We start from the raw sequence: 57,671 nt of genomic DNA on the forward strand, positions 1-57,671 counted from the left end.
GACGACCAGGCCGACGCCGTAGACCATCAGCAGCCAGGCGACGTCGGCGGAGGAGAAGCCGCCGACCTCGGTGAAGGTGTAGGCGACATAGCTGAAGGCGCCGAACATCCCGCCGTAGCCGAGCGCGGTGGCCGTCAGGGTCAGCCAGACCTGCCAGGACCGGAACGCACGGAGCTGGGCCCGCAGGCCGGTGGGCGGGAGCGGGCCGGAGCCGTCGCCCGGCGCAGTGGGCGGCAGCTCCCGGCCGGGGACGAGCGCGACGATCCCCGCCAGCGCGAGCACGCCGATCCCGGTGACCGCCCAGAAGGCCGCGCGCCAGCCCCAGCGCTCCCCGACCAGCGCGCCGAAGGGCACGCCCAGCACGTTCGCCAGCGTCAGCCCGGCGAACATCACGGCCACCGCGCGGGACTTCCGTTCCGGCGCGACCAGGTCGCGCGCGACCAGCGAGCCGATCCCGAAGAACGAGCCGTGGCAGAGCGCCGCGACGATCCGCCCGAGCATCATCACCGGATAGCTCGGCGCGATCGCGGACAGCAGGTTGCCGATGACGAACAGCGCCACCAGGCCCACCAGGACCTGCTTTCTGGGCAGGCGTGCCGTCGCCGCGGTCAGCGCGATCGCGCCGATCGCGACGCTCAGCGCGTAGCCGGAGACCAGCCGGCCGGCCGCGGCCTCGGACACCGCGAAACTCGACGCCACCTGCGGCAGCAGTCCGGCGATCAGGAACTCGGTGAGCCCGATGCCGAAGCCGCCGAGTGCCAGGGCGATGAGTCCGCTCGGCATCCGACGCCGTTCGGTCGCGCTCAGGCGTAAGAGGAAGTCCGTGTCCCCGGCCGTGGATTCGCTCATGGTGCCACCCTCACGCGTGGTGGCGGATACGACCATGGACAAAGATCGCCGGCGCTTGGACGAACCGGACGGCACACCGGGTACGCAATCGTCGCGCCCGGATGTGCGGCACCGGTGGGGCGGGCGCAAGCTGGAGGGGCGCCCGCTCGCCCGGGAGGGGCCGCCCTGTCGCACGAGACCTGTGGGGAGATCCCGGATGACTTCGATGGCGAACCTGCCGGACGTCGTGTCACGCGAGGAGTGGCTCGCCGCCCGTAAGGAGCTGTTGGCCAGGGAGAAGGAGCTCACTCGGGCCCGTGACGGGGTCAACGCCGCGCGGCGGCGGCTGCCGATGGTCCGCGTGGACAAGCCGTACACCTTCGAGGGCCCGGACGGGCGGGTCGGCCTGCTCGATCTGTTCGAAGGGCGGCCCCAGCTGGTCATGCACCACTTCATGTGGACCTACATCGTCGACGACGACGGCACCGAGCACCCCCGCGAGACGGGCTGCAGCAGCTGCTCCTCCGCGGCCGACCAGATCCCCGCGCATCTGCGGCAGCTGCACGCCCGCAACACGTCGCTGGTCGCGGTGAGCCGGGCGCCGTACGAGAAGCTCGCCGCGTACCGCGCGCGGATGGGGTGGACCTTCCCCTGGTACTCCTCGGCCGGCAGCGACTTCAACTACGACTTCCACGCCACCGTGGACGACCGGGTCGCTCCGGTGCAGATCAACCTCCGTTCCGAGGCCGAACTCGCCGAGGCCGGCACGGCGTGGTCGGAGGATTGGCGGGGCGACTACCCGGGCGTCAGCGCGTTCATGAGGGTCGGCGACGAGGTGTTCCACACGTACGCCACGTTCGGCCGCGGCATCGAGGAGTTCCACAACGGCTACCCGTACCTCGACCTGACCGCCCTCGGCCGCCAGGAGGCGTGGGAGGAGCCGCAGGGCCGCACGGAGCCGCTCGGACGGGAGGTCGGCGGGCCCGGGATGCGGCTGCCCGACGAGTACGACGCCTGACGGGTAGGACGCCTGCCGACCGGTGGCGTGCCGGGCCGGGTCCGGGCGGTGTGCGGCGTTACGGTCGGCGGCATGGACGGTGATCGCCGAGGGTGGCGTGCGTGTGTGCTCAGCGGGGCGGTGTTCGCCGTGTGCATGGCCGGCACCACGCTCCCGACTCCCCTCTACGGCCACTACCAGGAGAAGTTCGGCTTCTCCGAGCTGATGGTCACCGTCGTCTACGCCGTGTACGCCTTCGGGGTCATCGGTGTTCTGCTGCTCGCGGGCAACGCCTCGGACACGGTGGGCAGGCGCCCGGTGATTCGGTGGGGCCTGGGCTTCGCGGCCGCGAGTGCCGTCTGCTTCCTGTGTGTGACGGGGCTGGGCTGGCTGTTCGTGGGGCGGCTGCTGTCGGGGCTGTCCGCCGGTCTGCTCACGGGGGCCGCCACCGCGTACGTGATGGAGCTGGCGCCGCCCGGTGGCGCCGCCCGGGCCACCCTGGTGGCGACCGCCGCCAACATGGGCGGGCTGGGCTGCGGCCCGCTGCTGGCCGGAGTGCTGGCGCAGTACGCCCCCTGGCCGCTGTACCTGCCGTTCGCCGTGCACCTCGCCCTGGTGGTGTGCGCGGCCGTCGTTCTGACGTGGCTTCCGGAGACCGTCAGGGAGCGGAGTTCGCTGCGCACCGTGCGGCCGCAGCGGCCCAGCCTGCCCCCGCAGGTGCGGTCGGTGTTCGGGCCGGCCGCCATCGCCTCGTTCGCGGGTTTCGCCCTGTTCGGGGTGTTCACCTCGGTCAGCCCGGCGTTTCTCGCCGAGTCCCTGAACGAGCGCAACCATGCCGTGAGCGGGCTGGTGGTGGCGCTGGCGTTCTTCGCCTCGACGGCCGGGCAGCTTGCCGTCGACCGGGTCGGCGTCGGGCGGTCGCTGCCGCTGGGCTGTGCCGGGCTCCTCGCCGGGCTGGCGCTGCTCGCGGGGGCCCTGTGGGGGGACCTGCTGGTGCTGGTCGTGCTGAGCGCGATCGTCGGCGGGGTCGGGCAGGGGCTGTCGTTCCGTGGGGCGCTGTCCTCGGTCGCCGCGGCGTCTCCGGCGGAGCAGCGCGCGGCAGTGATCTCGACCCTGTTCGTGGTGGCGTACACGGGCATCTCCGTGCCGGTGATCGGTGTCGGGGTGCTGGCGGATCCGATGGGGCTGGAGGGCGCGGGTCTGGTCTTCATCGCCTGTATGACCGTCCTGGTCGCCACCGCGGCCGCCTATCTGCTGCGCCGGCCGGTGCCGGCGAGAACGTGACAACCCGCCTTCGCCACAAGGGTGGTCGAGTCGGCTTCGGCGCCGCGCCCGCTACGCCGACCGCCCCTGGCCGGCCCGCGTCGACAGCCCTCGGCGCAGGCACTCGGCGAGGCGGCGGGCGATCGTGCCGTCGGGGTCCAGGCGGGGATTGAAGATCGTGACGTCGAGTCCCACGGCTCCCGCGTCACCGAGTGCCGTGCGCAGCACTGTCTCCAGCTCTTCCCAGCTCAGCCCGCCGGGGAGGCGGTAGTCGACGGCGGGCATGATCGCGTCGTCCAGGACGTCGACGTCCAGGTGGACCCAGAAGGCGGCGGTGAGGCGGGCGACCGCCCGGCGGGCTGCCGCTGCGGCACCGGACGCGCGTACGCCGTCGAGGTCGATCGCGTGCAGCTCCGGCGGCAGCGGCTGCATACCGGCCTGGGCCGATTCGTCGGCGTCGCGGAAACCGAAGGCCACGACGTCCTCGTCCCGCAGCAGCGGGCCCCTGCCTTCGAGGTCGGCGAGCAGTCGGGGGCCGCGCCCCGTGACCAGGGCGAGGTCCATCGAGGCCACCTCGCCGTACGGTTCGGCCGAGGGCTGGTAGAAGTCGGTGTGACCGTCGAGAAACAGCAGGCCGTAGCGGTGTCCGCGGCGCCGCAGGGCGAGGAGGTTGCCGAGCAGGATGGCGCAGTCCCCGCCGAGGACGACCGGGAAGCGGCCCGTTTCGAGGGCGTCGCCGACGGTGTCGGCCAGCCGGGCGGAGTAGTCCGCGATGGCGTGCGGATTGAGGACTCCGGTGCCGGCGTCCCGGGTCGGGTCGTAGGCCGGTGGTTCGACCCGGCCGCCCGGTACCGCGTCGAGACCGTCCAGCAGACCGGCGTCGAGCAGGGCCGTCGGCAGGTCCTGGACCCCGGAGGGCCGCAGGCCCAGCACGGACGGTGCCTCGATGATCGCGAGTTCCCGCATGTCCGGCCTCACTCCCTCATCCGGTCACACACTCCATCTGTGCCACATCCCGCGGGCGGCCACCACTCGTGGCGCGCCCGGGCGGGAAGGGGAACGACCCGCCCGGCGCCCGTGTCGTAGCACGCGTTGTCACGAACAGCGGCCCGCTGGCCAGAACTCGCCCGCGTGTGACCGGAGTTGACTCACGGTGATGCAGAGTTCAACTGCTACCGGCGGTAAAGCCTTGATTTACGCACCCTTGACACGTAGACCTGTGCTCCACAAATGGCCAGAACTCTGGGGGGAGTTGGCTTATGCAAGGCACGGTTGACGGGTTCCGCTATGGCGCGGTGGCCCCACTCGCGGCCTATCTGATGGCCTGCTTAGGAGGGGCGTTAGGGCTGCGGTGCATCGTCCGGTCCCTGCTCAACGGACAGTCGTGGAGGCCCGGTTGGCTGGCACTCGGTGCCGCGTCGATCGGCTGCGGCATCTGGACGATGCACTTCATCGCCATGATCGGCTTCCACGTCGAGGAGGCCCGGATCCGCTACGACGCGGGGCTCACCGTCCTCAGCCTCGCCGTGGCGATCGTCGTGGTCGGTGTCGGCGTGTTCATCGTGGGCTACCGGGGGGCGGGCGGGGGCGCGCTGACCTGCGCGGGCGTCATCACCGGGCTCGGAGTGGCGGCGATGCACTATCTGGGCATGGCGGCGTTGCGCCTCGACGGCAGCATCCACTACGACGTGCTCACCGTGGGCCTCTCCGTCGTGATCGCGATCGTCGCCGCGACCGCCGCGCTGTGGGCCGCCGTCACCGTCCGCGGCTTCCTGACCAGCCTCGGCGCCAGCCTGGTCATGGGCGTCGCCGTGTCCGGCATGCACTACACCGGCATGGCCGCCGTCCGTGTGCACCTGCACGGCACGACCGGTTCGTCATGGGCGGGCGACTCGCCCTCCTCGCTGGCGCTGCCCATGCTGCTGGGCCCGATCGTCTTCCTCGTGCTGGCCGGGGTGGTGGTGATGTTCGACCCGCTTCTGGTCCTGGGCGAGGGCGAGCGGATCCGGTCCGGCACGGCTCGGCGAAGTCAACAGCCCGCATCCGACCCGGAGTTCAGGCCAACGGCCGGTACGCCGCGGCCCAACCGGGAGTCGTACGCCCGCAAGTGGTGAGCCGGGAGCGGGAGCGCGGCGACGCGCCGGATCCGCGCTCCCCCTTCTCGGCCTTCTCTAGATCATTGTTACGGTGCACGCGTGTCTGACTCCTCACGCGATACCGCCGAAGGCGCCGGCTGGGGCGCCGCCGAACCCGGCGCGTACAAGCAGCTGATGCCGCACAAGGTCGAGAAGATCTCCTGGCTCGACCCCAGGATGCTGTGGGCCGCCCGCAACGGCGTACTGGCGTCCTGGTTCGGGGACCCCACGGGCCGCACCCGCGGCAGGTGGGTGGCGCAGCGGACGGCCGCCGGGGCGCCCGCCGACAAGGTGATCCGGCGCGACGACCCGGACCGGTTCTCCTTCCTCGTCATCGGCGACACGGGAGAGGGCGACGATCCCCAGTACGCCGTCGTCCCGGGCCTTTTGAAGACGGGTCAGGACACCCGGTTCGCGGTCATCGCGAGCGATGTGATCTATCCGGTCGGCAGCGCCGACGACTACGGCAGCAAGTTCTTCCGGCCCTACCAGGACTACCAGGCACCGATCTACGCGATACCGGGCAACCACGACTGGTACGAGGACCTCGGCGCGTTCATGCGCGTCTTCTGCGACGACGCCCCGCCCCTCGCGCCCGAGCCCGCACCGCGTCCGCCCAGCCGGGCCTGGCTGCGGTCGCTGCTGTGGCACCGCCCCCGCAAGGGAGACGGCCAACGGCTGGCGGAGCACGGGAAGTTGCGGTCGGCGGCTGCCCAGCAGGCCGTCCAGCCGGGGCCGTACTGGGCGATCGACGCCGGGCCGGTGCGGATCGTCGGCATCGACACCGGGCTGCTCGGGACCCTCGACGCCGAGCAGGGCGCCTGGCTGCGCGAGGTGTCGAAGGATCCCCGCCCGAAGATCCTCATCACGGGCTCGCCCCTGTACGTGGACGGCGAACACCACCCCTGTGCGATCGAGGGCGGCGGCACCGTCGACGAGATCGTCCGTGACCCGGCGCACCGCTATGTCGCGGCGATCGGCGGTGACATCCACAACTACCAGCGCTACCCGGTCCAGGTCGACGGCCGCACGATCCAGTACGTGGTCGCGGGCGGCGGCGGGGCGTTCATGCACGCCACGCACACCATCCCGCGGGTCGACATCGCGAACGTCACCGAGAAGGACTTCCGCTGCTATCCGCTGCGCGGTGACTCCCTGGCCTTCTACAGCACGCTGTACGGCCGCCGGCTGCGCCTGCGCCGCTTCTTCAGCCTCACCGAGGCCGAGGCGTCGGCCGTCGTCGCCGAGCGGCTCGGCATCCCGCTGACCCGGGCCCAGCAGACCACGGCCCGCCTCACCTGGCGCACCCGCCTGGTCGCCGGCCTGCTCGGCGCGGGTCGGCGCCCCGACCGCACCGCGCGGTTCCGCCTGCCCGTGCGCAAGATCTACACGCAGCTGTTCTCCCCGAGCTCGGCGACGTACAGCCCGCCGTTCTTCAAGTGCTTCCTGCGCCTGGACGTCACTCCGGAGACCGTCCGTCTGCGCTGCCACGCCGCCACCGGCAGCCGCGCGCAGGAGGTCGAGCCGCCGGTCGAGGACGAGGTCACGATCCCCCTGAACTGATCACCGCGCTCGGGAACACGCGGGTCCGTGATCGAGTTGGCACTGCCGAATGCCATTGAAAGTTCAATGACGGAGGGGCTCATGCCGCCGACCTCACGCCCGCTGCGCAAGCTGGGCTTCCTCACCATCGGGCTCTTCGACGAGGCGGACCCACGCCGTGGCCACGAGTCCACGCTGGAGATCATCGAGCTCGGTGAACGGCTCGGCTTCGACAGCGCGTGGCTGCGCCACCGTCATCTCCAGTACGGCATCTCCTCCCCCGTCGCCGTCCTGGCGGCGGCCTCGCAGCGCACCAGCCGGATCGAGCTGGGCACCGCGGTCATCCCGCTCGGCTGGGAGAACCCGCTGCGGCTGGCCGAGGACCTGGCGACCGTCGACCTCCTGTCCGGCGGCCGCCTCAACCCGGGCGTCAGCGTGGGCCCGCCGATGCACTACGACCGGGTGAAGGAGGCGCTCTACCCCGACACGGCCGACGCCGAGGGCTTCGGGTACGAGCGGGTGCGCCGACTGCTGGGCTTCGTGCGGGGCGAGCAGGCCACGGAGTTCAGCGGGGCCGAGGGGTTCGAGACGTTCTCGGACCGCGTGCAGCCGCAGTCCCCCGGCCTCGGCGGCCGTATGTGGTACGGCGGCGGCAGCCTGAGTTCGGCCCGGTGGGCCGGCGAGCACGGGATGAACTTCCTGACCAGCAGCGTCGTCAAGGTGGAAGGCCCCGAGGACGCGGGGGCGAGGGCACCGGACTTCGCCGGCATCCAGCTCTCCCACATCCGCGCCTTCCGTTCCCACCACCCCGACGGCGACCACGCCCGTGTCTCCCAGGGCCTCGTCGTCATCCCCACCGACTCCGCGACGCCGGAGCAGCGCGCACGGTACGAGGAGTACGTCGCGAAGCGCACCCCGCGCACCGCGTCAGCGCAGGGCCCGGCGCGCCTGCTGTTCGCGCCGGACCTCGTCGGCACCTCGGCGCAGATCGCCGAACGCCTCCACGCCCATGCCGCGTTCCGCGAGGTGGACGAGGTGGCGTTCGCGCTGCCGTTCACCTTCGAGCACGAGGACTACGTGCAGATCCTCACGGACATCGCTACCGGGCTCGGTCCGGCGCTGGGGTGGCGTCCGGGAGGATGACCCGGTCGAGCAGATGCAGCGGCGCGGGCCGCACCCCGGCGGCCTCCACCGCCTCCCAGTGAGCCAGGGCGCGGGGCAGGTCGACCAGGCCATGGGTCAGGGGCAGGTCAGTCGGCGGCCGGCCGGTCTCCCTGAGACGGGCGTGGAGCAGTGACTCCAGGCGGCACGAGGCCAAGGTGCCCGCGATCCCCGGCGGTCGCACGGCGAGGCTCGCGCTCGCCACGGCCGGCAGCCCCTCGCCGAGCCGTGTCTCGGTCCGTTCGAGGGCCAGCAGGCCGCCTCCGACGACCAGCACGTCCTGTGCGCGGCTCATCCGGTCCAGTGCCCGCGCCGTGTCGAAGCAGTGCGGGAAGGAGTCGTCGACCACGACCGTGCCGGGGCGCAGCCGGTCGACGTCCAGGAGAGCCGTCGCGCCGCTGACGGCGGTGACGATCACGTCGGCTTCGTAGACCGCAGCGGGCAGCGCGCGCCCGGACTCCGCGACCTGGACCGGCATCGCGGAATGCCCGGACGACAGGTCGGCTGCCAGCCGTTCGAGTCGCTCGGTGCTGCCGGGCAGGTCGCACAGCAGCAGCCGGGCCGGGGGACGGGATGCCGTCGCCAGCAGCAGTCGTAGGGACGAGGTGCCGATCGAGCCGCAGCCGACGACGGCGAGGGACAGGTCGCCGAGAGCGCGGCCGGTCGCCTCCAGTGCCCGGTGGACGGTCTTGGCCACGGCGACGGTCGTCGAGGCGTGTCCGGTGGTGATCGCCGCGCTCGTGGTGGTCTCGCGCAGGACGTCGTAGCCGTAGCCGGTGAGCGACGGGATCATGCCCGCGAGCGAGACGCAGCGGGCGCCGAGGGAGGCGGCGTGCTCGACGGCGCGAGCGGTGCGGACGGCCAGATCGCCGGCCGGGCTCAGTTCGTCGGCGAACAGCGGGAGGGCGACGAAGCCGGAGTTCCCCAGCGGGGTGCTCGTCTCCTCCAGCAGGCGGGCCCGGCCGTCCGGGAACAGGAGCGCCCGGATCTCCTCACGGCCGAGACCGGGGCTGTCGTACGGCAGTCCGGCGAGGGCGGCGAGGTGGTGCGGGGCGGGCAGGTAGCCGACGAGCGCGGCGTCGAGGCCGGGCCGCCTGCGACGGCCGCCGCGGTCGGGGGCGGCAGCGGTCCCGCTCAGCGCCTGACGCAGCTGCCCGCGCATCTCCTCGGCGAACCCGGTGACCTCACCGGGCGTGAGGGCCGCCGCCGAGGCGCGCACGGTGACGCGAAGTCCCTCCCCGTCCGCCACCGGCCGCACGGCGAGGAACACGTCCGTGCCCAGCGGCGGCGGGGCGAGCGCGGTGTCGGACTCGTCGGCGTGCAGGGTCAGGGTCCCGTCGTGCTCGGAACCCAGGGAGGTGAAGTCGAGGAAGGTGAAGAAGAACTGGGCGTGGCGCGGCAGTCCCGCGGCGGTGCGCACCTCGCTGGGGCCTTCGGCCCTGGCCAGGTCGGCCTCGGCGGCGAGCCGCCGCAAGTCGTCCTCGAAGGCGGCGAGTCGGTGCGGTCCGTCGCCGGGCAGGGCCGGGCGCAGCGCCACCGCCTCCGCGAACGGGCCGAACACCCGATGCGCGTCCGCGGTGGAGTCCTCGCGTCCGGTGACCGCGAGCCCGAGCATCAGGTCACGCTGACCGGTGAGTTCCGCGAGGGCGCGGTAGTACGCGGTGAGCAGCGGCGCGTACAGGGTGCGGTGTGCTGCTCGGGCGAGCCGCCGCAGTCCCCCGGTCGTGGCGGCGTCCACGGTGAAGCCTGCGGTGTGGAACGCCGGTGGGGTGTCGGCGGCCTCGGCGCCCTCGGGGTGGGGCCGACGCAGTACGGGGGGCGTGTAGGGCGCGCGGAGGCGGGCACGGTACGCCTCCGCCGCGGGGCCGTGCGGATGCGGGCGTTCAAGGGACCTGGTCACGTGGTCGCGGAAGGTGCTGTCGAGCGGCGGCAGGCCGTGCGGCAGACCGCGGTCGAGGCGGTCGTACGCGGTGAGCAGTTCCCGGGCGAGGAGGGCGGCGCTGAAGCCGTCGCCGATGAGGTGGTGCGCGTGGACGAGGAGCACGTGATCGGCGGGCGCCACGGTGAACAGCCGGAGCCGCAGCAACGGCCAGGCCCAGGGCTCCAGTCGGCGCCCCGCCTCCTCGGCGATCCGCTGCTCCAGCAGGTCGTGGTGTGCGAGGGACTCCGTCTCCACGGGCAGGCGCAGCGAGTCCGGCAGTTCCTGCTGCACGGGCGGGCGGGCGCCGGCCGGGAAGACGGTGCGCAGCATCGGGTGCCGGGCCACCAGGACGTCCACGGCACGCTGGAGGACGTCGTGGCGCAGCGGGCCGCGCAGCCGGAACCGGGCGAGCCAGCCGGAGCCGGACCCCGGGTTGACCGCCTCGGCGAGCAGGAAGCCCCGTTGGGAGGGTGTGAGGGGGTAGGGGCCCGGCGGCCGCGCGGGGCCGGGGTCCGGGGCCGGGGCGGGCGACGGGTCACCGGGCGCGCTGTCGAGGGCCGCCGCGAGTGCGCTGAGTGTGCGGTGGGTGTAGACGGTGGTCGGCCGTGGGACCGCGGGCAGGTCCGCGCGCAGGCGTGCGAAGAGGTCGAGCACCATGATGGAGTCGCCGCCGAGCGCGAAGAAGTCGTCTTCGCGGGTGACGTCCGGTACGTCCAGGAGGGCCGACCAGATACGCGCGAGGGTCCGTTCGGTCGGGGTGCTGGGCGGGGTTCCCGGGCCGTGCTCGTCGGCCCCGTCGGACGCGTCCACGCCGGGTTCTTCCCCGGACTCGGCGGCCAGCAGCTTGCGGTCGATCTTGCCCGTGCCGGTCAGGGGGATCGCCGCGATCGAGCGGATGCGTCCGGGCAGCATGTAGGGCGGCAGCGCACGGGCCAGGAAGGCTCGCACCTCGCGCGGGTCGGGATCGGCCGAGCCGGTCCGGGGCTCGACGTACGCCAGCAGGCGTCCCTCGGAGAGCAGGACGGCGGCGCGGGCGACGTCCGGGTGCGCGAGCAGCGCGGCCTCGACCTCACCGGGTTCCACCCGGTGGCCGCGGACCTTGACCTGGTCGTCGAGGCGGCCGAGGAACTCCAGTACGCCGTCCGCGGACTGGCGGACCCGGTCACCGCTGCGGTACCAGCGGCGGCCGTCGCGCTCGACGAAGACCTCCGAGGTCAGCCGCGGCTCGCCCAGGTAGCCGGGGGTCAGCCCGGTTCCGGCGATGAGCAGTTCGCCGGCCGCGCCGGGCGCGACGGGACTCCCCTCCTCGGTGACGACGGCCAGTTCGGTCCCGGCCACCGGCCGCCCGATGGGCAACTGGCGTACGTCGTCGGCCGGCCGGGTGTCGATGATGTGGCAGGTGGCGTTGATGGTGGACTCGGTGGGCCCGTAGAGGTTGGAGATCCGGTGCTCCGCTCCCCCGTGTCCGTCGACCAGGTCGAACCATCGCCGTACGTGCGCGGCGGGCAGGGCCTCGCCGCCGACGTGGACCCAGCGCAGTGCCGACAGGTCCGGAGGTGACCCGTCCAGCCTCGCCCGGGTCTCGGCGGCGGTCAGCAGTCGCTCCCACAGCGTCGGCACCGAACTCCACACCGTGATCCGGTCGTTGACGATCCGTTCGAGGAGTGCCTCGGGGTCCCGCAGGAGGTCCCGGGTGAGGGTGTGGACGGTTGCGCCGGCCAGGAGCGGTGCCAGCAGCTGGCGCACGGAGGCGTCGAAGCAGACGGACGCCGTCTGCACGAGGCGGTCCCCGGGCCGGTAGCCGAAGGTGGTCAGTGACCAGTCGAGGTAGTTGAGCATGGACCGGTGCGTGATCGGAACCGCCTTGGGGCGGCCGGTGGACCCCGAGGTGAAGATCACGTAGGCGATGGCGTCCGGGGCAAGGGCCGCGTCGGCGGGAGCGGTGTCGTACGGCGACGGCTCGGCCGAGGCCGGTTCGTCGACGGCGACCGGTGTGATCCCGTCCAGGGCGGCGACGGCCCCGCGTGTCGCGGAGTGGCAGACCACCACGTCGATCCCCGTGCGTTCCACCTGGTCACGCACCCGGGCCACCGGATGGGCCGGGTCAAGGGGCACCCATCCGGCGCCCGCCCGAAGGATGCCCACGACGCCGACGACGGTGTCCGCCCCGCCCGGTTCGGTGAGCAGGCCGACCAGGTCGCCGGGCTGTACGCCCCGCGCTCGCAGCCGGGCCGCGAGGGTGTCGGAGGCGGCGTCGAGTTCGGCGTAGGTGAGCGTGGTACGGCCGGTGTCCACCGCTACGGCCCCCGGGGCGGCTCGGAACCGGGCACGGAGGCGGTCGAGAATCCCCCCGTCGCTGTCGTCCCGCCGCACAAGGGCGGACTGGTCGGCCATGGCCCGCAGTTCCGCCATGTACTCCCCCGCGAGGCGTTCGACGGTCTCGCGTCGGAAGAGGTGTGCGGGGTGGTTCCAGGAGAAGTGCAGGGTCGTGTCCGATTCCCAGCACAGCAGTCCCAGCCGGGTCGCCGCGGACGCGGTGGCCGCGGCGGTCGGGGTCACGGTGACCGGCCAGTCCCGGCCGTGGCGCACGGGGAAGCGGGCGAAGCTGAAGCCGGCCGGGGCGACCGTACGCGGGGCGGAGCCGGTGGTGGGCAGCAGCGCGGCGATGTCGGGACTGGCGAGCGTCGCGTGGGCCTCCGCCTCCCGCCAGACGCGCCGCAACCGCTGGGCCAGCGCGGTCACGGGCTCGTCGGGTTCGACGACGGCGAACACCGGCAGCGTGTCGGCGAGCGGGCCCACGAGGCGATCGATTCCGGGCAGGGGCGCCTCACGGCGGGCACGGGCCACGTTCACGGCGACGGCCCGCTGCCCGCCGCTCCAGCGGGCCAGACAACGCCCGTACGCCGCGAGGAGCAGGTGGAAGAGGGAGACCTCGTGCCGGGCCGCCACCGCGCGCAGCGCCGCCGCCAGCGAGGTGTCGACGGTCGTCTGGTGGTGGGTGAGCGGGGGCGCCGGGAGCGCCCGCGGGTCGCCGTCGTACGGCAGGTCCGCCTGCCGTCCCCCCGCCGCGACGGCCGCGGTGTGCTCCGCGACGCGGTCCCGCCAGTACTGCTGGTCCCGGGCGAAGGCAGGGGACCGGCGGTCGGCGGTGACGAGGGCCGCGTAGTCGGCGAACTCGGAGCGAGGGGCGGGGAGTTCGGGTGGGCGGCCGTGGGCCAGGTCGGTGTAGAGCGACCAGAGTTCCTCGCACAGCAGCTTGAGGCTGAAGCCGTCCGCCGCGCTGTGGTGGACGGCCAGCAGCAGGTGGGTGACGTGGGCGTCCCGCCGGTCGCGGACCAGGAGGGCGCGCGCCGGGTCCTCGACGGTCAGGTCGAACGGCCGGTTGTACAGAAGCTGTTCGAGGTCGGACAGGGGTGGCGGGGTGCCGTCGGGCTGGTGGACCTCGTACCAGCGGGGCGCCCGGTCGGTGGGCTCGGCGGGCGCGGAGTACTGGCTCGGTGGTGTGCCGTCCTGCGTGATCCGCAGGCGCAGCATGGGGTGGCGGGCGGCGAGGTGGGCGAGTGCCCGGCCGAGGAGGTCGGGGTCGAGGGGGCCGCGGACGGTCTGGCGGAGGTAGCCGTAGGCGGTGACGCCCTCGTACAGGGCCTCGGTGGTGAGGAAGGCGCGCTGGAGGGGCGTGAGGGGGCGCGGCGTGTGGGCCGCCGGGCCGCGACGCAGGGGGGCGGGCGCGCGGGATGCCGGCGGGCGCTGTGTGCCGAGGTGGGTGGTCAGTTCGCCGATCGTCCGGTACTCGAAGAGCAGGGTGGCGGGCAGGGGCAGCCCGAGTTCCGTCTCCAGGCGGCGCGCGAGGTCGACGGCGGTCAGCGAGTCCAGCCCGAGGCCGAGGAACTGCTCGTCGTCCCCGATGCCCTCGGGAGCCCGGTGCAGGGCCTCGGCCAGCAGACGGCGGATCAGGTCGGCCGTGCGGGCCGGGTCGGGCGAGCGGGCCGGGTCGGGCACCGTGCCGTCGGCGGGCGGTGCGGGACGGGCCGCGGCAGGCGGCCTGGGGCTGGCGGTGCTCGGCGCGGGGCTGGCAGGCGGGCTGTCGGCCGCGCGGTCCATGGCGGCGACCGGCTCTGCGGGCGTCTTCGAGGGGCTCACCAGCACGTGCGCGGCACCCGTGGAGATGGCCGTCCGCAGCCCGGCGATCGCGGCCCGCGCGGTCATGGGGCTCAGTCCGCGGGCACGCAGCCGCGCCTCGGCCGGTGAACCGGCGGCCAGTCCCGCGTCGGCGACGGGGCCGAACCCGATCGCCTGCCAGGGCCGGCCCGCCATGCGCTCGGCTGCGGCGAAGGCGTCCAGGAAGGCGTTGGCGGCCGCGTAGTCGCCGAGCGCGCCGGCGAGACCGGGCAGCACCGAGGAGACGGAGGAGAAGGCGACGCGTACGGCCGGTTCCTGGCCGTGCCGGCGCAGCGCGTCGGCCAGCCGCACCGTGCCCCGCACCTTCGCGGCGAGCATCTGCTCGATCTCCGCGTCGGTCTTGGAGCGGAGGGTGCCGGGCCGGACCGTACCGGCGGCGTGGAACACCCCGTCCAGCGGGGGCAGGGTGGCGAACAGGGCGTCGACGGCGGCTTCGTCGGACACGTCCGCCGCGTGGTAGCGGGCCCGGGCGCCGTGGGCACGGAGCTCGGCGAGCAGTTCCTCGGGCACGCTCGCGGAACGTCCGGTCAGGATCAGTTCGCCTGCGCCGCGCCCGGCCAGGTCACGGGCGAGCACGGAACCGAGCCCGCCGGCTCCGCCGGTGATCAGGTAGGTGCCGTCCGACGGCAGGGCACCGGGCGGCGTGGCGACATCGGCCACCTCGGCTGTCGTACGGCGGAGCCTGCGCCCGGCGCGCCAGGCCACGGCGCCCTCCGCACCCGCCCCGGGGGCCGAGTACAGCTCCGCTTCCAGGGCATCGACCCGGGCGTCGAGCGGGTCGCGGGAGGAGAGGTCCACGCAGCGGGCGGCGAGCCCCGGGTGCTCCGTCGGGAGTGCGAGCGTGAAGCCGTGCAGGAGTGCCTGGTGCGGGCGTGCCCGTTCCGGCGACGCGCCGGTGACGCAGGCGTCCTCGGTGACGACCAGCAGCCGGGAGCAGTCGGCGGTCAGCAGGTCCAGCACCTGGCGCAACGAGGTGATGGCGGTGGTGCCCGGGGTCTGCGGGCCTTTGTCTCCGGCGCCCGCCTCTCCCCCCAGCCACACCACGGTGTCCGCCGTCGCCGTGCCCGTTCCGTGAGCGGCGTCGTCCCTCAGAACCGTGACCCCACGGCCGGCGAGCCGCTCGGCCAAGGCCCGGCCGAGCGCCCGATCGCCTCCCGCCAGCCGTACCACGCGGGGCCCGCCCGCAGGCGTGAGCGGAGCGTCCCCCCAGCCGAGCCGGCACACGACAGGCACCGCGTCGGTCCTGCGTGGCCAGTGGCGGGTGCGCTGGAAGGGGTACGTCGGTACCGGCACTCTCGGACGCCCGGCGGCCGGGGTGGTCCGGCTGGTCCGGAGAGCCGCACGGTTCAGAGCCGCACGGTCCAGGATCGCGCCACGGGTCCACAGCCGGCCCGCCGTCTCCAGCAGCGCCCGCGACCCCGAAAACTCCGCGTCACTGCCCGCGACTGAGGTGAGTCCGGTCGTCAACACCCCCACGTCCACGGCACCTTGAGCGCGCGCCACCCCGCGGACGGCCCCTCCGAGGGTGTTCCCCGGACCGAGTTCGAGGAAGGTGTCGTAGCCCTCCTCCAGAAGCTTCGCCACTGCCGCACCGAACCGCACCGGCCGCACGGCATGCTCCTGCCAGTACTCGGGCGACAGACCGGGCTGCCACGCGCCGGTGACCGTGCTCAGCATCGGCACGGCCGCCGGTTTGAGGGTCAGCGCCTTCGCGGCGTCCCGCAGCGGATCGAGGACCGGCTCCAGCAACGGCGAGTGGAAGGCGTGGGACACCCGGAGCCCGCGTGCGGCCACGCCCCGTGTCGTCAGTTCGGCGAGGGCACGGTCGACGGCGTCCCGGGCGCCCGAGATCACCACCTGATCCGGCCCGTTGACCGCAGCGACGCTCAGCGAGCCGCCGGATGCGCGGACGAGGTCGGCGACGGTGTCCTCGTCGCCCCGGACGGCGGCCATGGTTCCGGGGAGGGCCAGTTCGGCCACCAGCCGCCCGCGCTCGGCGGCGAACCCCACCGCCTCGTCCAGGGTCAACGCACCGGCGACACACGCGGCCGCGATCTCGCCCACGCTGTGCCCGGCGACCGCGTCGACCGGCACACCCCACTCCGCCAGCTGCCGGGCGAGCCCCACGCCGAAGGCGACGAGCAGCGGCTGGGCCACCTCGGTCCGGGCCAACTCCCCGGGATCGATACCGGGATCGAGGCACCACTCGGCGAGCGAGCGCCCGCGTACGGGCCCCGTCAGCGAGGACGCCTCGTCCAGAACCTCACGGAATACGGGAGCCGACCGGTACAGGGCGCGCCCCTGGCCGGGGCGCTGGGCTCCCTGTCCCGGCAGCAGGAACACCGTCCGCGGGCGGGACCGGGCGGGCGTGCGGTCCGCCGCCGTGCGGGCGGCGTCGAGGCGGTCCGCCAGGTCACCGTCGGCGATCACGGCCAGTCGGTAGGGGCCGTCGTCACGCGCGGTGTTCACGGTGGCGCAGATGTCCGCCTCGTGCGCCTCCGGGTGGGTGCGCGCATAGGCGGCCAGGTCGACGGCGGCCGCCCGCAGGGCGTCGGCACTGCGGGCCGACAGCGTCAGCAGGTGGGGGCCGTGGGCGGCGGCGGGAGTCTCGGAGGGTGTCCGTGCGGGCGGCTCCTCCAGGACGGCGTGGGCGTTGGTGCCGCCGAAGCCGAAGGCGTTGACGCCCGCGATCAGGGGCCCGGGAGCCCGCCATTCCCGCTGCTCGGTGACGAGTTCGAAGCCGGGCGCGACACGCTCCAGGTACGGCGCGGGCAAGGTGGTGCCCGGGACGGCGTGCGGGGAGGGCGGGAGCCGGCGGTGCTGGAGCGCCAGCACCGTCTTGACCAGGCTCGGCATACCGGCCGCGTTGAGCAGGTGCCCGATGTTCGCCTTGACCGAGCCGAGCAGGCGCGCGGTCCCGTCCGCGCGGGGCGCAAAGGCGTGCCCGAGTGACTGTGCCTCGACGGGGTCGCCGACCGGGGTGCCGGTGCCGTGCGCCTCGACGTACGACACCGCGTCGGGGTCGATGCCGCACGCGCCGTACGCCTGGGTGATGACCTCGCGCTGGGTGCGCGGGTTGGGGGCGAGCAGGCTCAGCGACCGCCCGTCGTTGTTGACCGCGGTGCCGCGGACCAGGGCGAGTACCGGATCGCCGTCCCGCAGGGCGTCGTCCAGACGGGTGAGGACGAGGGCCGCTCCGCCCTCCCCCGGCACGATTCCGTCGGCGGCGGCACCGAAGGGGCGGCTGCCGCCCGTCGGGGACAGCGCGCCCGCGCGTTCGAGCAGCCGGTGCCCGGTCGGGGTGAGGGCGAGCTGGACGCCGCCCACCACGGCGACGTCGCACTCGCCGCTCTGGAGGCTGCGCCGTGCCAGGTGGAGCGCCACGAGGGCCGAGGAGCAGGCGGTGTCCACCACCAGGGCGGGGCCGTCGAGGTCGAGTGCCTGGGAGAGGCGGGCGGCGATCAGGTTGGGCAGGTTGCCGGTGAGCGCGCCGGGGTGGCCGGCCAGGTCGCCGTCCGTGGCGGCGGCCAGGATCTCGCGGTATCCGCTGTCGCCGACGGCGGCGAACACGCCGACCCTGCGGCCGGTCCGGCGCGGGCCCGCGTATCCGGCGCGCTCCAGGGCCTCGTGGGCCAGTTCCAGGAAGATCCGCGCCTGGGGGTCGGTCGCGCGGGCCTCCTCGTCGTCCATGCCGAAGTAGGCGGCGTCGAAGGCCGAGGGGTCGGGGAGGAAGGAGCCGAAGAAGTCGGGGGCGTCGTCCCGTAGGCCGCCGGAGGCACCATCCCTTCGGCCGCCGGGGACGTCCTCCCATCGGCCACCGGGTACGGCCGTCAGCGTGTCGCGGCCGGAGAGGAGGAGTTCCCAGAAGGCTTCGGGGGTGTCCGCCCCGGGGAATCGGCAGGCCATGCCGAGTACGGCGACGGGTTGGCGCCCCGCGCGCTCGTCGGCCGGCATCGCGACCCGCCTCGCCTCGGACGCTCCGTCGGCCTCCCCGATCAGCGCCAGCACATGACCGGCCAGCGCGGCCACGGTGTGCTGGTCGCGCAGGTCCCGGGGCTCCACCGTGACGGAGAAGGCGTCCTCGATCCCCGCGAGCACCGACATCGCCTTCAGTGAGGACCCGCCGAGGGCGAAGAAGCGGTCGTCCCGGTCGATGGCCGCCGGGGCGAGGTCCAGGGCCTGTGCCCAGATCTCCCGGATCGCTTCCTCGACGTCACGCCGCGAGCGCGGCGCGTCCCCCTGCGGACCGCGCCGGGCCCGCCGGGCAGCCGACGGACCCTCGGCCCGCGCCGCGGCCAGCCGCTCCTCGACGGCCGCGTAGGCCCCCGCCGCGAACCGCTCCCGCATCAGCGCCCGGCGCAGCTTGCCGCTCGTCGTCCGGGGGAACGCCCCCGGCGGCAGCGGCAACACGCGTACGTCGTCGTGCCCCAGTGCCTCGCGGACCCGGGCAGCCGCCGAGTCGAGCACCGGAAGGGCCGTGGCCAGGGCGGGCCGAGCCCACTGGACGAACACCGCCACACGATCGCCCCCGGTCCGTGGATCGGTGGACCCGACCGCCGCCACCGTCCCGCCCGGCAGTCCCGGCGTGGCGGCCACGGTCTCTTCCAGGTCGGATGCGTGGAAGGTACGTCCGCCGACGAAGACGACGTCCTTGTGGCGGCCGGTGACGCACAGTCGGCCCTCGTGCCGGAAGCCGAGGTCGCCCGTGCGCAGCCAGCCACCGCCGAACGCGGCCGCGCTCGCCTCGGGGGCGCGGCGGTAGCCGCGTGCCACCTGGGGTCCGCGTACCTCGATGTGACCGACCCGGCGGTCGTCCAGGAGCTTCCCGGCATCGTCGGTCACCCGGAGCTCGCAGTCCGGGACGGGGCGGCCCACATCCATCAGTTCGACGGCGTCCGGGCCGGCTTCGGCCGCGACGGCACGGCCACGGCTGAGGGCCTCGCGGTCCAGTCGCAGGGGCGCGGCGGTCTCCCCGAGCGGGGGCACCGTCACGGCGAGCGTGGCCTCGGCCAGTCCGTACACGGGGAGCATGGCCGTGGCGTCCAGCCCTGCCGCGCCCGCCCTGGCGCTGAACTCCCGCCACACGCGCGGTGCGATCGGCTCGGCACCGACGAGCATCAGGCGTACGCAGCTCAGGTCCAGTGCGGCCCAGGTGCTGTCCGGTACCCGTCGCGCCGCGAGCGCCAGTGCGAAGTTCGCCGCCGAGAGCAGGGTGGCCCGGTGCCGGTCCACCGCTTCGAGCCAGCGGGCCGGGCGCTTGGCGAAGGTCAGCGGTTCCAGTCGTATCTGCTTCAGACCTGCCGCCATGGGGACGAGGTGGGTGCCTATCAGACCCATGTCGTGGAAGTACGGCATCCAGCTCGCCACCACGTCGTCCGGCGTGATCGCCATGGCGGCGCGGATCTGCCGGAGGTTGGCGAGGACGGCCCCGTGGGTGAGTTCCACGCCCTTCGGGGCACCGGTGCTACCGGAGGAGAACTGGAGAAACGCGAGGTCCTGGGCCTCTGGGCGGGGCAGCGAGCGCAAGGGGCGGCCTGCGCGCAGCGCGTCCAGCCGCAACGCGCGCACCGGACCCGGGATCTCGGCGAGCAGGGCGTCGGTGGTGTCGTCCACGACGACCGCGGGCCTGCCGAGGAACTCCCACACCGGTCCCACCCGGCGTGCCTCCGGGGCGAGCGGCACCGGCACGAGTCCCGCCGCCAGCGCTCCCCAGAACATCGGCTGGAAGTCCTCGCCGCGATCCGCGAGCAGCGGAACGGGCGTGCCGGGTTCCAGTCCCGCCTCGCGGAGCCCTCCCGCCACACGCAGTGCGTCGTCGCGGAGTTCGGCGAAGGTGACGGTGTGTTCGCTGCCGTCTCCCCGGACATGCACGACGACCTGGCCGGGTGACTCCTCAGCGGCGTGCCGCAGTACGTCGAGGAGCGTGGCGGCGGTACGGCGCCCGGGAGTCGGCATGCGTTTCCTTCCTCGTCGCACGGGATCCGGCCCGTGGACGCGCCCTGCCGGAGTCCGGTACCCGGGCCGAGCGTTGTCGATCATTCACCTGTACGACGACGAGTCTCGTCGAACGGTTCACCGGCGAAATGATCAGTTGTCGGCATCCGTACGGCCGAGGGCCGCCGCGATCGCGGCGAGACAGGCCGAAACCGGGCCCAGTGTGAGCAGGCCACTGGCGGCGCCGGCCAGTTCGTTCGCCGCCGGGGCGAGGGCGGTGCGGGCGCGGGCCAGGGCCGTCCGGTCGCCGAGGGTCAGGGCCGCCCGGGCGGTGAGGCACCACAGCGCCTCCTGGAGGAGGTCGCGGGGCGGTTCGGGCGTGGCGTGGAGGGCCTCGGCGGCCTCGGAACGTCGGCCCTGGTCGAGGAGGAGCAGGGGGTGGGCCCAGGGGGCGTAGGGGCCCCAGTCCGTGTCTTCGTCGAAGCCGAGGGGCAGGGCGTGCCGCACGCGCAGGCACAGCAGCGCGAGCGGCGGCAGGCCGTGGGCGAGGCCCGGCATGCCCGCGCCGTCCAGCAGGGCGGCCGCGTCCCGGTAGGCGGCCTCGACGTCCGGCACGGGTGCCCGGCCGGTGGCGTCCAGCCGCAGGGCGGCGTACCAGCCGGTGAACACGCCGACGAGCGGGCGTTCGTGCCGTGCGGCCAGTGCGTCCGCGGCGGCCGCGTGGCGGTCGGCGGCTGTGAAGTCCCCGAGGGCGGCGCGGGCCTGGAGCCGGACGAGGTGGCCGAGGATCTCGAACGCGCTCAGGCCGTGGCGGGCGGAGAGCGCGACCAGTTCCGCGCCGATCTCGTCGCGTCGCGGCGCCAGTCCGGTCCGGTCGAAGCACTGCATGAAGGCCGCGTTGAGGGCGAACGCCAGCAGGGCCGGATCGTCCAGCCGGCGGGCGAGTTCCTCGGCGCGGCGGGCGGCCTGCGGGCCCCTGGCGAGCGGGGTGCCGCGCGACTCCAGCGCGATCGTGGCGAGCAGGCCGGACTTGGCCGCCTGGTGGCCCTCGGCGGGGAGGGCGGTGAGGGTGCGCTCGGCGGCGGCGACGACCTGCGCGGCTTGTTCCGGGTCGTCGAGGCGGGTCCAGATCGCGGGGACGTCGTAGGTGCCGATCACCCGGGCCGTCAGTTCGGCGTCGCCCAGTTCCTCGGCGGCCGCGACGGCGGCGACCCGGTGCTCGCGGGCGGCCGGGAGTCCGCTGCCGCCGGTCAGGGCGAGGTTGCGCAGCAGGCCGGCGGTGGACTCCAGGCGGGCGCGGGCACCGGGGGCGACGGTGCGGTCGTAGGCGGCGGCGACCTGCTCCCAGACCCGGCCGGCGGAGTGGTCGCGTGCCTCGCCGAGGTGGTCGGCCTGGTGCAGGATGTCCGCCTCCAGGGAACGCAGGCCGGGCCCCGGGTCGATGCCGAGTTCCCCGGCCAGCAGGGCACGCGCCCGGCGCAGCACGTCCAGCGCGTCGGCCTGACGGCCCGTGCGGTACAGCGCCAGGGCCAGCAGGCGCCAGGCGTTCTCCCGCCAGGGGTGCTCGGCCGCGTGCGCCCGAAGGTCCGCGGCGGCCCGGTCGGCCAGGCCGAGGGCCAGCAGCGTCTCGGCGCGCAGTTCCACGGCGTGCAGGCGCAGTTCGGTCAGGCGGCGGCTCTCGGTCCGGGCCCACGCCTGCTCCGCGAACTGAGCGTAGGCGGGGCCGCGCCACCAGCCGAGCGCTTCGTCCAGCCGTACGGTCGCCTCCCTGGGCGGCAACGTCACGGCGGCGCCGACGGAGTCCTCGAAGCGCCAGGCGTCCACCGTGTCCTTCGCCGTGCGCAGGGCGTACCCCGGGCCGTCGGTGACCAGCAGCCGGGCCGGGGTGCGGGGCGGGCGGCCGGGTTCGAGGGCGCGACGGAGCGCGGCGACGAAGGTGCGTACGGCGCCCACGGCGTCGGCGGGCCGGTCGTCCGTCCAGAGGTCGTCGACCAGGCGGGAGACGGGCACGACACGGCCCCTGGCGACGAGCAGCCGGGCCAGGACAGAGCGGTGTCTCGGGCCCTTCAGGTCGATCGCGTTCCCGGCCGCGTCCCAGGCCGTCACCGGTCCGAGCACACCGAAGGCAGCGCCCACGTCCTCCACCGCCGTCCTCCTCCCCGGGTCACCGCGCGCCGCCGCTGTGCTCATCACCCGCTCATCCGCCGCCGGGAGGATCGAGGAACCCGGTCTTCCCGAACGGAATCCTCCCCCATCACATGAGAAGGAGCGGAGCCATGACACCTGTCATCGCCGGTTTCGATCACCACCGCGTTCCCGTCGCCGACGGGATCTCCCTGCACACGGCCGTAGGCGGTGCCGGCGCCCCCGTCGTCCTGCTGCACGGCTTCCCGCAGACCCACCTGATGTGGCGCCACGTGGCCACCGATCTCGCCGCCGACCACACCGTGATCTGCCCCGACCTGCGCGGCTACGGCGCCAGCGACAAACCGGCCGAGACCGACGGCGGCGGCTACGCCAAGCGGACCATGGCCGCGGACATCGTGGCGCTCGCCCGTGAACTCGGGCACGAGCGTTTCGCGTTGGCCGGGCACGACCGTGGGGCCCTGGTGGCCTTCCGGGCCGCGCTGGACCACCCCGGGACGATCACCCACCTGGCGTGTCTCGACGTCCTGCCGACCCTGGACATGTGGGAGGTGATGCACGGCGTCACCGCAGCGGTCGGCTTCCACCTCTATCTGATGGCCCAGCCGCCCGGCCTGCCCGAGCGCATGATCAGTGCCGCGCCGGACGACTTCTTCGGCCACTTCCTCGACCTCTGGACGTCCGACCGGCGGGCCGTGCCGGACGAGGTCCGCGCCGCCTACCTGGCGGCCTGCCGTGCGGCCGTGCCGTCGATCGTGGCCGACTACCGGGCCTCCGCCGGCATCGACGTCGAGCACGACCGGGCCGACCGGGCGGCCGGCACCACGCTCCGGATGCCGGTGGGTGTGCTCCAGCAGGACTGGGGCGCCGCCCTCGGCTTCGACGCCACCGCGCTGTGGCGCGCCTGGGCGCCCGATCTGGTGCACACCACCGTCACCTGCGGTCACTTCATGGCGGAGGAGGCGCCCGACGACATCGCCAAGGCGCTTCGGGACCTGCTCGCCCGCTGACCGTTGCGTGCGGTGAGGTCACCGGCGGCGGACCGGCGGTCGCCTACCAGCGCCCCGGTTCGGTCCCGGTGATCGGCTCCGACGGTTCGCCGTCCACCCCGACCGGTACGTCCCCGGCGAGCATCACCCGGTGCATGGTCCGGGGGAAGTCGAGGTGCGCGTTGTCGCTCGGGGCGAGGTGGATGGTGGCCCGGTTGTCCCAGAAGGCGACGCTGCCGGGCTCCCAGCGGAACCGGACCGTGTACTCGGGTCGCACCGCCTGCTCCAGCAGCATGTCGAGGATCGCCCGGCTCTCCGCCCGCGAGAGGCCGGCGATCTGCTCGACGTAGTAGCCGTTGACGTAGAGCACCCGCTCCCCCGTCTCCGGATGGACGCGCACCAGCGGATGCAGCGAGGCGACCTGGTGGCCCAGCAGATGACGGACGTACGCGTCGTCGCCGGGACGGGGCTGGTAGCCGACGCCGAGGCGGTGCTCGGCCCGCAGCCCGTCCACGAACTCCCGCACCGGGCCGGAGAGTCCGGCGTAGGCGGCCGCCAGGTTGGACCAGGTCGTGTCGCCGCCGTACGGGGGTACGGTCTCGGCGCGCAGGATCGTCGCGGCGGGCGGGTCGATACGGGCGCCGTGGTCGCAGTGCCAGCCCCGCAGCAGGGTGTGGCGGCGGCGCCGCAGCCACTCGTCGTGCTCCATGCCGAACTTCCCGCCCAGCTCCAGCCGGTCGGCGGTGGTCTCGATCTCGGGGAAGTCCGCCGGGGAGGCGCTCCCCCGCTTGCGCGGGACGACCGGCTCGCCGAACCGGCGGGCGAACGCCACATGCCCGGCGTGGTCCAGCCGCTGGCCGCGGAAGAACACCACCTTCCAGCGCAGCACCGCCGCCCGGATGGCGGCGACCACGGCGTCGTCCGGCTCACCGGCCAGGTCGACGCCCGTGATCTCCGCCCCGATGTGCCCGGCGGCCGGTCGCACCTCGATCCCCGCGGCCCGCTCCGCTCCGTGCGCTGTGGCCCTGTCCGTCGTCATGCCCGCTCCGTCGGTCGTCCGTCCGCACCGGCTCCGGTCCGAGCCGGTTCCAGGAAGATCGTGACAGTGTTCGGCGGGCATGGCGACAGGGCCTCGAGCGGGCCGCGGCAAGGTGTCAGAGCGCGAACTCCCGTATGACCGTGTTCCGGAAGACCGCCGTGCCGCCGATCGTGAAGAGCGCCAGCCCGGTGTCGGCCGGATCCGGGAAGACCTCGGTCGAGTGCGTGTAGCGGCCGTCGTCCACGAACATCTCGATGGACGTCCGGTCGATCAGGATGCGCAGCCGTACCGTGCCCGCGGACGCGTCGAAGGGGCTTCGGCTCTCCTGCCACCGGCCGGTGCTGTCGGGGCTCACGGTGTATCCGCGGTTGACGAAGGCGTAGTCGCCGTAGATCCCGGCGTCGATGTGGCGGCCGCCGTCGGAGGAGCGCCGCAACTGCAGCCCCGCGCCGGTCAGTTGGTCCCAGGTGATCTCGGTGGACACCTCGTACGCGGTGCCCGAGTAGTCGAGCAGGAGGCTCCCGTCGACCTCCAGGTCGCCGAGGTCGACCGTGCGGGAGACATGGGCGTCGAGACCGGCGACCGGCTGGGAGGCCAGGTAGTACGTGCCGTCCGTCGCCCGCCGCAGCGTGACCTCGCGGACGATCGAGTCGGTGCCGTTGAAGCCGTCGCACTCCATCGTGGGCGTGGTGCCCGCGTAGTCCCAGTGGTTCAGCCAGCCGATGGCGTACCTTGCCGCCGGGTCGAGCGTGCCGCCGGCGTTCCGCTTCTCGAAGGTGACGGCGGCGTACCAGTCCCAGCCGCGGTCGAGCCACTGCGGGTCGCTCAGGTCGGGTGTGAACGTGGTGCCGTCGAAGGACCCCGTCCAGTAGGCGTACGTGCTCGGCAGCCCGGATCCCTTCCCGTTGGCGCTCACCCCCAGCACCCACTTCCAGGTGCCGTCCGCCGCCCGGATGCGGAACAGGTCCGGGCACTCCAGCACGCCGATGCCGCCCTTGATGAAGCCGCCGACGTACGTCCACGACTTGAGGTCGGCGGAGTGGTAGAAGCCCACTTTGTCGTTCTCGGCGAGGGCCATCACCCAGCGCCCGCGTTCCTCGTCGCGGATGACCTTGGGGTCGCGGAAGTCCCGGACGCCGGGGTTGGCCAGGACCGGGGCGGTGCCGTGGTTGGTGAACGTACGGCCGCCGTCGGTGGAGTAGTACAGGTACTGCGCCTGGGCGCCGTCGCCGGGCGCCATGGTGGCGAGGACGATCACCGCGCCCGCGCCGAAGCCCGCCGTGTTGCCGGTGTCGACCACCGCCGAGCCGGACCAGACGTCGCCGTTGGGTGTGGTGTCCTTCGGCACGGCGATCCCGCGGTCGGTGAAGGACACCAGGTCGGTGCTGGTCGCCAGGCGCCAGGCCGTGCCCGCGGACGTGCCGCCCGTCGAGTAGTCGGGGTTGTAGAGGTAGTAGTAGTGGTACTCACCGTCGATCCACACCGGCCGCTGCGGGTCGTTCATCCACTGGTCGGGGACCGTGAAGTGGTACTCGGCACGGTAGCTTCCGGTGCAGGCGGCAGCCGTGGTGGACGCGGAGGGCGCTGACGCCGCCGACGCGGATCTCGAACCGGCGGGAAGTAAGGCGCCGGCCGCGCCCACGGCCGAGGCGATGAACAGCGACCTCCTGGATATTCCGGGTATGCCGGATATACCACGCATGACGAGGCTCCTTTCCCTGACGACGTCGTCAGGACTGCGGCTCATGGAGATCCGTACCGGATGCGAACCGGATCCGGACGGCCCACCGGAACCGGAGTCGTTCAATCCCGGACCGGTCGACCTGGATCGGAACTGTGAGGCCTAACTCGTTAAAGGTCAAGCCGTTCACGACTCTTGACAGGGCCGCGATGGCCTTCACATCATCTGGGCATCAGATTCTGACTAACACGAGTTAGGCCCGTTCAGATGACCGACTCGAACCTCAACCGCCGCACCCTCCTGCGGTACGGCGCCTACGGCGCGGGAGCCGCCGCGCTGGCCGGCACCGCCGCGAGCTGGGACCGGCTCACCGGAGCCGACATACCCGGCCGCGACGACGGCTCCCTCGTCGTCGCCACCCTGGGCCCCGCCTACGGGCCGGAGGCCATCCGCACCCTCACGGAGGGCTTCAAGGAGGTCCACCCCGACATCAAGCTCCGTATCAACGCCGTGCAGGCCGTCGACTGGTCGGACTTCTTCGCGAAGATCCTCACCCAGATCGCGGCGGGCACCGCGCCCGACCTCGTGTACGTCGCCACCGAAGGCGTCCAGCTGTTCGCGCAGCGCCTCGGGGTCCCGCTGGACGACTGGGTGAAGCGGGACGCCGAGGAGCTGCGCGAGTACTTCGCCGACGTCCATCCCTCGCTGGTGGAGTCGATGATGTACGAGGGGAGCCTCTACCAGCTGCCGGTCGAGTTCAACGCGGCCGACATGTACCTCAACAACCAGGTCCTGAAGCGGGCGGGGGCGGACTTCCCGGCGGCCGACTGGACCCGCGACGACTTCACCGCGCTGATGCGGGACATGAAGAAGTCCAGCGGCTCCCAGTTCACGCCGTACTTCTGGACCAACCGCCTGTGGGGCGGCGTGGTGCCCTGGCTGTTCGCCAACGACACCAACCTGCTCAGCGAGTCCAAGGCGCCGGGCGGCGGCTGGCTGTGGGACTCCTTCTACCCGGCCGCCGCACGCCAGGGGCGCGGGGGCGGCTTCCGGTGGACGACCCCGCAGGCCACGGACGCACGGGTGGAGGAGGCGTACGACTATCTCGCCTCCCTCGTCCAGGAGGGGCTGTGCACCCGGCCCGAGGGCGGCAACGGCCAGAACCTCATCGGCGTGTTCTCCACCGGACGGGTCGGCGTCACCCCGGCCGGCGGCTTCTGGGCGGGCGGCCTCCACCAGGCCGGCATGCGCGCGGACGGCTTCGACGCGCAGTACTTCCCGCGCTGGCGCACCCAGCGCATGCAGTACGGCGCCGCGGGCTACGCGCTGCTGCGCACCTCGAAGCGACAGCAGGAAGCCTGGGAGTTCATCAAGTACGCCGCCCGCAAGGACACCCTGACGCGGCTGTTCAAGACCAACCAGACCACTCCGGCACGCCGTTCGATGCTGACGGCCGACCGCTACCGCGAGACCGGCCCGGACCACTGGCAGGTCTTCTACGACACCCTCGACAAGTTCCCCGACACCGGGCCGATCCCGGCGCCGCCGCAGGTCGCCGAGTTCGAGCAGGTGCTGATCAAGCACACCGGTACCGCGCTGGCGTCGCGGCGCACGGTGGCTCCCGCGCTGCGCCGGATGCAGCGCGACCTGGAGAAGGCCATGGAGCGTGAGGTATGACGAACACCCAGATACCGGCCGTACGGCCGCGACAGCCGGCCACGCCCCCGGCCCCCGAGCCCCGTGGCTCCGCCCGCGACCGCGGCACCCGGCTGCTCGCCACGCTGTTCCTGGCGCCGACGATCGTCGGCATCGTCGTCTTCACGGTCGTCCCGATCGTCGGCTCGGTGGTGCTGAGCCTCTTCCACTGGAACGTGATCGACGACCCGAGCTTCGCCGGGGCCGCCAACTACCGGGAGGTCTTCACCGATTCGACGGTGCTGGTCTCCTTCGGCAACACGCTGGTCTTCATGGTGTTCGCGGTCGCACTGCAACTGCTGATCGCCCTGGCGCTGGCCCTGACGGTGAACGGGCGGATGCCGGTGTGGCTGCGCTCGGTGTTCCGGTCGGCGTTCTTCTTCCCGCTGGTGCTGTCCGCCGCGTCGATCTCGGTGGTGATGAAGTACCTGTTCAACCAGGACTTCGGGATCGTGAACTGGATGCTCGGGCTGGTCGGGATCGCCCCGGTGCCCTGGCTGACGTCCGAGAACGCGGCGATGGCCACGGTGATCCTGGTCTACGTGTGGCAGCAGTTCGGGTTCTCGTTCCTGCTGTTCGTCGGAGGACTGAACAACATCCCCAAGGAGATCCACGAGGCCGCCTCCCTGGACGGCGCGACCGGTCTGCGCAAGCACCTGAACGTCACGCTGCCGCTGCTGTCCCCCACGCTGCTGGTCGCGTCGGTGGTCGGCATCATCAACGCACTCCAGGTCTTCGAGCAGCCATACGTCCTCACCAGCGGCGGCCCCGGCGACGCCACCCGCACCGTCGTGATGGTCATCTACGAGGACGCCTTCGAACAGCTCCGCTTCGGTGAGGCCTCGGCGGTGGGTGTGCTGCTGTTCGTGCTGATCATGGCGGTCACCGCCCTCCAGTTCCGGCTCAGCCGGCGTTTCGTCCACTACCAGTGAGCCGGGTGAGTCCTCCATGAGCCAAGCAACCCTGTCCCTGAGCCGAACCCGGCACTCGCTCGCCCCCTGGGCCCGGATCGCCGCGCTGGCCGTGTGCGCGCTGCTGACGCTGGGCCCGGTCATCTGGACCGTCTCCACCTCGCTGCGCACTCCGGCCGAGGCCATCGACCTGCCGCCGAAGATCATCCCGACGGATCCGTCCCTGGAGGCGTACAGCGGGGCCTTCGACCAGATCGACGTCTGGCTGCTCGCCCTGAACTCCACGCTGGTGACGGCGCTGATCGCGGTGGGCCAGATGATCACGGCGGGCCTGGCCGGGTACGCCTTCGCCCGCCTCGAATTCCGCTTCAAGAAGCCGCTGTTCGGGCTGGTCCTGGCGACCATGATGGTGCCGCTGCAGGTCACGATCGTGCCGGTGTTCCTGGTGCTGAAGTCGATGGGCCTGACCGACACCCTGCTGGGTCTGATCATCCCGGCCTTCCCGACCGCGTTCGGGACCTTCCTGATGCGCCAGTACTTCCTCGGCATGCCCAAGGACCTGGGCGAGGCGGCGATGCTGGACGGCTGCGGGCCCTGGCGGACCTTCCGGTCCGTGTACGCCCCGCTGGCCGCGCCGGGCCTCGCGATCGTCGGCGTGCTGGCCTTCAACTACCACTGGAACGAGTTCTTCCGCCCACTGATCCTGGAGACCTCCAACCAGAACTACACACTCCCCCTGGGCCTGGTCTCCCTCCAGGGGAACCTGGGTACCGGCTCCATCTCGGTGGTGCTCGCCGGCGTCGTCCTCTCCATGATCCCCGCCGTCGCCGTGTTCGTCGTCGGCCAGCGCCCTCTGCGTGAGGGCATCACGTCCGCAGGAGTCAACCGTTGAGCCTGACCGCTCCGTCCACGGACCCCGGCGCCCCGCGCTTCCGGGTCCGTCCCCCCGCCAACTGGATCAACGACCCCAACGGGCCCTTCCGCTGGCGGGACCGGTACCACCTCTTCTACCAGCACAATCCCGCCGCTCCCGTGCACGCGAACGTCCACTGGGGGCACGTCTCCAGCGCCGACCTCGTGGAGTGGGAGCACCATCCGATCGCGCTCACCCCGACGCCCGGCGGCCCGGACGAGGCGGGGTGCTGGTCGGGGTGCGTGGTCGACGACGACGGTGTACCGACCGCGGTGTACACGGGCGTCGACCGCCACCACGTCGGCCTCGGCGCGATCTGCCTGGCACGGGCCGTGGTTCCGCAGGACGAGACGCTCACCGACTGGAAGCCGCTGCCGACGCCGGCCGTGGCCGGTCCGCCCGCCGACCTGGACGTGGTGATGTTCCGCGACCCGTTCGTGTTCGGGAGCGGCGGGCACCGCTGGGCGCTGGTCGGCGCGGGGCATGCCGACGGGACGCCGTCGGTGCTGCTGTACGACTGCGACGACCTGACCGACTGGCGGTTCGCGGGTGTGCTCCTGGACGGCGACGACCCGGTCGCGGCGGATGCCTTCGGCGACAAGGCGGTGGGCTGGGAGTGCCCGCAGCTGTACGCGACGCGGGGCGGGGACTGGGTGCTGGTGCTGTCGCTGTGGGACGGGGACCCGTGCAGCACCGGCTATCTGACGGGACGTCTGCAACCGTACGGTGAGGGCGGGTTGCGCTTCTCGCCCCGTGCCGGTGGGCGGCTCGACCACGGGCGGGACTTCTACGCCCCCGCCGTACTCCAGGAACCCGACCGGGCGTTGCTGTGGGGCTGGTCGTGGGAGGCTCGCGAGCAGGGCGAGATCGACCGGGCGGGGTGGGCCGGGGTGCTCACGGCGCCGAGGGTCGTGGACGTGCACCCGGACGGGACCCCGCGGGTCGTACCGGCGCCGGAGCTCGCACTGCTGCGCGCGGCCGAGCCGTTCGTCACGGAGCCGGGGCGACACGCTCCGCTCCCGCAGGCGTACGACCTGACCGTCACCGCGTCCGGCCGCACCACCGTGAGCCTGCTGCGGTCCGCCTCGGGCGCGGCGCTGACGGTCGTCCTGGACCCGGACGAGGGCACCGTGACGCTCGACCGGGGCGACTGGCCACGGACCGGACCCGAGGGTTCGGCGCCGATCGTGGTGCGGGCGCCGGCCGGCGAGGTGCGGATCCTCGTGGACGGCTCGCTGTTCGAGCTGTTCGTCGGCGATCGGGCGACGGTCACCGAGCGGGTCTACCGGCGCCCGGACGACGTGCCCGAGCTCGTCGTGTCGGGCGGCCCCGGGGCCACGGTCACCGGCTGGGAGCTGGTCCCACCGACGCACGACTGATCACGGGGCACGCCAGACGCCGTACCGTCGCGGGCGGCGTCCGGCCCGTTTCGATCGCGTCGAGGAGCAACCGCGCTGCCGCGTCGCCCATCGCCCGGTGGGGCAGCGCGACGCTGGTGAGGGGCGGGGTGAGGAACTCGGCCATGTGTTCCTGGTCGTCGTAGCCGACCACCGAGAGGTCGCCGGGGACGGTGATGCCGAGCCGGGTCGCGGCGTGCAGGACGCCGGCCGCGACCCGGTCGTTGTAGCAGAAGACACCGGTGGGGCGCCGGTCGGCGGGGGCGCCGTCGAGGACGCGCATCGCGCCCTCGTACCCGCCGGCGATCTCGCCGCCGGTGCGGACGACCCACTCCTTGGGGACGGTGATCCCCTCGGCGCGCAGCGTGTCCCGGAAGCCGCGCAGGCGGTCGAGGGAGGCGAGGTCGTCCTGGCCGCCCACCATGGCGACCCGGCGGTGCCCCTTCTCCAGCAGCAGCCTGGCGGCCGTACGGCCGCCGGCGCGCTCGGCGGGGATGACGGCGGGCAGCGAGTCGTCCTCGGGCAGGCAGTTGGCGAGGACGGAGTGGGTACGGTGCAGGCCCTCGGGGACGCGGACCCGGCGCAGCGACATGGCCGCGTAGATGATCCCGTCCACGCGCCGGTCCAGGAGTTCGGCGACGGCCGCGTCCTCCTTGGCCGGGTCGCCGCCGGAGTCGATGGTCAGGACGAGGTGCTCGCTGTCCCAGGCGGTCTCCATGGCGCCGCGCAGCAGCCGGCCGGCGAAGGGTGAGGAGGCGATCTCGTCGGTGACCAGGCCGATCACGGCCGTACGGCGGCGGCGCAGGCCGCGGGCGACGGGGTCGGGCCGGTAGCCGAGCTGGGCGGCCGCCTGGCGGATGCGTTCCTGGGTGGCGGGTGAGAGGTTGCCCTCGGCGCGTCCGTTGAAGACGAAGGAGACGGCGGTGTGCGACACCCCGGCGAGCCGGGCGACGTCGCGTGACGTGGGCCGGCCGGATCCCGCCGGCTGCTTCTCCTCGGTGCCGCCCATGCCGTCCGCTGCCCTCATCCCCACCCGTCCGGTTGATCGATCCTCACCCTATCCGTGACGCTGGGTGTACGGCACAGTCGAGGGAAGGTCGGACAGTGATCAGCATTCCGCTGCACACGCTCAACGACGGTACGACGATCCCCGCCATCGGCCTGGGTACCTGGCCGATGGACGACACGCAGGCGGAGCAGGCGGTTCGCGACGCCCTGGAGCTGGGCTACCGCCTCGTCGACACGGCGACGAACTACCGCAACGAGACCGGCGTCGGCCGCGGCATCGCCCGCGGTGGCGTCCCGCGCGAGCAGGTGGTCGTGACGACGAAGCTCCCCGGCCGGCACCACGGCTACGAGGAGACCCTCGCCTCGTTCGAGGAGTCCCGCGCGCGTCTCGGCCTGGACTACGTGGATCTCTACCTGATCCATTGGCCGCTCCCCCGCGTCGACAAGTACGTGGACTCCTGGAAGGCCATGATCAAGCTGCGGGAGGACGGCCTCGTCCGGTCGGTCGGCGTCTCCAACTTCACGGCCGGGCACATCGAGCGGCTGGGGAAGGAGACCGGGGTCCTGCCCTCCGTCAACCAGATCGAGCTGCACCCCCTCTTCCCGCAGGCCGAGCTGCGCGCCTTCCATTCCGACCGGGGCATCCTGACCGAGAGCTGGAGCCCCCTCGGCCGGGGCACGGACCTGCTGGACGACCCCGTGGTCGGCGCGGTCGCCGAGGCGCACGGGGTGACACCCGGCCAGGTCGTCCTGCGCTGGCATGTCCAGCTGGGCGCCGTCGCCATCCCGAAGTCGGGCGATCCCGGCCGGCAGCGCGCCAACCTCGACGTCTTCGGGTTCGAGCTGAGCCCTGCCCAGATGACGGCGGTCGCGGACCGCGCCCACCGGCGTCTCGGTGGGCACCCCGAGGTGCACGAGGAGTTCTGACCGCGCGTCGCGGGCGCCCCCGCGGGTACTCGGGGCGCCCGGGAAGGAGGCGCTCGTGGGTGAGAGGGACCGGTTGCGGGACTACCGCGGCAAGCGTGACTTCGGGCGGACGCGAGAGCCGGAGGGGAGCGCGGACACCTCCGGGGCGCAGCCGCGGTTCGTGGTGCAGATCCATGACGCCCGCACCCTGCACTTCGACTTCCGGCTTCAGGTCGAGGACGTACTGAAGTCCTGGTCGGTGCCGAAGGGGCCGTCCGGCGATCCCCAGGACAAGCGGCTGGCCATGCCCACGGAGGATCATCCGCTGGAGTACGAGGAGTTCGAGGGTGTGATCCCGAAGGGCGAGTACGGGGGCGGCACGGTGATCGTCTGGGACAACGGGACGTACGAGCCGATGAGCCATGACCGCGAGGGGCGGCCCGTCGACTTCGGTGAGTCGATCGAGCGCGGTCACGCCACGTTCCGGCTGAGCGGGTCGAAGCTGCACGGCGAGTACGCGCTCACCCGGTTTCGCGACGGGCTCGACGGTGAGCGGGAGGCGTGGCTGCTGGTGAAGGCCGGCAAGGGCCGGGCGCACGGGCACCGCACGCCCGACCCGCACCGGGCCCGTTCGGTGCGGACCGGCCGTACCCTCGGCCAGGTCGCGGCCGACGGCGACGAGGGGTGAACGTGTCGGGGCGGCGGTGAATTCGGCGGATGTTCTGGTTCCGCCTTCAACCGCCGTTCCCTGCCTCTATGTTCACGGCGACGACTGCTCTCGCCTCAGGAGGCCCCTCGTATGCGCACCGCGCTCCGCACCGCCGTATCCGGCGCCGTGGTCGCCGCCACCGTCCTCGTCGGCGGACCCGCCCACGCGACACCCCCGGGCCCCGGAGTCACCGGCCGGACCATCAGCCAGACCACCGTGGGCGACACCGACTACGTGGTGCGAGAGGTCACGGTGCCGCCCGGCCAGGCCACCGGCTGGCACTACCACGACGGTCCCGTGTACGGCTACGTGCAGCAGGGCACGCTCACCCACTACCACCCCGACTGCGCCGTCGACGGGGTCTATCCGAAGGGCACCGTGGTGCGCGAGCCGGGCGGGCCCGGCGACGTCCACCTCGGCCGGAACCTGGGCGACAGCACGCTCGTCCTGGAGGTGTTGTACATACTCCCGCACGGCGCGCCCTTCTCGGAGGACGTGCCCAACCCGGGCTGCCCGTTCGAGTGATCACGTCGGCGGCAGCGGCTGTTCCGCCCAGATCGTCTTGCCGCTGCCGGTCTGCCGGCTGCCCCAGCGCTGGGTGAGCTGGGCGACGAGCAGCAGGCCGCGGCCGCCCTCGTCGAAGGCGTGGGCCCGGCGCAGATGCGGGGAGGTGGAGCTGCCGTCGGAGACCTCGCAGATGAGAGTGCGGTCGCGGATCAGGCGGAGCTGGATGGGCGGGGAGCCGTACCGGATGGCGTTGGTGACGAGTTCGCTGACGACGAGTTCGGTGACGAAGGCCGCCTCGTCCAGTCCCCACGCGGTCAGTTGGTCGGTGGCGGCCTGTCGGGTGGCGGCCACGTGCTCGGGGTCGGGCAGGACGTCCCAGGTGGCGATGCGGTCCGCGCCCAGGACCCGGGTGCGGGCCAGCAGCAGCGCCACGTCGTCGCTGGGGTCCTCCGGCAGCACGGCCTTCAGAACGGTGTCGCACAGGGCGTCGAGGGATTCGGCGGGCGCGGTCAGCGCGCGGCACAGTTCGGCGGTGGCGTGGTCGATGTCCCGGTCGCGGTCCTCGATGAGACCGTCCGTGTACAGGGCGACCAGCGAGTCCTCGGGCAGCTCCACCTCCACCGCCTCGAAGGGCAGCCCGCCGACGCCGAGCGGGGGTCCGGCGCTCATCTCGATGACCTGTGTGGTGCCGTCGGGCAGCACCAGGGCGGGCGGCGGGTGACCGGCGGCGGCGAGGCTGAGGCGGCGGGTGACGGGGTCGTAGACGGAGTAGAGACAGGTGGCGCCCAGTTCGGCGACCTCGTCGCTGTCGTCCCCGGCGAGGTGGGTGACCAGGTCGTCGAGGTGGGTGAGGAGTTCGTCGGGCGGCAGGTCCACGTCGGCGAGGGTGCGTACGGCCGTGCACAGGCGCCCCATGGTGGCCGACGACGGGATGCCGTGTCCGACGACGTCACCGACGACGAGGGCGACGCGTCCGCCGGACAGCGGGATCACGTCGAACCAGTCGCCGCCGATTCCGGCCTGCGATCCGGACGGCCGGTAGCGGTGGGCCACCTCGACGGCCGCCTGTCCGGGCAGGCCCCGGGGCAGCAGGTTGTGCTGGAGGGCCAGCGCGGTGGTGCGCTCGCGGGCGAAGCGGCGGGCGTTGTCGATGCAGACGGCGGCCCGGCTGGCGAGTTCCTCGGCGAACACGGCGTCGTCCTCGCCGTAGTCGTCCGACTGTCTGATGCGTACGGCCACGGCGACGCCGAGGGTGGTGCCGCGGGCCCGCAGCGGCACCGCCATCATCGTGTGGGCGCCCACACGGTGCCGCCGGCCCTCCGGGGCCCGGGCGTCGCGTTCCGCGATCCACCGCATGAAGGCCGGCTCGCCCGCCTGGCTCTGCAGCACCCGGCTTTCGAGAATCGCCCGCGCGGGCGGCGAGAACGGCGGGTAGTAGTCCACCTCACCCAGGTGTACGGCGGCTTCCGGGGTGCCCTCGGTGCCGGAACCGTGGGCGACCCGGCGCAGCGCGATGTCCGTGCCGGCCAGGGCCGGTGGCTCCTCCGCGCCCAGGACCCAGTCGAACAGGTCCACGCTGGCGAAGTCGGCGAACCGGGGCACCACGATCCCGATCAGTTCCTCCGCGGTGCGCACCACGTCCAGGGTGGTGCCGATGGCGGCGGCCGCCTCGTTCAGCAGGGCCAGCCGCTGCCGCGCCCAGTACTGGTCGGAGCTGTCGAACGCCGCCAGGGACGTGCCCAGGATCTTGCCGTCGGCGTCCCGTACCGGCCACATCTCGATGCTCCAGGCGTGCTCCCGGTTGAGGGCCGGGGCTCCGGTGAAGCTCTCGTAGCGGACGGGTCTGCCGGTCTCGGCGACCTGGCGCAGATGCCAGTGGAAGCCGCGGCTGTGCTCGGCGTCCTCCACGGTCTCCGGGAAGTGCCGGCCGATCAGCACGTCCTCCGGCACGCCCATCACCTGGCAGGCGGCGTCGTTGAGCCGCAGATAGCGCTGCTGGGTGTCGAAGACCGACATCGACATCGAGGCCTGCTGGAAGGCCCGCTCGCCCAGACCCGGCTCCGGAGCGCCGGGGGGTTCGCCGGTGACCATGTAGCCGTCGGGTGCGCCGTCCGCGGTCAGCACGGCGTGCGCCCGCAGGGCCAGGGGTACCTGCGAGCCGTCGTGATGAAGCAGGACGACGGTGCCGGTCAGCGCGGCCAGGTCGGCGGGCGACGGTTCCTCGGCGAGCAGGTCCCGGGCGGGCCGGCCCACGGCCTCCTCGGCCGTACGGCCGGTGAGCTGCCGGGCACCCTCGCTCCACCCCTTGACCACACCCTGGGCGTCGAGGATCGCCACGGCGGAGACGCGCTCCATGTCGTCCAGCATGAGTCCTTCACGGCACCGCATCAACCGCGACGCCCCGAGGGTTACGCCCGTCCGGCCCCACCGGTCGGGCCGGTGGGGCCGTCGGCTCACTTGCGCAGCGCGGCGAGGGCCCGGTCGGCGTGGGTGTTCATCCGCAGTTCGCTGCGGACGACCTCCAGGACCGTGCGGTCCTGTCCGATGACGAAGGTGACCCGCTTGGTGGGGGCCAGCGAGAAGCCGCGTGCCACGCCGAACCGCTCGCGGACCGACCCGTCGGCGTCGGAGAGCAGGGTCATGCCGAGCGTGTGGCGGTCGGCGAACTCCTGCTGGCGTTCGACCGCGTCACCGCTGATCCCCACGGGCCGTGCCCCGACGGCGGCGAACTCGGCGGCGAGATCCCGGAAGTGGCAGGCCTCCGCGGTGCAGCCCGGGGTGAGGGCGGCGGGGTAGAAGAAGAGCACCACCGGCCCCTCGGCGAGCAGCTCGGTGAGGCTGCGGCCGGTGCCCGTCTCGTCGGCCAGTGAGAAGTCCTCGACCTTGTCGCCGACCTTCAGCTGTGCGCTCATGCCCGGCCCTCCGCGTTCTTCGCTACGCCCCGCGCCCAGAGCACGAGGGGGATCTGGAGCGGCAGCCGGCCGAAGGCGGCGGCCTTCTGCGGGGTCGGGCGGTGCCGCCGGTCGGCTGCCGTCTTCACGTTCGCGGGGAACACACCGACGAAGAACGCCGCTGTGGCCAGCGCGGCGGCCTTGCGGGTGCGGGGCGATGCCAGACCCGCCGCCAGCGCGAGTTCGGCGACGCCGCTGGCGTACGTCCAGGTCCGGGCCTTGCCCGGCAGGGCGCGCGGCACGGTCGCGTCGAACTGGCGGGGGACGGCGATGGGGGTACCGCCCATGCCCTTAAGGCTATGGGGGAGGGCGACACCCGCGGTGGCCAGCAGGCCGGCGAGCAGCAGGGGTGAGCGTTGGGACCGTGGCACGGATCCTCCTTGGACGGCCTGCTCCTTCTTGGACGGCCTGCCGCCGGATGCTACCGGAGGGTAGGCAGCGGCCCGCCACCCGCCCCCTGCCGGTTCATCGGGCCTGGTGCGGGCGGCGGTTGTGGGTTCCGGGCGTGTAGCCGAAGGAGCGGCGGAAGACGTCGATGAAGGCACTGGCGGAGGACCAGCCGCAGCGGTGGGCGACGGTGGTGACGGGGATGTCCTCGGCGAGCAGCCTCAGCGCGTGATAGAGGCGCGACTGGGTGCGCCACTGCGGGAAGGTCATGCCGAACTCGCTGCGGAAGAGCCGGCTGAGCGTGCGCTCGCCCGCGCCGGTCGCGGCGCCGAGCGCGGAGAGGGTGCGGGGGTCGGCGGGGTCGGCGTGGACGAGTGCGCAGACCTCGGCCAGGCGTGGGTCCGTGGGGGTGGGCAGGCGCAGGGGCTGCTGCGGTGACGCCCGCAGCCGGTCGCACAGGACGGCGAGCAGGCGGCGCCGCTCGGGGGTGTCGTCGGCCGGGTCGCGGGTATGGGCGAGGATCAGCTCGCGCAGGAGCGGATCGACGGCGAGGACGGTGGGGGCGTCCAGGCCGAGCGAAGCGAGACGGGGGTACCCCCGGACGGAGTCCGGGGCAGGGTCGTCGTCGGCGGGCAGCCCGACCAGGTGCAGGTCCAGCCGGCCGTGGGCGCGATGCGCGTGGACGGTGCCGGCGGGGACCCAGATGGCGCGGTTGCCGGGTGCGAACCAGGTACCGGCGTCGGTGGTGACGGCGAGGACGCCGGAGTCCGCGTAGACGATCTGGTGGTCGTCGTGCCGGTGCGCGTCGATGCGTTCACCGGCGGCCAGGACCTGAGCGCGGGTCGGGGCGATCGGGGTGTGGCGGATGTTCGACACAACCAGGCAGTTTATCGGAAGCGGGCCAGGCGCCGCTGCCGCGACGATCGCAGGATGTCCACGAAACGCAACCGCGCCATCACCTTGCTGTCCCTGGGCCACGCCTGTGTCGACGTGTACCAAGGGGCGGTGGCGGCCCTCGTCCCCTACTTCGTCGCCGAGCGCGCCTACAGCTACGCCGCCGCCTCGGGCGTCGTCCTCGCCGCGTCCTTGCTGTCGTCGGTGGTGCAGCCGCTGTTCGGGGCGCTGACCGACCGGTGGGCGATGCCCTGGCTGCTGCCGCTGAGCGCGTTGACGGGCGGCGCCGGGGTCGCGCTGAGCGGTGTCATGGACTCCTACGCCCTCACGCTGACGGTCGTCGCCGTCTCGGGGATCGGGGTCGCCGCCTATCACCCGGAGGCCGCACGCGCGGCCCGCGCAGCCGCGCGCGGCAGTCATACGGCGATGGGCTGGTTCTCCCTCGGCGGGAACGTCGGTTTCGCGCTGGCCCCGCTGCTGGTGGCCGCGGTGGCCGCCACCGGTGGGCTCGGCGCCTCTCCGCTACTGGTCGTACCGGCCGTGGTGGGGGCGGCGCTGTGCGCGGCGGCGGTGCGGTCGGCCCCCGGTGGAGGGGAGGCCGCGGACAGGGCCGCCGGACTCGGCAGCGACGACTGGGCATCGTTCCTGCGGCTGTCCGGTGCCATCGTGTGCCGGTCGGTCGTGTTCATCGGCCTGAGCACGTTCGTCTCGCTGTACGTACGGCAGCGGACCGGCGGTGGGAACGTGGCCGGTACGGCCGCGCTGTGTGTGCTGTACGTCGGCGGCGCGGTGGGCACGGTGGCCGGGGGCCGGCTCGCCGACCGGTACGGGCGTCTCACGGTCGTACGTCATGCGTATGTACTGACCGTGCTCGCGGTGGCGGGGGTGGTCCTGGTGCCCGGGCCGCCGGTGTATCTGTTCGTCGCGCTGACGTCGGCCGGCCTGTACGTGCCGTTCTCGCTGCACATCACGCTCGGCTAGGACTATCTGCCCCGGCGGGTGGGCACCGCGAGCGGGGTGACGCTGGGGCTGACCCTGAGCGTGGGGGGTCTCGCCGCGCCGGTCGTCGGTGCGCTGGCCGACGCCACCTCGCTGCGGACCGCGCTCGTCCCGCTCGTCGTCCTGCCCGCGCTGGGGCGGCTGCTGCTGTGCGGGCTGCGGGAGCCGGAAGCGCCCGCAGGGGTCGCCCAGGCGGCCGGCTCGCCGGGTGAGCGCCCTCGCGCGGCGTCGGCCTGAGCGGAGGCGGGCGAGCCGTCCGGTCAGGCGGTGCGGGCCGGTGCCGTCGGCTGCGGTTCGCTCTCCTCGTCGACGGCGTGGGCGAGGAAGTCGTCGACCATGCGGTGGAAGAGCGCGGCCAGCCGGCCCAGTTCCTCGGGTGTCCAGTCGGCCAGGGCGAGCTGCATGCCACGGGCGCCGGCGTCGCGGACCCGGGCGATGGCCTGCCGGCCGGCGTCGGTGAGCTCGATGCGCTGGGCGCGGCGGTCCTGGGGGTCGGGGACCCGGGTGACGTAGCCGCTCTTCTGGAGCTGCTGCACCGTGCGCGTGACGTGCGAGGCCTCCACACCCAGCCGGTTGGCCAGTTCCCCGGGGCGCAGCGACTCCGAGTCGGCGACCTGCCGCAGCAGCGCCACGGCCGCCCGGTCCAGCGGCACCCCGGCCAGGGCCATGAGCCGCTCGTGCTGCCGGGCGCGCGTACTCAGGTAGGTGATCCGGGTGAGCGCGCGCTCGATCTCGATCACTTCCGGGGACGCGGGGGTGTCGGGGAGTGGCGGGGTGGGCATGGGGACCACTTTACCATCTCATTGCGTAACTCAATTAACTTACGGCGGGCCCGGTGGACCGCTGTGGTCCACCGGGCCCCGGCCGCGCGGCATGTCTCAGGCGGACGCCCCGCCCGGCACGGCCTCGACGCGCGAGGGGGACGACATGGTCCCGTCCCACTCGGCGCCCGTCATGATCGCCTGCCGCCACTGCCGGATCGCCTTCGGCGGCATCCCCACCGCCAGTGCACCGGTCACCCGGTCACCCCGGCGGTAGGCGGCCACGAACCGGCCCTCGGCGAGGTCCCCCTCGACGACGGCGACCTCGTCGTGGCCGCGCAGATAGCCGTACGCCTGGATCTTCATGTCGTACTGGTCGGACCAGAAGTACGGCACCGGCGCGAACGGCTTGCGCGCGTGCGGGTGCAGCAGGTTGCGGGCCGCGGCCATGCCCTGCTCGGCGGCGTTGGTGCGGTGCTCGATCCGCATCGCCTGCCCGAACAGCGGGTTGTACCAGCGGGCGACGTCCCCGGCGGCGTACACGTTCCGCGCGGCCTCGCAGTACTCGTCGCACACCACGCCGTCGCCGACGGTGAGGCCGCTGCCGTCGAGCCACTCGGTGTTGGGCAGCGAGCCGATCGCGACCAACACCTCGTCGGCCTCGACCAGTTCCCCGTCAGCTAGGCGTACGCCGTCCTCGGTCACCTCGGTCACGGTGGTCCCGCAGCGCAGGTCCACGCCCCGCTCCAGATGGGCGCGCGTCAGCATCGCGCCGACCTCCGCGCCGACGGCGTGCGCGAGGGGCACGGGCGCGGGTTCGAGGAGCGTCACCTCGCAGCCGAGCCGCCAGGCGACGGCGGCCGCCTCGGCCCCGAGGAACCCGGCGCCGACCACGACCAGTCGCCGGCCCGGCGTGAGCCGGTCCCGCAGCCGCAGGGCGTCGTCCAGGGTGCGCAGCACATGCCCGCCGGCCCCCGGCAGCCGGCGCGGACGTACCCCGGTGGCCAGGATCAGGCCGTCGTAGGGCAGCGTCGAGCCGTCCGCCGACTCCAGTGCGCTGTCGGCGAGTCGGAGGCCGGTGGCGGCCACTCCCAGGCGCAGGTCGAGGTCGAGCCCGGCCAGGTCGCCGGAGGCGCGCAGGGCCAGCCGCTCGGGCTCCCATTCGGCGGCCAGCAGCTGCTTGGACAGCGGCGGGCGGTCGTAGGGGGCGAGCGGTTCGTCGCCGACGAGGGTGAGGGTGCCGTCGTAGCCCTCGCGGCGGAGCGTCTCGGCCGCCGCGAGCCCGGCGGCCGAGGCGCCCACGACGACGATGCGCCTCACTGGTCCACCAGGCGGATCGCGGCGGCGGGGCAGATCGCGATGGCTTCCTGTACGCCGTCCATCAGGTCATCGGCGGGGTGTTCCGCCAGCAGGATCGCGACGCCGTCGTCGTCCCGCTGGTCGAAGACCTCGGGAGAGGCCATCACACACTGGCCGGAGGCCACGCACTTCGGTTCGTCCAGTTCCACGCGCATCGGCTTGCTCCTTGTTCCTCAGTACTTGTGGGGGTGTCACCAGGCGACGGGCAGGCACTTGACGCCGTACGCGGTCCCGGTGTGGTTGAACGCCAGCTGTTCGACCGGGGCGGCCGGGCGCAGGGTGGGGATGCGCCGGTAGAGCGTGCTGTAGACGACCTGGAGCTCCAGGCGGGCCAGGTTCTGGCCGAGGCACTGGTGAGGGCCGTAGCCGAACGCGTTGTGCTGACGCGCCGGGCGGGACAGGTCGAGGCGCTCGGCCTCGGGGAACGCCTCCGGGTCCCAGTTGGCGGCCTGGAGGTCGAAGAGGATGCCGTCTCCCTTGCGGATGACCTGACCGCCGATCTCGATGTCGTCCTTGGCGACCCGGCGCAGACCCGAGTGGACGATGGAGAGGTAGCGCAGCAGTTCGTCGACGGCGCCGTTGACGACCTTCGGGTCGTCGGTCTCGCGGAGCACGGCGAGCTGGTCGGGGTGCTCGAACAGGGCGAGGGTGCCGAGGCTGATCATCGTGGCGGTGGTCTCGTGGCCGGCGATCAGCATGGCGACGCCCATGTTGACGGCCTCCTGGTGCTCCATCTCACCGGCCTTGACCTTGGCCGCCATCCCGGACAGCACGTCCTCACCCGGATCGGCGAGCTTCTCGCGGAACAGCCGGTCCAGGTACTGGCCCAGGGCACGGCCCGCCGCGCCCGCCTCCTCGGCGGAGAGGGAGGCGTCGAGGACACGGTTGCTGTTCTCCTGGAAGAACTCGTGGTCCGCGTACGGCACGCCGAGCAGTTCGGCGATGACCAGGGAGGGCACGGGCAGGGCGAGCGCGGTGAGCAGGTCGGCCGGGTTGGGGCCGGCCAGCATGGTGTCGATCAGGTCGTCGACGATCTTCTGGACGGCCGGCCGCATGGCCTCGATCCGCTTGACGAGGAACGGGCCGTTGACCGACCGGCGCAGCCGGGTGTGCTCGGGGGCGTCGGTGTTGGTGATGAGCTTGGGGGTGTGCGGGGCGATCGCCGCACGGTGGGCGTTGACGTGCGGGAAGTCCGGCTCGTGGTCGTCGTTGCTGACGCGCGGGTCGGTGAGCAGGGCCCGCTGGTCGGCGTGACGGGTGATCAGCCACGGCGTGTTGCCGTTCCAGATCCGCACTTTGGTGACAGGTTTCTCGGCACGCAGCTCGCCCACGGCCGGCGGCGGGGCGAGCGGGCAGCCCGTCGCCCTGGGCATCGGGTACGCGGGGGACCCCGGGGTCGCGCCGGACGCGGCCTCGGTCTGGGTGTCGGCCATGTCTCTCCTCGGTGATGGGGGGCTCCGGTGGGGCGGAGCTCCGGGATGACTTAGTCGAGGCCTCGATGAGCACATGCAAACAGAGGGGTCTGACGTGAGCCGGTCAGTTTCCTGACAGAAGCCTGACGTGGCCCGGATCACACGGCGGTCGTGGTCAGGAGCCGAGGTCGGACCGGCCCAGCCAGTAGCCGAAGCCGCGGCGCGTGTGGATCAGCGCCGGGGTGTCCCGGTCGCCCTGGTCGCCCCGGTCCACCTTGCGGCGCAGCCGGGAGACGAGTTGCTCGATCGCGTTGTCGCCGCGGTTCTCGCCCCACACGTAGCGGCCGATCTGCTCCTTCGACAGCACCCGGTGGGCGTTGACCAGGAGATGGCGCAGCAGCCGGTACTCCGCGGGCGTGAGGTCGAGTGCCCGCGTCCCGCGCCGCGCCCGGCACACCGTGTCGTCCAGCACGAGGTCGCCGTAGCCGAGGGGGTTCGCGCCGGTCCGGCCCGGGCGACTGCCGCGCAGCAGCACCTGGATCCTGGCGAGGACCTCGGCCACCCGGAAGGGCTTGGTGACGTAGTCCCGCTCCCCCGGGCCGAGTTCGGGCACGAGCCGGTCCAGGGCGTCGCATGCGCTGAGAAGAAGGACGGGCGGACGGTGCGGGAGCGCGGGCCGGTGCTCCCGGCCGAGGTGCGCCGTGTCCGGCATGTCGGTGTCGAAGACGACCAGGTCGAAGCGCCGCGTCGCGACCAGCGCCAGCGCGTCGACGCCGGTGCCGCTGACGCTGATCCGGTAGCCGGCCAGCTCCAGGGTGGTCGAGAGCAGTTCGGCGAGGTCGGGCTCACCGGCGACGACCAGGACATGCTGGCCGGCGCCGCGCGCGAGGGCGGGGGTCTCCCGGGTGGCGCCGGCCGCGGGCGGGGCGGTCTGCCAGGCACTCATAACCCGCACCGCCCGGCGTCGCCGCGGCGACTGCGTTGGCCCAGAGTCGGTTTCACGGTCCTGCTCCTTGTGTCGTCAACCTGCTGCGGTGGCGTCAGTGGCCCGGCGTGACGGGTGCCAGCCACATGCCGACGACGGCGTCGGCGAGGCCCCTGGCGGCTTCGTCCCAGGTGGACCGTGGGGTGGGGGTGTGCTCGGCGAGGGCGCGCTCGCGCTCGGCGGCGACGTGGACGATGAGGTGACGGACCATCTCGCCGCGTTCGGCGCTCACCTCGGGCGGGAGGTCGGGCAGGCACCGGCGCAGGCCCTCGATGATCTGCTGGAGGGACGGGGAGGTGAGGGCCTCCTCGACCATGATCCGGTGCAGTGCCGGGTCGGCGACGACCTGGGCGCAGAACCGCGCGTACCAGGTGGGGCTGCCGAGCGCGGCGAGGTGTTCGAGCGCCGGGCGGACCAGGCAGTCCACCCAGCCGCGCACGTCGTCGGGGTCCGTCAGGCCGGCGACGAGGCGGGCGCGGATCTCCTCGATGCGGGTGGCGTGCTTGCGCACGATGGCGCGGACCAGGTCGGCCTTGGTGCCGAAGTGGTAGCCGACCGCGGTGTTGTTGCCCTGGCCCGCGGCCTCGCTGACCTGACGGTTGGAGACCGGGTGGACTCCGTGTTCGGCGAAGAGCCGCTCGGCCGCCGTCAGGAGCAGCTCCCTGGTCGCGTTGACCTGTTCCTCGCGCAGTGCCCTGCCTGCCATGATCACCACCGCACCGGGACTTCACTCGGCACCGCGAAGGCCAGTCCCTGAAGCCGTCCGCGGGTTTCACAGACCTACAATCTAAGTCAATTGATTGAAAGAAGCGGCGGGCGGTGGACATGGTGGAGCGGGCTACACCTGTGACCCGGGTGCCGGCGCCCCCGCGCGCGGCGCCCGGCTCACCTAGCGTGAAGGGCATGCGGGCGACGATGCGGCAGGCCGGACGCGCGACGGTCCATCTGACGGTGGCCGCGGCGATGGCCTTCGGGATGTACCTCTTCGTCACCGTGCTGCTGATCACCGCCGTCGGCACGCTCGCCGTGATCGGCGCCTGGCTGCTGCCCGAGACGGTGCTCCTCGTCCGGCGGATCGCGGGAGCCAAGCGGCGACTGACCACCGCCTGGACGGGGCGGGCGATCCCCGAGGCGTACCGGGCCATCGAGGGGCCGCTGACCGACCGGCTGCGGACGGCCGTGCGCGACCCCGGCACGCTCACCGATCTGCGCTGGATGGCCGCCTACTACGTCTACGGCGCGCTCCTCTTCGTCGCTCTGCCGCTGTGGCCCCTCGGGCTCGTCGTCGACGGTGTGGGATGCGCGGTGCTGGGCCGGCGGGCCGTCGTCCTGCCGTGGATCGTGCGCCTGGCGGACCTGGAGGCCCACTGGTCGACGTCGCTGCTACGGCCGTCCCCGAAGGCGCTGCTGGCCGCCCGGGTGGAGCAGCTGACCGCGACCCGGGCCGACGCGATCGCCGCGCACGGCGCCGAACTGCGCCGCATCGAGCGGGACCTGCACGACGGCGCACAGGCCCGGCTGGTGGCACTGTCCATGCGGATCGGGCTCGCCAAGCGTGCCTACGACCGTGATCCGGACGCCGCGCGCAAGCTGCTGGACGACGCCCAGGAGCAGGCCGAGCAGGCGCTGACCGAGCTGCGGCACGTGGTGCGCGGCATCCATCCGCCGATCCTGACCGACCGCGGGCTGGTCGGTGCGGTGCGGGCGCTGGCGGCGGGCAGCGGTCTGCCGGTGACTGTGGACGTGGACGGCTTGGCGGACGAAGGGCCGAGGGCGCCGGCGGCGGTGGAGGCGGCCGGCTACTTCGTCGTGGCCGAGGCCCTCACCAACGTCGCCAAGCACAGCGGATCCCCCACCGCCTCGGTCCGGCTCGCCCGGATGCGGCGCGGACTGCGCGTCGTCGTGGCCGACGAGGGCCACGGCGGTGCGGACGAGTCCGGCGGTTCGGGCCTGCTCGGGGTGCGGCGCCGGGTCGCCGCGCTCGACGGGACCGTACGGGTGTCCAGCCCGGCCGGGGGGCCGACGGTGATCGAGGTGGAGCTGCCGTGCGTGTGGTGAGCCCGCGGCCGTCCGGGGTTCGCGCGGGCCGTCCTGCCCGGGGATGACATGACCCACCGCGCATACTGCGTTCCGAGTAGCCGATTGTCGGCGGACGCACGACGACGTGACGGGCCGGACCCGACACGCTGAGCGCCGTCCCACGTTCCGGAACCGGAAGAAGCACCACCCATGACCATCCGCGTACTGCTCGCCGACGACCAGGCCCTGCTGCGGGCCACCTTCCGGATCCTGATCGACTCCTGCGCGGACATGGAGGTGGTCGCGGAGGCCGCCGACGGCACCGAGGCCGTCGCCCTCGCCCGGACCCACCACCCCGACCTGGTGCTGATGGACATCCGCATGCCCGGCGCGGACGGGCTGACGGCCACCTCCGAGATCTGCGCCGACCCGGCGCTCAGGGCGGTGCGGGTGCTGATCCTCACCACGTTCGAGATCGACGAGTACGTCGCGCAGGCGCTGCGGGCCGGGGCGAGCGGATTCCTGGGCAAGGACGTCACCGCGGACGTACTGCTCGACGGCATCCGGACCGTGGCCGCCGGGGACTCCCTGCTCTCCCCCACCGCGACCCGCACACTGATCACACGGTTCCTGGCCTCGCCCGCCGAGAGCTCGCAGTCGGCCGCGCCCGAGCACCTCACCGCGCTCACCGCCCGCGAACGGGAGGTCATGGCGTGGGTGGCCGAGGGCCACTCCAACGAGGAGATCGCCGAGAAGCTCTTCGTCAGCCCGCTGACCGTGCGCACCCACGTCCACCGGGCCATGACGAAGCTGGGCGCCCGTGACCGTGCCCAACTCGTCGTGATGGCCTACCAGTCGGGCCTGGTGCGGGCCCTACCGCCGAACGAGGACCACTGACGTCCCGGCCGCCGTTCAGGGGAAAACGGCGGCCGGGGCGCGTGGCGGTGGGCCGGGCCGTCGACAACTGACCCGTGAGCCTGCCGCTGATCCCTCCCATGCTCGCCACGCCCGGCACCCTGCCGCCCGCGGCGCAGGACGCGCGCTGGGCGTACGAGACCAAGCAGGACGGCCAGCGCGCGGTGGTCTACCTCGAAGGGGACGGCACCCTGCTGCTGCGTGCCCGTTCCGGGGAGGACATCACCGCCGCCTACCCCGAACTGGGGTCGCTGGGCGACGCGCTCGGCACCACGCCCGCCGTGCTGGACGGGGAGATCCTCGCGCTGGACGACGAGGGGCGCGCCGACTTCCAGTTGCTCCAGTCCCGGATGGGTCTGGCACACGCCCCGGCGCGGGCCGCTCGGATGGCCGCCCGGACTCCCGTGCATCTGGTGCTGTTCGACGTACTGCACCTGGCGGGCCGCTCCCTCCTGAAGACCCCCTATGCCCGCCGGCGCGGTCAGTTGGAGGAACTGGGCCTGGGCGGGGCGTTCTGGTCGACGCCGGCCGCCCTGGTCGGACATGGCGCCGAGGCGCTGCGGGCCACCCGCGAGCACGGCCTGGAGGGGCTGGTGTGCAAGCGGCTGGACTCGGTGTACGAGCCCGGGGTGCGCTCCCGCGCCTGGATCAAGATCCGCAACATGCGCAGTGAGGACGTGATCGTCGGCGGCTGGCTGCCCGGCAGGGGACACCTCACCGGCCTGCCGGGCGCACTGCTCGTCGGGCAGTACGCGCCCGGACGGCGGCTGCGCTACGTCGGCGGTGTGGGCACCGGCTGGAGCGCGGCCGAACGGACCCAGCTGGCCGAACTGTTGCGGGCCTGCGCGAGCGAGGTGTGCCCCTTCGATCCCGTACCTCAGGTGGCGGGCGCGCACTGGGTACTGCCCCGGCTGGTCGGCGAGGTGCGCTACAGCGTCCGCACCCGGTCCGGCATGCTGCGCCAGCCGTCCTGGCTGCGCCTTCGGCCCGACCTCGCGCCCGAGGACGCGGCGGCCGACCTGCCCGACGACAGCTGACACACAGGTTGAGCGGCAACTATTGCCCATCCCTTTCACCATTGGTACGCCCGTGGCTCTTGGCGCGTAAGTGAAAACCGGGGATCCTGAACTGCTTTTCCCCCCACAGCCGTTGGGCTGCGCCCGGACCCCGAGGAGACGCAGTGTCGTCACAGACGTTCCGCACGCACCGCAAGAGATGGCTCACCGGTCTGGCCGGTGCCGCCGCGCTCGTCGTCGCCTTCCCCAGCGTCGCGTTCGCCGCCCCGCCCGCGGCGCTCCCGGCCAACGCCGAGACGGCCGAGAAGACCTACCAGCCCGCCTTCGACTACGACACCGACGGCTGCTACTCCACCCCCGCCATCGGCCCGGACGGAACCGTCAACGGCGGCCTCAACCCGACCGGTTCGCTCAGCGGCGACTGCCGTGACGCGTCGGACCTCGACAACACCAACAGCTATTCGCGCTACAAGTGCAACAACGGCTGGTGCGCCTACATGTACGGCCTGTACTTCGAGAAGGACCAGGCGATAGCGAACAGCAGCATCGGCGGGCACCGGCACGACTGGGAGCACGTCGTGATGTGGGTGCAGAACAACGCGGTGCAGTACGTCTCGACGTCCAACCACGGCTCGTTCACGATCAGTGCCGCGTCCTCGGTGCGCTTCGACGGTACGCACGCCAAGATCGTCTACCACAAGGACGGCGTCAGCACGCACTGCTTCCGGCTCGCGAACTCCGGTGACGAGCCGCCGGAGAACCACAAGGGCACCTGGCAGTACCCGCCGCTGGTCGGCTGGAACGGCTACCCGTCGGGTGTGCGCGACAAGCTGGTCGCGTACGACTTCGGCAGCGCCAACTTCGGCCTGAAGGACGCCAACTTCGCGAACCACCTGGCATCGGCGAAGCCCTCGGGGATCGCGTTCGACCCCAACGCCTGACCCGGCATCGGGCGCGGGACCTAGGACCCCGTCATCCCGGGCTTCCGTCCCGCGCCCGATCCCGGCACACCCGTGTGCGGCATACCGTCCGGTCCATGGCCACCACCCACACGAGCGGACAGCTCGAAGAAGCCCTGGAACGCGTCCACGCATCCGGCCCCGAGCGCGACGGCTGGCTGTCCAACCACGCCCCCATGGTCGTCGAGGCCCTCGCCGCGCACGGTCACGCGGGTGCCGTCCACCACTGGCTGGATCTCTACCGCGACCGGTTGGAGGACTTCCCCGACCGCGTGGCCCCCGTGACCGACGACAACTGGGCCTCGGCGCTGGGCGATCCGCGCCGCATCGCCGACTGGACCGACCATTTCTCCCGCGCCGTCGCCGAACGCCCCTGGCGGGACGTCCTCGCCGAGTGGTGGCCGCGTCTGCTGCCCGGCCTGATCGGCGGCGCCACCCACACCGTCATCCGGGCCGGCCACGCCGTACGCGCCCTCGAAGCCGACGAGAACGCCCCTCGGCTCACCGAACTCGCGCACGCGCTCGGCTACTGGGCGGCACGGCACCAGCCCGTCACCGGCGTCGCCGCACTGCCGGGCGCCCGGACGGCCACCGAGTCCCTGGAGGCCGTACCCGCCATCGAGCCGGGGCACATGGGATTCCGCGACCGGCTGGGCGCCCTGCGCCGACTGCCCGTATGGGCCGCCGACGTCGCCGACCCGGACACCGCGCGTGAGCGCCTCACCGAACTCGTCCGTGCCGCGACCCACCGCTACGCCACCCACGGCCACGGCGAGCCGACCATGCTGGTGCACGCGGCGACCGCCCCCAACGCCGTGCTGCGGACGCTCGATTCGCTGCCCCGCGAGCTGTGGGCACCCAGCCTGCGCGCGGCGTGGACGGCGTCGGCGGCCGTCACCGCGTTGTACGGCCCCGTGGAGCCGGCCGTCTTCACGCCGCCGGCGCGGCTCGCACCGGAGGAGGTCCTGGAGCGCGCCCTCGCCCACGGGGACGAGCACGTCATCAAGTTCACGGACACCGCCCTGGATGTCGGTGACGAACTCGCGCTCACGGCCGCGCTGCGGGCGGTCGAGATCAGCGAGCCGCTGGTCTGACGTCGCCGTCGCCGTCGACGAGGGTGTCGCCGAGGCCCGTACGCCCGTACAGCACGAAGTGGCCCTGCCGCCGGGACTCCAGCAGGCCCGCCTCCCGCAGGACCGACAGATGGGCCGACACGGTCGACGGGGCCAGGCCGTGCCGTCGGGCCAGATCCGTGGTCGAGGAGGGAACGGTGAGTCCGGCGAGGACGGCGGCACGCTGGTGGCCCAGCAGCCGGGCGAGCGTCTTGGGCGGGCGCGGCACCTGGGCGGTGTGCAGGCGGCCCATGCCGCGGGCCGGGTAGATGACGGTCGGCTGCCAGGGCCGGGCGAAGCCGCTGACCACGTCCGGCCACACGAACACGCTCGGCATGAGCAACACGCCCCTGCCGTCGGGACGCTGGGCTTCCGCGACGTCCCGGTACCCGCGCAGGGTGAGGGTGTGGCCGGCCCAGTCGACAGCCGGGTGCAGACCGGTGAGCAGCGCGTCGAGGCCGGCGTCCGCCGCCCGGCGCGAGCGGTGCGCGATGTCCGCCTCCAGAACGGCACGGTGACGGGGCCAGTCCGCGGCGAGCAGGGCGCGCCAGGCCCGTTCGGTGAGGTCGGCGAGGCGCCGTACGGTCGCGGCGGGGTCGTCGAGCACGGCGCGCCCTCGGGGCGACTCGGCGAGTCCCGGGGTGCAGGCGAGCGAGCGGGCCATCTCCGCGCGGGCCAGAGCCGGGTCGGTGGCGCGCATCCGCGCCAACTCGTCCTCGATGGCGGGGTACGGCTCCGGCGGCGGCGCGCCCAGGAAGTCCGGGGTGTAGCCGCCGGCGGGCGGGACGAACAGCCACAGCGGCACCAGGTCGAGGCCGGCCACCGTGCGGCGCATGCGGCGCAGCCAGCCCTGGTGGTAGCCGTGCCGGGCGGGCCTACGCAGCATGCGCAGCGCTTCGTGGGTCTGGCACAGCGGCGAGATCGCGAACCGGCAGCGCGTGAGGTCGTCGGTGCCCAGATGCAGGGCGAGCGGCATGGCGGCCCCCGTCATGAGCGGCGGTCCGTTCCGGACCGGAAGATTCGTCCTGGATCGAAAGAATAGAGCGGCCCGCCGCGGCCCAGCACGCTTGCCCCGACTCCCCCTGGCGAAGAGGCGATCGGAAGGCCGAGGAATGGCGAGCGTACGTCCGGCACGTCCCGCGCCCTGGCAGCGTGCCGCCGTCGTCGCGGCGCTGATGCTCGCGGCGTTCACCTTCAACACGACCGAGAACCTGCCGGTCGGCCTGCTCACGCTCATGGCGGACGACCTTCGGGTGTCCCTCGCGGCCGTGGGCGCCCTGGTCACCGGCTACGGCCTGACCGTGGCCGTCGGGTCGCTGCCGCTCGCCCATGTCACGCGGTCCGTGCCGCGCCGGTATCTGCTCGCGGGGCTGCTGGGGCTGCTCGCCGTGGGCAGTTGGGTGTCGGCGCTGGGCGGGGTGTCGTACGGGGTGCTGCTGGCGGCGCGGGTGGCGACCGCGCTGGCGCAGGCGGTGTTCTGGGCGGTGACGGGGCCGGTCGCGGTCGGTCTGTTCCCGCCCGAGCGCCGGGGGCGCATCATCGGGCTGCTGTCCGTCGGCGGTTCCCTGGCCACGGTGGCCGGCGTTCCGGCCGGGACCTGGCTGGGCGGGCACACCGGCTGGCGGACGCCGTTCGCCCTGCTCGGCGTGCTGGCGCTGTTCTCGCTCGTGATCATCGGCGTACTGCTGCCGTCGTCCCGTCCGCAGGACGGCCACTCTTCGTACGGCGCGGCCCCCGACCGGCGCCGGTTCTTCGTGCTGCTGACCGTCACCGCCCTGTCGGTGACCGGCGCATTCGCCGGGTTCACCTACGTCGTGGCCTTCCTCGACCGGGTGAGCGGGTTCCGCGAGGAGGCCGTGAGCGCCGTGCTGCTGGCGTTCGGCGGGGCGGCGCTGGCCGGGGTCACCGTGGCCGGTCCGCTCCTGGACCGCTTCCCCCGGGCCACGCTGACCGTTCCGGTGGCGGCCCAGACGGTGGCGCTGCTCGGCCTCTTCGCGACGGGACATGTCCCCGCGGCGACCGTCGTGCTGGTGATGCTGCTGGGCGCCTCGGTCGCGACCTCCTTCATGGCGACGCAGAGCCAGGTGCTCCGGGTGGCGCCGGGCCGCACCGAGACCGCCCTCGCGGCCAACTCTGCCGCCTACAACGTGGGGATCGCCGCCGGTGCGTCGCTCGGGGGCGCGCTGCTGTCCGCGGTCGGGGTGCGCGGGACGTTCCTGGTCGGCGGGCTGCTGACGGCGGGGGCGCTGGCGGTGCTGACGCGGCCCGCGCGGGCGGGCTCCGGGAGACGGGCGGGAATAGGACGGTACCGTGCGGGCGCGGGGATGTGACGGTCTATCGTGTCCGCATGTCCGTCCCTGAACTGATCCGTATCGTCTCCCGTGACTCGCCGATGGCGCTGGCCCAGGTGGAGCGTGTCCGCGCCGAGTTGGCGGTCCTCCACCCCGGTGTGCGCACCGAGGTCGTGCCGGTGAAGACCACCGGCGACAAGTGGATGGGCGATCTGTCCCAGGTCGAGGGCAAGGGGGCGTTCACCAAGGAGGTGGACGCGGCGCTGCTGGCGGGCGAGGCCGATCTCGCCGTGCACTGCGTCAAGGACATCCCCGCCGACCGGCCGCTGCCCGCGGGGACGACGTTCGCCGCGTTCCTCAAGCGGGACGACATCCGGGACGCCCTGATCCACCCCGGCGGCCTCACACTGGACGAACTCCCGGCCGGGACCCGGATCGGCACCTCCTCGGTGCGCCGGGTCGCCCAGCTGGCCGCGACCCACCCGGAGCTGGAGTGCGTGCCGTTCCGCGGCAACGCCAACCGGCGGCTGGAGAAGCTGGCGGCAGGCGAGGCGGACGCGCTGCTGCTGGCGGTGGCCGGCCTGGAGCGCATCGGCCGCCCCGACGTGATCAGCGAGGTCCTCTCCCCCGACGTGATGATGCCGCCGATCGGCGCGGGAATCCTCGCGCTCCAGTGCCGCGAGGGCGACACGGAACTCATCGACGCGATCAGCGGCCTCGGTGACCCGGACACCTACCGGGAGGCCACCGCCGAGCGCATGTTCCTGCATGTCCTCCAGGGGCACTGCAACAGCCCGATCGCCGGGTACGCGCGCGTGGACCGGGGCGGCGAGCTGTCCCTGCGGGCCTGCGTGTTCACCCCGGACGGCAAGACACGGCTGAACGCCCACGAGTGGGCGGGGCGGCTGGATCCGGCCACCCTGGGTACGTCGGTGGCGGTGGCGCTGCTGCGTGAGGGTGCTCGCGAGATCATCGACGGCATCCCGCACTGAGACACCGGCCCGGAGGGCGCTCGCGCGTCAGGCGGTGCCCTCTTCGGCCTGCTCCCGCAGGAAGTTGCTGACCTGGAGGGCGAGGCCGTCCCGCAGGGTGGTGGCGTGGACGCCGACGGTGGCCTCCTGGAGGCCGAGGCCGCCGGTCCACAGTCGGCGGTCGGTCCACTCCTCCTCGACGCGCAGCTGGATCTGGACGTCGACCTGGGGCAGGCTCGCCTCCGGACCGGCGGCGTACATGACCGCGGTGGCCCGGCGCAGCGGGTAGACGTCGAAGCCCTCGATGAACTGCGAGTTGCGCCAGTCGATGAAGGCCGCCTCGCCGTCGCGGCCGATCCGCACGTCGATCTGGCCGTCCTCGAGGTGGACGCCGAGGTGCCGCTCGCCGCGGTTCTCGATGGTGACGCGGATCCTGAAGTAGGTCAGCCCTTCGGCGGCCTCGTCCCGTCCGCGCGGCGGTTCGGCGGCTTCCAGACAGTGGACGCGGACACGCAGACCGGCATGCTCGTCGTACTCGTGCCAGTCCCCGACCACGTTCGGCTCGTACACAGTCCACCTCTCGACCCAGAGAGCTGCTTCCTATCTTTGCGCTCAGCGCACTGTCAAATGAGCAGAATGCGCTGTGGCCAGCCCATTCGCCCCCTTGATCACCGATCAAGCCGTGGGCAGGAGGAATCCGCTTTCTGGTGCCCGGGCGGCGTTCGCGTACGTGCCGCACATCACGTTCGGCACCAAGATCAGCGAGCCAGCCGGCCCAGCAGCGAGGAGGCCGCGGCGATGCCGAGCGCGGCGGCCACGAGCAGGACGGCGAAGTCGAGCGCGAGGTGGTGGGGCGTGCCGAGGAGGAGGCCGCGCAGGGCGTCGACCTGGTAGCTGAGCGGGTTGGCCTTGCTGACCGCCTGGAGCCAGCCGGGCATCACGGACAGCGGGTAGAGGGCGTTGGAGCCGAAGAACAGCGGCATGGTGATGGCCTGGCCGAAACCCATCAGCCGGTCGCGGTTGAGGACGATGCCGGCGATCGTCATCGACAGGCACGAGAAGAACACGGAACCGAGGACGACGGCCGCGGCGACGCCGAGCAGTTTCAGCGGGTTCCAGGTCAGCGCGACGCCGAGCAGCGCGGCGATGAGGATCACGACGACGGCCTGGACCAGGGACTTCACCCCGGCGGCGAACGCCTTGCCGGTGATCAGGGCCGAGCGCGGGGTCGGGGTGACGAGCAGCTTGTTGAGGATGCCGGCGTCGCGTTCCCAGATGATCTGGATGCCGTAGAAGATGGCGATGAACATCGCGGACTGGGCGATGATGCCGGGGGCCAGATAGTCGATGTAGGGGACGCCGTCGGTGGGGATCGCCCGGAGCCGGGTGAAGGTCTGGCCGAAGATCAGCAGCCAGAGGGCGGGCTGGACCGCCCGGGTGTACAGCTCGGTCCGGTCGTGGCGCAGCTTCTGGAGTTCCACGGCGCACATGGCCATGACGCGGGCGGGCAGCACCCGCCAGCCGGCGCGGGGCTCGGGCGGCCGCAGCAGCAGGTCGATGCCGTCGGCGCGGTACGGGTCAGCCGACACGGCGGGCGGTGCGGCGGGTGCTTCGGACATCGCGGAAGTCTCCTGAGTTCTCGTCGAGCCCGCTGCCGGCGATGTCGCGGAAGACGTCCTCCAGCGTGGGCAGCGGGTCGGTGCCTGCCGTTCCCGCGGCACGTCGGCGGGCCCCGAGTCCCTCCCTGAGTTCGGCGGGCGTGCCGAGGGCCCGGATGCGGCCGTGGTGCATCAGGCCCACCCGGTCGCAGTACTGGTCGGCCTCGTCCATGTAGTGGGTGGTGACCAGGACCGTCATGCCGGTGGCGGCGCGGACGGCGCCGATGTGCTCCCACACGCCGGTGCGGGCGATCGGGTCGAGGCCGATGGTCGGTTCGTCGAGGATCAGCAGGCGGGGCGCGCTGACCAGGGCCTGGGCGAGTTCGAGCCGGCGGACCATACCGCCGGAGTAGGTGCCGACGAGCCGGTCGGCGGCGTCGGTGAGGCCGACGGCTGCCAGGGCCTGGCCGACGCGTGCGGCGCGTTCGCGGCGGGGCACGTCGAAGACGCGGGCGAACAGGGCGACGTTCTCGCGGCCGGTCAGGCTCGCGTCGGCGGACAACTGCTGCGGGACGTAGCCGAGCAGGCGCCGTACGGCCATACGGTCGACCGCGGCGTCGTGCCCGAAGACGCGGACCATGCCGGCGGGTACCGGCAGGAGGGTGGTCATACAGCGGATCGCCGTGGTCTTGCCGGCGCCGTTGGGGCCGAGCAGTCCGAAGACCTCGCCCTCGCGCACCGCCAGGTCGAGTCCGTCCACCGCGTTGGTCTCGCCGAAGGCATAGGCGAGCCCGGTGCAGGCCACGGCCTCGGCGACGTCCTGTGTCATGGTCACTCCGCCTCCTCGCGCAGGGTGTCCGCCAGCCTGCGCAGCGCCGGGATCGCCGCGAGCAGCGTCTCCCGGTCCGGCTCGTCGAGGCGGGACACCTGACGTCGTACGAGATCGGCGCGCCGCGTACGCCACTCGCTCAGCCGAGCCTCGGCCGCCGGGGTGGGCAGCAGGCGGGCGGCGCGCCGGTCGCCCGGGTCCGTCTCACGGACCAGATAGCCCTGCCGGCCGAGCTGGTTGACGAGCGTGGACACCGAGTTGCCCGCCAGTGAGAGCTCCTTGGCCGCGTCCGAGATGCCGATGCCGGGCCGCTCGACGACCAGCCGCAACAGCTCCACCTCGGCGCCGCGCAGCTGCGGGGCGGGCATGTCGCGGCGCAGTCGGCGCCGGATCAGCCGCTGCACGCCGACCAGCGCGTCGGCCAGTTCCTCCGGGAAGGTGTCCTGTTCCACGCATCCGAGATTACCTCTGTAGCAGAGGTAATGAGCGGGCCCGGTGGCCCAAGGAAGGGTCAAGGCTCATCCGCGCCGGATGGGCGGACGCCGCGTCACTCCACCGTCACATGTAGTCGTATTCACGAATTTTGTTTCAGATACCCTTTTAGGGGGAATTCATCCCTCTAAGTGCTTCGGACCGGAGGCACGTCCGTGGGAGCCGGCAGGCCGAGCCCCGGAGTGTCCTCCGCGTGGTCCGAATCCGCGCCTCCCACGGTGTCCGTCCACCCGGCACCTGCTGAGGAGGTGCGCACGCATGAGTGCCACCACCACCCGAACGAAGCACTCCCACGACGACGCCCCTGACACCGCGGCGGCCTTCGACAGGCTCGTGGGACTCCCCGACGGGCCGGAACGCAAGGCCCTCAAAGACGACCTGGTGCGGGCCTGGCTGCCCATGGCCGAGCGGATCGCCGTCCGGTTCAAGGGACGTGGCGAGTCCCTGGAGGACCTGTACCAGGTGGCCGCCCTGGGGCTGGTGAAGGCCGTCGACCACTACGACCCGGACCGCGGCCACGCCTTCGAGGCGTACGCCGTGCCGACCATCACCGGTGAGATCAAGCGGCACTTCCGCGACCACATGTGGACGCTGCACGTGCCGCGCCGGGTCCAGGACCTGCGCAACCGGGTGCGCAGCTCCACGAAGGAGCTGGCGCAGCTGACCCCGGGGCGCGCGCCCACCGTCGCGGAGATCGCCGATCACGCGCATCTGAGCGAGGCCGAGGTGCGCACCGGGATGGAAGCCCTGGAGTGCTTCTCCGCGCTGTCGCTGGAGGCGGAGATGCCCGGCACCGACGGATACGCGCTGGGGGACGCGATAGGCGGCCCGGATCCGGCGTACGACGTGGTCGTCGACCGCGTGACCGTCAAGCCGTGCCTGCAACGGCTTCCCGAGCGGGAGCGGACCATCCTCTATCTCCGCTTCTTCGGCGGGATGACCCAGAGCCGCATCGCGCAGCAGCTCGGCATCTCGCAGATGCATGTCTCCCGGCTGCTGAGCGGCTGCTTCGCGCACCTGCGGGAGGAGATGCTCGCCGAGGTCCGTTGACCGAAAGGAGTGAGCCACGGGGCGCCGGACACCCTGTTGGCTCACTCCCGCGCCGGTCATTCCTGGGCCGATCCCGGGATCTGCGTCGGGCCGTGACGCTCCAGGGCGTCCTGGAGTTCGACGCGGATCTCGGGCGGCATCTCCCCGTCGCGGCCCCAGGTGAGGATCAGTTGCGCGACCTGGCGGAGCTTGATGTTCGTGTGCTGGGAGACGTCCTTCAGCACGGCCCACCCCTGGTCGGGTGAGACCCGGCCGAGCGCCACGACCATGCCGATCGCCTGGTCCACGACGGCGTGTGAGACCACCGCCTCCTTGAGCTGTTCGATCTCCTCCTCCAGTTCGAGGATTCGGTCGGTCCCGTCGGCGGGCTCGTGCGGTACGTGTGCCACGCCTCCATCCTCGCCGCTCCGACGGTCGCATGCCAGCGAAGCGGACGGCCGGCCCTCCGTCCGTTTCGGCGCCACGCCGGGGGTACTCGACAGGACCCGGAGCGGATCCGGCTGGACACTGGGACCAGACCGGTGGCCGCCGGTCGGGCGAGACCAGGACGCGACTGCCATGAATCACGATGCGAGAAGCCCCCGGGGCACGGCCGAGGTCGTGTCCACACACTCCGTGTTCGGCGCACCCTGCTGGGTGAGCCTGACCAGCCGCGATCTCGAAGCCACCCAGGAGTTCTACACAGCGGTGCTGGGCTGGCGCTGGCGGCCCGCCAAGCTGGGTGACCGTTTCCGTATCGCGCTGGCACAGAGCGTGCCGGTGGCCGGGATCGGCGCGGTCGCCTCGATGTGGCAGATGGCCGTGGCCTGGA

General features: G+C 73.0%; 45 protein-coding genes and 1 pseudogene (1 of these 46 only partly in view). 23 read left to right on the plus strand and 23 right to left on the minus strand.

All coding sequences use genetic code 11. The features are described from left to right. A partial coding sequence (locus tag ACFU95_RS26470) for an MFS transporter (protein WP_383832119.1) occupies positions 1-783 on the minus strand: 783 nt, incomplete at its 3' end. Positions 784-1,045: 262 nt separating this feature from the next. Between ACFU95_RS26470 and ACFU95_RS26475 the strand changes: the two genes are divergently transcribed. Together ACFU95_RS26475 and ACFU95_RS26480 are read left to right on the plus strand one after the other, a co-directional pair. Next, a complete protein-coding gene (locus ACFU95_RS26475; RefSeq protein WP_383832029.1) occupies positions 1,046-1,846 on the plus strand; it encodes a DUF899 domain-containing protein in 801 nt (266 codons plus the stop codon). A gap of 72 nt (positions 1,847-1,918) precedes the next feature. Beyond that, positions 1,919-3,109, plus strand: coding sequence for an MFS transporter (locus ACFU95_RS26480; protein WP_383832031.1), 1,191 nt, complete (start codon positions 1,919-1,921; stop codon positions 3,107-3,109). A gap of 51 nt (positions 3,110-3,160) precedes the next feature. Here the strand turns inward: ACFU95_RS26480 and ACFU95_RS26485 are convergent, their stop codons facing one another. Beyond that, complete coding sequence (locus ACFU95_RS26485; protein ID WP_383832033.1) at positions 3,161-4,054, minus strand: arginase family protein; 894 nt, start codon at positions 4,052-4,054, stop codon at positions 3,161-3,163. A gap of 293 nt (positions 4,055-4,347) precedes the next feature. Between ACFU95_RS26485 and ACFU95_RS26490 the strand changes: the two genes are divergently transcribed. The 3 genes from ACFU95_RS26490 to ACFU95_RS26500 all read left to right on the plus strand — a co-directional run bounded on the left by ACFU95_RS26490 (position 4,348) and on the right by ACFU95_RS26500 (position 7,908). After that, the gene (locus ACFU95_RS26490) at positions 4,348-5,202 is read left to right on the plus strand and encodes an MHYT domain-containing protein (RefSeq protein WP_383832035.1); all 855 of its coding nucleotides are present in this window, start codon (positions 4,348-4,350) and stop codon (positions 5,200-5,202) included. Positions 5,203-5,283: 81 nt separating this feature from the next. Further along, on the plus strand, positions 5,284-6,786 hold the full coding sequence (locus ACFU95_RS26495) for a metallophosphoesterase family protein (protein ID WP_383832037.1): 1,503 nt from the start codon (positions 5,284-5,286) through the stop codon (positions 6,784-6,786). Positions 6,787-6,867: 81 nt separating this feature from the next. Continuing rightward, complete coding sequence (locus ACFU95_RS26500; protein ID WP_383832039.1) at positions 6,868-7,908, plus strand: LLM class flavin-dependent oxidoreductase; 1,041 nt, start codon at positions 6,868-6,870, stop codon at positions 7,906-7,908. Here the strand turns inward: ACFU95_RS26500 and ACFU95_RS26505 are convergent. Beyond that, a complete protein-coding gene (locus tag ACFU95_RS26505; RefSeq protein ID WP_383832041.1) occupies positions 7,865-19,981 on the minus strand; it encodes an amino acid adenylation domain-containing protein in 12,117 nt (4,038 codons plus the stop codon). The two genes, ACFU95_RS26500 and ACFU95_RS26505, sit on opposite strands and share 44 nt — an antisense overlap. Before the next feature lie 132 nt (positions 19,982-20,113). Further along, complete coding sequence (locus tag ACFU95_RS26510; protein ID WP_383832043.1) at positions 20,114-22,150, minus strand: BTAD domain-containing putative transcriptional regulator; 2,037 nt, start codon at positions 22,148-22,150, stop codon at positions 20,114-20,116. A gap of 86 nt (positions 22,151-22,236) precedes the next feature. On the opposite strand from ACFU95_RS26510, the gene ACFU95_RS26515 reads away from it, so the two are divergent. Continuing rightward, positions 22,237-23,115 (plus strand): alpha/beta fold hydrolase, encoded by an 879-nt coding sequence (locus tag ACFU95_RS26515; protein ID WP_383832045.1) that lies wholly within the window; start codon positions 22,237-22,239, stop codon positions 23,113-23,115. Positions 23,116-23,158: 43 nt separating this feature from the next. Here the strand turns inward: ACFU95_RS26515 and ACFU95_RS26520 are convergent, their stop codons facing one another. Both ACFU95_RS26520 and ACFU95_RS26525 read right to left on the minus strand, forming a co-directional pair. Further along, positions 23,159-24,133 carry a TauD/TfdA dioxygenase family protein gene (locus tag ACFU95_RS26520; protein WP_383832047.1) on the minus strand — a complete coding sequence of 325 codons (975 nt, stop codon included), beginning with the start codon at positions 24,131-24,133 and terminating at the stop codon, positions 23,159-23,161. 115 nt (positions 24,134-24,248) lie between these two features. After that, positions 24,249-25,835, minus strand: a complete 1,587-nt coding sequence (locus ACFU95_RS26525; protein WP_383832049.1) for a glycoside hydrolase family 32 protein — start codon at positions 25,833-25,835, stop codon at positions 24,249-24,251. Positions 25,836-26,081: 246 nt separating this feature from the next. Between ACFU95_RS26525 and ACFU95_RS26530 the strand changes: the two genes are divergently transcribed. The 4 genes from ACFU95_RS26530 to ACFU95_RS26545 are packed head-to-tail and all read left to right on the plus strand — an operon-like array spanning position 26,082 to position 30,712. Further along, positions 26,082-27,491 (plus strand): extracellular solute-binding protein, encoded by a 1,410-nt coding sequence (locus ACFU95_RS26530; RefSeq protein ID WP_383832051.1) that lies wholly within the window; start codon positions 26,082-26,084, stop codon positions 27,489-27,491. Continuing rightward, the gene (locus tag ACFU95_RS26535) at positions 27,488-28,441 is read left to right on the plus strand and encodes a carbohydrate ABC transporter permease (protein ID WP_383832053.1); all 954 of its coding nucleotides are present in this window, start codon (positions 27,488-27,490) and stop codon (positions 28,439-28,441) included. The genes ACFU95_RS26530 and ACFU95_RS26535 overlap by 4 nt, the downstream gene beginning before the upstream one ends. A gap of 16 nt (positions 28,442-28,457) precedes the next feature. Further along, the gene (locus tag ACFU95_RS26540) at positions 28,458-29,312 is read left to right on the plus strand and encodes a carbohydrate ABC transporter permease (protein WP_383832055.1); all 855 of its coding nucleotides are present in this window, start codon (positions 28,458-28,460) and stop codon (positions 29,310-29,312) included. Next, positions 29,309-30,712, plus strand: a complete 1,404-nt coding sequence (locus ACFU95_RS26545; protein ID WP_383832057.1) for a glycoside hydrolase family 32 protein — start codon at positions 29,309-29,311, stop codon at positions 30,710-30,712. Before ACFU95_RS26540 ends, ACFU95_RS26545 begins: the two co-directional genes overlap by 4 nt. Here ACFU95_RS26545 and ACFU95_RS26550 read toward each other — a convergent pair. Further along, the gene (locus ACFU95_RS26550) at positions 30,675-31,739 is read right to left on the minus strand and encodes a LacI family DNA-binding transcriptional regulator (RefSeq protein WP_383832121.1); all 1,065 of its coding nucleotides are present in this window, start codon (positions 31,737-31,739) and stop codon (positions 30,675-30,677) included. The two genes, ACFU95_RS26545 and ACFU95_RS26550, sit on opposite strands and share 38 nt — an antisense overlap. Before the next feature lie 95 nt (positions 31,740-31,834). On the opposite strand from ACFU95_RS26550, the gene ACFU95_RS26555 reads away from it, so the two are divergent. The 3 genes from ACFU95_RS26555 to ACFU95_RS26565 all read left to right on the plus strand — a co-directional run bounded on the left by ACFU95_RS26555 (position 31,835) and on the right by ACFU95_RS26565 (position 33,878). Then, positions 31,835-32,665 carry an aldo/keto reductase gene (locus tag ACFU95_RS26555; protein ID WP_383832059.1) on the plus strand — a complete coding sequence of 277 codons (831 nt, stop codon included), beginning with the start codon at positions 31,835-31,837 and terminating at the stop codon, positions 32,663-32,665. Positions 32,666-32,720: 55 nt separating this feature from the next. Then, the gene (locus tag ACFU95_RS26560; protein WP_383832060.1) at positions 32,721-33,332 is read left to right on the plus strand and encodes a DNA polymerase ligase N-terminal domain-containing protein; all 612 of its coding nucleotides are present in this window, start codon (positions 32,721-32,723) and stop codon (positions 33,330-33,332) included. 111 nt (positions 33,333-33,443) lie between these two features. After that, a complete protein-coding gene (locus ACFU95_RS26565) occupies positions 33,444-33,878 on the plus strand; it encodes a cupin domain-containing protein (protein WP_383832062.1) in 435 nt (144 codons plus the stop codon). Here the strand turns inward: ACFU95_RS26565 and ACFU95_RS26570 are convergent, their stop codons facing one another. The 4 genes from ACFU95_RS26570 to ACFU95_RS26585 form a co-directional block, all read right to left on the minus strand. Next, a complete protein-coding gene (locus ACFU95_RS26570; RefSeq protein ID WP_383832123.1) occupies positions 33,879-36,215 on the minus strand; it encodes a SpoIIE family protein phosphatase in 2,337 nt (778 codons plus the stop codon). Positions 36,216-36,313: 98 nt separating this feature from the next. Beyond that, positions 36,314-36,772 (minus strand): peroxiredoxin, encoded by a 459-nt coding sequence (locus ACFU95_RS26575; RefSeq protein WP_383832064.1) that lies wholly within the window; start codon positions 36,770-36,772, stop codon positions 36,314-36,316. Then, positions 36,769-37,182: a hypothetical protein gene (locus tag ACFU95_RS26580; RefSeq protein ID WP_383832066.1), complete on the minus strand. Its 414-nt coding sequence runs from the start codon at positions 37,180-37,182 to the stop codon at positions 36,769-36,771. Before ACFU95_RS26580 ends, ACFU95_RS26575 begins: the two co-directional genes overlap by 4 nt. A gap of 94 nt (positions 37,183-37,276) precedes the next feature. Continuing rightward, complete coding sequence (locus tag ACFU95_RS26585) at positions 37,277-38,074, minus strand: AraC family transcriptional regulator (RefSeq protein WP_383832068.1); 798 nt, start codon at positions 38,072-38,074, stop codon at positions 37,277-37,279. Between the two features lie 54 nt (positions 38,075-38,128). On the opposite strand from ACFU95_RS26585, the pseudogene ACFU95_RS26590 reads away from it, so the two are divergent. Then, positions 38,129-39,328: pseudogene (locus ACFU95_RS26590) on the plus strand (MFS transporter). A gap of 23 nt (positions 39,329-39,351) precedes the next feature. On the opposite strand, the gene ACFU95_RS26595 reads toward ACFU95_RS26590, so the two are convergent. The 6 genes from ACFU95_RS26595 to ACFU95_RS26620 all read right to left on the minus strand — a co-directional run bounded on the left by ACFU95_RS26595 (position 39,352) and on the right by ACFU95_RS26620 (position 44,314). Then, complete coding sequence (locus ACFU95_RS26595) at positions 39,352-39,873, minus strand: MarR family winged helix-turn-helix transcriptional regulator (protein ID WP_383832070.1); 522 nt, start codon at positions 39,871-39,873, stop codon at positions 39,352-39,354. A gap of 96 nt (positions 39,874-39,969) precedes the next feature. Beyond that, the gene (locus ACFU95_RS26600) at positions 39,970-41,172 is read right to left on the minus strand and encodes an NAD(P)/FAD-dependent oxidoreductase (protein WP_383832072.1); all 1,203 of its coding nucleotides are present in this window, start codon (positions 41,170-41,172) and stop codon (positions 39,970-39,972) included. After that, on the minus strand, positions 41,169-41,366 hold the full coding sequence (locus ACFU95_RS26605; RefSeq protein WP_383832073.1) for a ferredoxin: 198 nt from the start codon (positions 41,364-41,366) through the stop codon (positions 41,169-41,171). Before ACFU95_RS26605 ends, ACFU95_RS26600 begins: the two co-directional genes overlap by 4 nt. A 36-nt stretch (positions 41,367-41,402) precedes the next feature. Next, positions 41,403-42,644: a cytochrome P450 gene (locus ACFU95_RS26610; RefSeq protein WP_383832075.1), complete on the minus strand. Its 1,242-nt coding sequence runs from the start codon at positions 42,642-42,644 to the stop codon at positions 41,403-41,405. A gap of 154 nt (positions 42,645-42,798) precedes the next feature. Beyond that, the gene (locus tag ACFU95_RS26615) at positions 42,799-43,569 is read right to left on the minus strand and encodes a response regulator transcription factor (RefSeq protein WP_383832077.1); all 771 of its coding nucleotides are present in this window, start codon (positions 43,567-43,569) and stop codon (positions 42,799-42,801) included. A 94-nt stretch (positions 43,570-43,663) separates the two neighbouring features. Next, complete coding sequence (locus ACFU95_RS26620) at positions 43,664-44,314, minus strand: TetR/AcrR family transcriptional regulator (protein WP_383832079.1); 651 nt, start codon at positions 44,312-44,314, stop codon at positions 43,664-43,666. 197 nt (positions 44,315-44,511) lie between these two features. Here ACFU95_RS26620 and ACFU95_RS26625 point away from each other — a divergent pair, with 197 nt between their 5' ends. The 5 genes from ACFU95_RS26625 (at position 44,512) to ACFU95_RS26645 (ending at position 49,611) form a co-directional block, all read left to right on the plus strand. Further along, positions 44,512-45,666 (plus strand): histidine kinase, encoded by a 1,155-nt coding sequence (locus ACFU95_RS26625; RefSeq protein WP_383832081.1) that lies wholly within the window; start codon positions 44,512-44,514, stop codon positions 45,664-45,666. A gap of 171 nt (positions 45,667-45,837) precedes the next feature. Beyond that, positions 45,838-46,524: a response regulator gene (locus ACFU95_RS26630; RefSeq protein WP_383832083.1), complete on the plus strand. Its 687-nt coding sequence runs from the start codon at positions 45,838-45,840 to the stop codon at positions 46,522-46,524. Between the two features lie 74 nt (positions 46,525-46,598). After that, positions 46,599-47,579, plus strand: coding sequence for a non-homologous end-joining DNA ligase (gene ligD, locus ACFU95_RS26635; RefSeq protein ID WP_383832085.1), 981 nt, complete (start codon positions 46,599-46,601; stop codon positions 47,577-47,579). A 143-nt stretch (positions 47,580-47,722) separates the two neighbouring features. After that, positions 47,723-48,499 (plus strand): NPP1 family protein, encoded by a 777-nt coding sequence (locus tag ACFU95_RS26640; RefSeq protein WP_383832087.1) that lies wholly within the window; start codon positions 47,723-47,725, stop codon positions 48,497-48,499. A gap of 95 nt (positions 48,500-48,594) precedes the next feature. After that, complete coding sequence (locus ACFU95_RS26645; protein WP_383832089.1) at positions 48,595-49,611, plus strand: questin oxidase family protein; 1,017 nt, start codon at positions 48,595-48,597, stop codon at positions 49,609-49,611. Here ACFU95_RS26645 and ACFU95_RS26650 read toward each other — a convergent pair. Then, the gene (locus ACFU95_RS26650; protein ID WP_383832125.1) at positions 49,592-50,605 is read right to left on the minus strand and encodes a DUF5937 family protein; all 1,014 of its coding nucleotides are present in this window, start codon (positions 50,603-50,605) and stop codon (positions 49,592-49,594) included. The genes ACFU95_RS26645 and ACFU95_RS26650 overlap by 20 nt on opposite strands. 136 nt (positions 50,606-50,741) lie before the next feature. Here ACFU95_RS26650 and ACFU95_RS26655 point away from each other — a divergent pair, with 136 nt between their 5' ends. Both ACFU95_RS26655 and hemC read left to right on the plus strand, forming a co-directional pair. Then, the gene (locus ACFU95_RS26655) at positions 50,742-51,959 is read left to right on the plus strand and encodes an MFS transporter (protein ID WP_383832091.1); all 1,218 of its coding nucleotides are present in this window, start codon (positions 50,742-50,744) and stop codon (positions 51,957-51,959) included. 17 nt (positions 51,960-51,976) lie between these two features. Beyond that, positions 51,977-52,912: a hydroxymethylbilane synthase gene (gene hemC / locus ACFU95_RS26660; RefSeq protein WP_383832093.1), complete on the plus strand. Its 936-nt coding sequence runs from the start codon at positions 51,977-51,979 to the stop codon at positions 52,910-52,912. A gap of 27 nt (positions 52,913-52,939) precedes the next feature. Here hemC and ACFU95_RS26665 read toward each other — a convergent pair whose 3' ends face one another. The 4 genes from ACFU95_RS26665 to ACFU95_RS26680 form a co-directional block, all read right to left on the minus strand. After that, positions 52,940-53,461, minus strand: a complete 522-nt coding sequence (locus ACFU95_RS26665) for a hypothetical protein (RefSeq protein WP_383832095.1) — start codon at positions 53,459-53,461, stop codon at positions 52,940-52,942. Between the two features lie 188 nt (positions 53,462-53,649). Next, positions 53,650-54,510 (minus strand): ABC transporter permease, encoded by an 861-nt coding sequence (locus ACFU95_RS26670; protein WP_383832097.1) that lies wholly within the window; start codon positions 54,508-54,510, stop codon positions 53,650-53,652. Continuing rightward, the gene (locus ACFU95_RS26675) at positions 54,470-55,318 is read right to left on the minus strand and encodes an ABC transporter ATP-binding protein (protein WP_383832127.1); all 849 of its coding nucleotides are present in this window, start codon (positions 55,316-55,318) and stop codon (positions 54,470-54,472) included. Before ACFU95_RS26675 ends, ACFU95_RS26670 begins: the two co-directional genes overlap by 41 nt. Positions 55,319-55,320: 2 nt before the next feature. Further along, a complete protein-coding gene (locus ACFU95_RS26680; protein WP_383832099.1) occupies positions 55,321-55,770 on the minus strand; it encodes a MarR family winged helix-turn-helix transcriptional regulator in 450 nt (149 codons plus the stop codon). Positions 55,771-56,068: 298 nt separating this feature from the next. Here ACFU95_RS26680 and ACFU95_RS26685 point away from each other — a divergent pair, with 298 nt between their 5' ends. Further along, positions 56,069-56,860 (plus strand): RNA polymerase sigma factor SigF, encoded by a 792-nt coding sequence (locus tag ACFU95_RS26685; protein ID WP_383832101.1) that lies wholly within the window; start codon positions 56,069-56,071, stop codon positions 56,858-56,860. A gap of 56 nt (positions 56,861-56,916) precedes the next feature. Here ACFU95_RS26685 and ACFU95_RS26690 read toward each other — a convergent pair whose 3' ends face one another. Next, the gene (locus tag ACFU95_RS26690) at positions 56,917-57,249 is read right to left on the minus strand and encodes an ANTAR domain-containing protein (protein ID WP_383832103.1); all 333 of its coding nucleotides are present in this window, start codon (positions 57,247-57,249) and stop codon (positions 56,917-56,919) included. Between the two features lie 169 nt (positions 57,250-57,418). Between ACFU95_RS26690 and ACFU95_RS26695 the strand changes: the two genes are divergently transcribed. Next, a protein-coding gene (locus ACFU95_RS26695) for a VOC family protein (RefSeq protein WP_383832105.1) crosses the window boundary here: on the plus strand, positions 57,419-57,671 show its 5' portion. 551 nt of this gene lie beyond the right edge of the window; the window shows 253 of its 804 coding nt (coding positions 1-253); it begins with the start codon at positions 57,419-57,421; its stop codon lies off the right edge, out of view.

Origin of the sequence: Streptomyces sp. NPDC057623, from assembly GCF_042800355.1 — a bacterium.
In the GTDB taxonomy this organism is placed as follows: Bacteria; Actinomycetota; Actinomycetes; order Streptomycetales; family Streptomycetaceae; genus Streptomyces.

Bases quoted from the DNA above. Each gene is read 5' to 3' on its own strand.
- ACFU95_RS26475 (WP_383832029.1), top strand. From the start codon at position 1,046: ATGACTTCGATGGCGAACCTGCCGGACGTCGTGTCACGCGAGGAGTGG.
- ACFU95_RS26480 (WP_383832031.1), top strand. From the start codon at position 1,919: ATGGACGGTGATCGCCGAGGGTGGCGTGCGTGTGTGCTCAGCGGGGCG.
- ACFU95_RS26485 (WP_383832033.1), bottom strand. From the start codon at position 4,054: ATGCGGGAACTCGCGATCATCGAGGCACCGTCCGTGCTGGGCCTGCGG.
- ACFU95_RS26490 (WP_383832035.1), top strand. From the start codon at position 4,348: ATGCAAGGCACGGTTGACGGGTTCCGCTATGGCGCGGTGGCCCCACTC.
- ACFU95_RS26500 (WP_383832039.1), top strand. From the start codon at position 6,868: ATGCCGCCGACCTCACGCCCGCTGCGCAAGCTGGGCTTCCTCACCATC.
- ACFU95_RS26505 (WP_383832041.1), bottom strand. From the start codon at position 19,981: ATGCCGACTCCCGGGCGCCGTACCGCCGCCACGCTCCTCGACGTACTG.
- ACFU95_RS26510 (WP_383832043.1), bottom strand. From the start codon at position 22,150: ATGAGCACAGCGGCGGCGCGCGGTGACCCGGGGAGGAGGACGGCGGTG.
- ACFU95_RS26515 (WP_383832045.1), top strand. From the start codon at position 22,237: ATGACACCTGTCATCGCCGGTTTCGATCACCACCGCGTTCCCGTCGCC.
- ACFU95_RS26520 (WP_383832047.1), bottom strand. From the start codon at position 24,133: ATGACGACGGACAGGGCCACAGCGCACGGAGCGGAGCGGGCCGCGGGG.
- ACFU95_RS26525 (WP_383832049.1), bottom strand. From the start codon at position 25,835: ATGCGTGGTATATCCGGCATACCCGGAATATCCAGGAGGTCGCTGTTC.
- ACFU95_RS26530 (WP_383832051.1), top strand. From the start codon at position 26,082: ATGACCGACTCGAACCTCAACCGCCGCACCCTCCTGCGGTACGGCGCC.
- ACFU95_RS26535 (WP_383832053.1), top strand. From the start codon at position 27,488: ATGACGAACACCCAGATACCGGCCGTACGGCCGCGACAGCCGGCCACG.
- ACFU95_RS26540 (WP_383832055.1), top strand. From the start codon at position 28,458: ATGAGCCAAGCAACCCTGTCCCTGAGCCGAACCCGGCACTCGCTCGCC.
- ACFU95_RS26550 (WP_383832121.1), bottom strand. From the start codon at position 31,739: ATGGGCGGCACCGAGGAGAAGCAGCCGGCGGGATCCGGCCGGCCCACG.
- ACFU95_RS26565 (WP_383832062.1), top strand. From the start codon at position 33,444: ATGCGCACCGCGCTCCGCACCGCCGTATCCGGCGCCGTGGTCGCCGCC.
- ACFU95_RS26570 (WP_383832123.1), bottom strand. From the start codon at position 36,215: ATGGAGCGCGTCTCCGCCGTGGCGATCCTCGACGCCCAGGGTGTGGTC.
- ACFU95_RS26575 (WP_383832064.1), bottom strand. From the start codon at position 36,772: ATGAGCGCACAGCTGAAGGTCGGCGACAAGGTCGAGGACTTCTCACTG.
- ACFU95_RS26595 (WP_383832070.1), bottom strand. From the start codon at position 39,873: ATGCCCACCCCGCCACTCCCCGACACCCCCGCGTCCCCGGAAGTGATC.
- ACFU95_RS26605 (WP_383832073.1), bottom strand. From the start codon at position 41,366: ATGCGCGTGGAACTGGACGAACCGAAGTGCGTGGCCTCCGGCCAGTGT.
- ACFU95_RS26610 (WP_383832075.1), bottom strand. From the start codon at position 42,644: ATGGCCGACACCCAGACCGAGGCCGCGTCCGGCGCGACCCCGGGGTCC.
- ACFU95_RS26615 (WP_383832077.1), bottom strand. From the start codon at position 43,569: ATGAGTGCCTGGCAGACCGCCCCGCCCGCGGCCGGCGCCACCCGGGAG.
- ACFU95_RS26620 (WP_383832079.1), bottom strand. From the start codon at position 44,314: ATGGCAGGCAGGGCACTGCGCGAGGAACAGGTCAACGCGACCAGGGAG.
- ACFU95_RS26625 (WP_383832081.1), top strand. From the start codon at position 44,512: ATGCGGGCGACGATGCGGCAGGCCGGACGCGCGACGGTCCATCTGACG.
- ACFU95_RS26630 (WP_383832083.1), top strand. From the start codon at position 45,838: ATGACCATCCGCGTACTGCTCGCCGACGACCAGGCCCTGCTGCGGGCC.
- ACFU95_RS26645 (WP_383832089.1), top strand. From the start codon at position 48,595: ATGGCCACCACCCACACGAGCGGACAGCTCGAAGAAGCCCTGGAACGC.
- ACFU95_RS26650 (WP_383832125.1), bottom strand. From the start codon at position 50,605: ATGCCGCTCGCCCTGCATCTGGGCACCGACGACCTCACGCGCTGCCGG.
- ACFU95_RS26655 (WP_383832091.1), top strand. From the start codon at position 50,742: ATGGCGAGCGTACGTCCGGCACGTCCCGCGCCCTGGCAGCGTGCCGCC.
- hemC (WP_383832093.1), top strand. From the start codon at position 51,977: ATGTCCGTCCCTGAACTGATCCGTATCGTCTCCCGTGACTCGCCGATG.
- ACFU95_RS26670 (WP_383832097.1), bottom strand. From the start codon at position 54,510: ATGTCCGAAGCACCCGCCGCACCGCCCGCCGTGTCGGCTGACCCGTAC.
- ACFU95_RS26675 (WP_383832127.1), bottom strand. From the start codon at position 55,318: ATGACACAGGACGTCGCCGAGGCCGTGGCCTGCACCGGGCTCGCCTAT.
- ACFU95_RS26685 (WP_383832101.1), top strand. From the start codon at position 56,069: ATGAGTGCCACCACCACCCGAACGAAGCACTCCCACGACGACGCCCCT.